Origin of the sequence: Thalassospira sp. MCCC 1A03138, from assembly GCF_002115785.1 — a bacterium.
Taxonomy (GTDB): Bacteria; Pseudomonadota; Alphaproteobacteria; order Rhodospirillales; family Thalassospiraceae; genus Thalassospira.
Genome location: NZ_JFJY01000002.1, coordinates 57,147 through 114,817, shown reverse-complemented (window position 1 = coordinate 114,817; position 57,671 = coordinate 57,147). Strand labels below are relative to the sequence as shown.

Genomic DNA, 57,671 nt, shown 5'->3' with positions numbered 1-57,671 from the left:
GTCGGCGCAACCGCCCATGCCGCCCGTGCACTGGGACTGTCCGATACCGGTCAGGTCAGGGCGGGCATGCGGGCTGATCTCGCGATCTGGAATGTGTCGCACCCGGCAGAGCTTTCATACCGCATCGGGTTCAACCCGCTGTTCGAACGTATTTTTGGTGGAGTTCCGGTCGCGCGCTAGGCGCGTCGAAACCCTGCCCACGCGCCCCGAAACCTGTATTCGACAAGGATGCAAAATGACCGTCACCCTGATCCCCGCGTCTGTGAAACTGGCCGATCTTGAACATATCTGGCGCAGTCAGGCCGCCGTAAAGCTGGACCCTTCGGCCAAGGCCGGGGTCGAGGCCGCCCATGCGATGGTCCGTGCCGCCGCCGAAGGCAGTGATGCGGTTTACGGGGTCAATACCGGTTTTGGCAAACTGGCATCGGTCAAGATTGCGGCCAAGGATACCGAAACCCTGCAACGCAACCTGATCCTCAGCCATTGCTGCGGTGTCGGGGATGCGCTTGATATTCCGACGACGCGTCTGATGATGGCGTTGAAATTGCTGTCGCTCGGCCGGGGTGCATCGGGTGTGCGCTGGGACATTATCGACCTGATCGAGGGGATGCTGGAATATGGCGTAACCCCGGTTGTCCCGTCGCAGGGCTCGGTCGGGGCGTCGGGTGATCTGGCACCACTTGCCCACATGACGGCCGTCATGATCGGGGCTGGCGAAGCGGTCTATCGCGGTGAAACCATGGCTGGTGCGGATGCCCTGAAAAAGGCAGGTCTGACGCCGGTGGTCCTTGGCCCGAAAGAGGGTCTTGCCCTGATTAACGGCACACAGTTTTCAACCGCATGTGCATTGGTCGGGCTGTTTTCAGCCTGGCGCAACGCCGCAAGTTCGATTGTGACCGCCTCGCTTTCGACCGATGCGATCATGGGATCGACCGCCCCGCTGGTGGATGAAATCCATACGCTGCGCGGTCATCCGGGGCAGATCAATGTCGCGCGGTCGATGCGTGCATTGATGGACGGATCGGAAATCCGCGAAAGCCATCGCGAAGGCGATACCCGCGTTCAGGACCCGTATTGCATCCGCTGCCAGCCGCAGGTGACCGGGGCGGCCATGGATTTGCTGCGCTTTGCCGGGCAGACGCTGGAGATCGAGGCCAATGCGGTCACCGATAATCCGCTGGTCCTGAAAGAAGATGGCCGGATTGTTTCGGGCGGGAATTTCCATGCCGAACCGGTGGCCTTTGCCGCCGATCAGATCGCCCTTGCCGTTGCCGAAATCGGGGCGATTGCCCAGCGCCGCGTGGCATTGATGGTTGATCCGACACTTTCCCATGACCTGCCGCCGTTCCTGACCCCCGATCCGGGTTTGAATTCCGGCCTGATGATTGCCGAGGTCACGACGGCGGCGCTTATGAGCGAGAACAAGCATCTTGCCAATCCGTGTTCGACCGACAGCACGCCCACCAGTGCTAATCAGGAAGACCATGTATCGATGGCCGCCCACGGCGCACGCCGGCTGGCGCGGATGAATGCCAACCTTTCCTACATTCTGGGGGTCGAGCTGATCTGTGCGGCACAGGGCGTTGAATTCCGCCATCCGCTTAAAACCAGTGCCGGTTTGCAGGATGTCCTGGCGATGGTCCGCAAAGACATTCCAAGTGTCGAGCAGGATCGATACATGGCACCTGATCTGGCGAAGGCGGCGGAGCTGGTCATCAACGGCAGCCTTGTTTCGGCGGCGAAACTTTCGGGTTTTGTGGTGGGGGGCAACGCATGACCAAGAGCAATCCGGTTGAAGTCAGGCACGGCGATGGTCCCATCGTTCTGGGATTGCCCCATACGGGGACCTATGTTCCAGACGACATTGCCGCAAAACTGAATGATCGCGGGCGCGAACTTGCCGACACGGATTGGCATATCCACACGCTTTATGACGGGCTTCTCGATAATGTCACGATGGTTCGGGCAACGTTCCATCGTTACGTGATCGATGCCAATCGCGACCCGGCAGGGATAAGTTTATATCCCGGTCAGAACACCACGACCTTGGTGCCGTTGACCGATTTTGATGGTGAAAACATCTGGGATCAGGCACCTGACGAGGATGATATCGCATTTCGGGCACATCTTTTTCACAGCGCCTATCATCAGGTATTGGCAGGCGAGCTTGACCGGGTGCGTGAAAAGCACGGGGTTGCGATCCTCTATGATTGCCATTCGATCCGCTCACACATCCCGTTCCTGTTTGACGGGAAGCTTCCCGATTTCAATATCGGCACCAATCTGGGCACGACCTGCGATCCGCTGATCGAGGTGGCAACGCGTGATATCTGTGCTGCGGCACAGGATTACACCAGCATCCTAAATGGCCGTTTCAAAGGCGGCTGGACCACGCGCCATTACGGTCGCCCCGATATCAATCAGCACGCTATCCAGATGGAACTGGCGCAATCAACCTATCTTCAGGCCGAGGCCGCACCCTGGGCCTATGACGAAAGCCGTGCCGCAAAACTGCGCACGCATCTGACTTCCATTCTTGAAAAATTGGCCGAACTGGCCCCGACGTTAAGAGGCAAATCATGAGCAACAATCCGCGGCATAACCAGCGCGACGTCTATCCGGCAACCGGCACGGAAATCACCGCGAAAAGCTGGCTGACAGAAGCACCGATGCGCATGTTGATGAATAACCTGCATCCGGACGTTGCCGAAAATCCGCATGAACTGGTGGTTTACGGCGGTATTGGCCGGGCGGCACGTACCTGGAAGGATTTTGATCAGATCGTTGCCAGCCTGAAGGAACTGGAAGATGACCAGACTCTTTTGGTGCAGTCGGGCAAGCCGGTGGGCGTGTTCCGCACCCACAAGGATGCACCGCGTGTTTTGATTGCGAACTCCAACCTTGTGCCGCATTGGGCCAACTGGGATCATTTCAACGAACTCGATAAAAAAGGTCTGGCGATGTATGGCCAGATGACGGCGGGGTCGTGGATTTATATCGGATCACAGGGCATCGTTCAGGGCACCTATGAAACCTTTGTCGAGGCCGGGCGTCAGCATTATGGCGGCAGCCTGAAGGGCAAATGGATCCTGACGGGTGGTCTTGGCGGTATGGGCGGCGCACAGCCATTGGCCGCCGTTATGGCCGGTGCATGCTGTCTGGCTGTGGAATGCGATGAAACGCGGGCCGATTTCCGCCTTCGGACCCGTTATGTCGATGAAAAAACCCATTCGCTGGACGAAGCACTGGCGATGATTGATCGCTGGACCAAGGCGGGCGAGGCGAAATCGGTTGCCCTGATCGGCAATGCCGCCGATGTGTTCCCGGAACTGGTCAAACGCGGCGTTCGCCCCGATATCGTGACTGATCAGACATCGGCCCACGACCCGGTGCATGGTTACCTGCCGCAGGGCTGGTCTGTCGCGGAATGGCGCGAAAAGCAGGAATCTGATCCGAAAGCGGTGGCAAAGGCCGCGCGTGCATCCATGCGCGTTCAGGTCGAGGCGATGGTTGCCTTCCATGATGCAGGTATCCCGACCGTCGATTATGGCAACAACATCCGTCAGATGGCCCTCGAAGAAGGGTTGGAAAATGCCTTTGCGTTCCCGGGCTTTGTCCCGGCCTATATCCGGCCGCTGTTCTGCAAGGGGATCGGACCGTTCCGCTGGGCGGCGTTGTCGGGTGATCCCGAGGATATTTACAAGACCGATCAGAAGGTCAAGGAACTGATCCCGGATGACAAACACCTGCATAACTGGCTGGATATGGCGCGTGAACGCATTTCGTTCCAAGGCTTGCCCGCGCGTATTTGCTGGGTCGGTCTGGGGCAGCGTCACCGTCTCGGGCTTGCCTTTAATGAGATGGTCAAAAATGGCGAACTGAAAGCTCCGGTGGTGATTGGTCGTGACCATCTCGACAGTGGTTCGGTTGCAAGCCCGAACCGCGAAACCGAGGCCATGAAAGATGGTTCGGATGCGGTCAGTGACTGGCCGTTGCTTAATGCGCTGCTGAATACGGCATCGGGCGCCACATGGGTCTCGCTGCATCATGGTGGCGGTGTCGGAATGGGCTTTTCGCAGCATTCCGGCATGGTGATTTGTTGTGACGGCACGGAAGATGCCGCACGCAGGGTCGAACGCGTCCTGTGGAATGATCCGGCAACCGGTGTGATGCGTCATGCCGATGCGGGATATGAAATCGCACTGGATTGCGCACGAGAACACGGGCTTAATCTTCCCGGGATTCTCGGCAAGTAATCTGACAAAAGAAGGGCCGGGGGCAAATGCCCCCGACCAATCAGGGTTCTTCATCAAGGAGGCTATATAAAATGAAAAGACGTGAATTTCTGACCGCCGGTGTTGCGGGTGCCGGGGCTGCTGCCGTTGCGGCGACCTTTGCCACCCCCGCCATTGCACAGGACAAGCGACAGTGGAACATGGTGACCGCATGGCCCAAAAACCTGCCTGGACCAGGCGTTGCCGCACAGAAACTGGCTGATCGCATCACGACCCTTTCGGGTGGCCGGATTGAGGTCAAGTTGCATGCCGCCGGTGAACTGGTGCCGGGCAACGGCGTGTTTGACGCGGTTGCCGAAGGGACCGCGGACATTTATCACGCGGTTCCGGCTTATTGGGGATCGAAATCCAAGGGCATTCTTCTGTTTGGTTCGCAGCCGTTCGGCCTGCGCGCGGATGAGCAGGTTGGCTGGTTGACCCATGGTGGCGGTCAGGAACTTTATGACGAGATTTATGGTCAGTTTGGCCTGAAACCGTTCTTGTGCGGGAACTCCGGCCCGCAGTGGGCTGGCTGGTTCCGTAATGAAATCAAATCGGCCGAAGACCTTAAGGGGCTTAAATTCCGCACCACCGGCCTTGCCTCGGAAATGTGTGCCAAGCTTGGCATGGCGGTTCAGGCCATGGGCGGGCGTGATATGTTCCAGGCATTGCAGTCCGGTGCGCTTGATGCGGGCGAGTTCATCGGTCCGTGGTCCGACAGTGCGCTTGGCTTCTATCAGGTTGCCAAGAATTACTATTGGCCCGGCGTGGGCGAGCCGTCCTCGGCCGAGGAATGCGCAGTGAATGCCAAGGCATATGCCGACCTTCCCGACGACCTTAAGGCCGTGGTCAAATTTGCATGTGACAGCCTTTATAACGAGGTCTGGACCGAGTACGAGACCAAACATGCGATGGCCCTGAAACAGCTTGTTGCCGAGCAGGAAGTGCATGTGCGCATGTTGCCCGATGATGTGATCGAAGCAATGGGCAAGGCCGCAGCCGAAGTGATTGGTGAGCTTCGCGAAAGCGATGATGCGCTGACGCGCAAAACGACTGAGAGCTTTGTTGCCTATCGTGATCTTATTGGCGGCTACATGACCTATGCCGATAATGGTCAGATGAATGCGCGCGCCAAGGTCCTTGGCTTCTGATAGAACTGAAGACCGGCGCGGGTTTTGCTCGTGCCGGTTTTGTCGTTTCGCGGGGGATTTCATGCAACGCCTTGCTGATGCGCTGGATCAGGTGAACCAGTGGACCGGGATGACCGTGCGGTGGTTCGCACTTCTGATGGTTCTTTTGCAGTTTGCCGTGGTTTTGCTGCGCTATGTTTTCGGGTTCAGTTCGATCGCGTTGAATGAAAGCGTGCTTTACCTGCATTCCGGGCTTTTTATGCTGGGCGCGGGTTATACGCTTCTGGTTGATCGGCATGTACGGGTCGATATTTTCTATGCCGCGGCACACGAAACGACCAAGGCCAGGATTGATGCCTTTGGCTATGTCGTGCTTGCGATCCCGTCGATGGCGACGTTGCTGTACTGGTCATGGCCATCCGTGGTTAATTCCGTTTCGATGCTGGAAGGCGCGATTTCGGTGGGGGGGATTCCGGCCGTCTGGTTGCTTAAATCCCTGATTCCGGCCTTTTGTGTTCTTTTGATTATTCAGTCGGTTGCCTGTCTTCTGCGGCAAATTATCATTCTGCGGGGGCGTGCCGCCTGATGGAATATCTTGATTTATTGATGTTTGCGGCCCTGATGGGCTGCATTTTGCTTGGTTTCCCGGTGTCGTTTTCCATCGCTGGTGTGGCGGTGATTTTTGCCTTTATCGGCTGGGCGACGGACGCGATGAATATTGCGTTGATGGGTGCCCTTGGCCAGCGGGTGTTTGGCGTTCTGACCAATGATGTGCTGATTGCCATTCCGTTATTCGTTCTGATGGGCGTGGTGCTGGAAAGATCGCGCATTGCCGAAGACTTGCTTCATACCATGGGCCGGGTGTTTGGCCAGTTGCGCGGTGGTCTTGGTATTTCGGTCGTGCTGGTGGGGGCGTTGCTGGCGGCATCGACGGGGATTGTCGGCGCGACGGTGATTGCCATGGGCATGATTGCGCTGCCGACCATGTTGCGCACTGGCTATAACCCGAAAATGGCATCGGGGCTTGTATGCACGGCAGGGACATTGGGGCAGATTATTCCGCCGTCTACGCTTTTGATCATTCTGTCTGATGTGATGTCATCGGCTTATCAGCAGGCACAGTACGAACAGGGCAAGTTCACCATCGAAACCATTTCGGTCGGGCAGATTTTTGCAGGGGCCCTCATCCCCGGTCTGACGCTGGTGGTGATTTATATTGCCTATATCCTGTTGCGTGGTTTTTTCCGGCCAAATGATATGCCGCCGGTCAAAAGTGACGATGGCCGCCCGGATATGGGCGAGGTGATACGTGCGATCCTGCCGCCGGTGATGCTGATCATTGCGGTTTTGGGCGCGATCCTTGGTGGTGTCGCCACCCCGACAGAGGCCGCATCGGTCGGCGCGATTGGCGCGATCCTGATGGCCGGTGTGCGGCAGGGAGCAAACCGGAAGCTGGTTCTGGCGGGAACTGCGGCCCTTCTGATCCTTGCTGTTATGGTCGGGATTGCCCCGGTCCGGTTTCAGCGAAATGATCTGACCGGGTTTGATTATGTTCTGGGCGCGGGATATGTCGTTCTGGCGATTGCCGGCATTGCCGCGATTGCCGCATGTCTGAAACAGGCATGGAAGGCGGACGTTCTGAAATCCGCACTGACATCGACGATGACCGTAACGGCGATGATCTTTGCCACCATCCTGACCGCCAGCATGTTTTCGCTGGTATTTATCGGGTTGGGCGGCGAAGACCATGTGGCGGAAATCCTTGAATCCATGCCAGGTGGCCCGATGGGGGCGCTGTTCTTCTGCATGGCGGTGATTTTCGTTCTGGGCTTCTTCCTTGATTTCGTGGAAATCACAGTGATCCTGCTGCCGCTGATTGCACCCGGACTGATCATGATGGGTCATGATCCGGTGTGGCTGGCGATCCTGATTGCGATCAATCTGCAGACGTCGTTCCTGACCCCGCCATTCGGGTTCTCGCTGTTTTATCTGCGCAGTGCCGCGCCTCCGGAAATCACCACCGGACAGATTTATGCCGGAGTGGTGCCGTTCATAGCACTTCAGGTGTTTGGCATTTTCGTAATCTGGTTGTGGCCGTCTTTGGCGCAATGGTTGCCAAGCGTGGTTTTCTGAGCATCTACTCAAAAGCGCCTCGTGATCTTGTCCGGGGCGTTTTTGTTAGCTAAAGCGGTAGGGCCCAGTCCTGCCGGACGGTGCGGACCACCAGTTTGGAGGTATAGGTCTGGATCGGGATATCGGCATAGGTTTCAAGGAAGTGATAGATGTAGTCGGTATATTCCGTCGCATCGCGGAATTTGGCGATCATCACAAAATCAAAATCACCGGCGATCAGATAGCAATGCTGGATTTCAGGCCGGTTTTTGAGGATCTGCTGCATGCGTTGATCGATATCGGCGCTATCTTTTTCCAGCTTTATCAGAAACATGGCAGTGACCTGAAAGCCGAGTTTCTTTTCATCAAGGATCGCGCAGCGCGCGCGAATGACCCCGTCGCTTTCCAGTTTCTTGATCCGTCGATAGCAGCTTGTCGGGGATAGCCCGACGCTGTCGCTAAGCGATTCCAGACTTTGCGTACAGTCTTTCTGGAGCTTCGCCAAAATCTTCAGATCAATCGCATCTGCCATAAATCCTGCAATAGCCCCCTGAAATTGCAAAAACCCCATCACTATTCGCCCAACTTTGCAAAATTTCTCCGTACGGAAGGGCTAAACTTAACACTACCTAAAGTGGAGAAAACTTCAATAAAACTCATGGGGTTATTCGGGGAAGGCGATGATTGTAGCGAAACCGACATGGAATTCTGACGTTAAAAACCTGTTTATCGCGCCATATTGGATTGCGCCTAATGAGCGAGATGCCGTGGCGCGGTGCTGGATCGGGTGCATGCGCGGTTATTTCATCGATCTGGATCAGGCGGATTCAGTCAAGGAATGGTCGGTGACGATTTATAATCATCTGGCATCGCGCAGCATGCCATTGACCACCGATCAGACTCAATTCTGGCCGATTGATGCGCTGGAAACCTTCCGGCTTTGGGTTAATCAGGGGTGGCGGGTTGATCAAACTTCCCCGTTCGATCCAGCCGACCGCATACCGCCGCCGGATTTGCCGCAAAAGGTCAAGCGTATCCGGGCCGATATCCGGTCGTTAAGTCAGGACGAGCTTGGTGCCTATCGTGCCAAGCTTGACGATATCATGCAGATTGGCAATCCGGACCGCGGCGCACCGTGGCAGATATTTGCCTATATCCACACCAATTGGTGCCTGCATTATCAGGAAGCTTTTGCGCTTTGGCATCGGGCGTATCTTCTGTATCTGGAAGAACTGATCGATTGTGCGATCCCCTATTGGGACTGGATGGCACAAGATGCCAGTGTCGATGGCAGCTCCGAAGCGGGGTTGCCCCAAGCGTTTCTGGACGAAACATATATCCATCCCGGCACCGGCAAGAAGCGCCCCAACCCGTTACGTTATGCAGCGGCCAAGGACGGCAATTCCAAACTGTGTGCGATCGGCAAGATGAGCGGACCGGACTGCAAATACGTCCAGCGCAATCCGTTATTTTACACATCCGGTGATACCGACAGGGTGGAACGCACCAAGTTTTATGCGATGGCGCGGATTTTCCAGCAGCAGGTCGTTGATGCGCTGGAATTCGAAACTTTCAGCACGCCGCAGGGAGTTCCCGGTTACCCGTGGGCCAATATCCCGGCGTTTCACCCGCCGCAGCCCGATAATCTGTATCCGTATCGCGATGTCAATTTTGACGGTCTTTATGAACAGCCTCACGACAATTATCACGGCTGGCTGGGGCCGGATATGGGCGACAATGCCTATACCGCGTTTGATCCGCTGTTCCTGTCCTATCACGCCAATATCGACCGGATGCTTGAAGTCTGGATCCGCAATCATTCCGGCGCGCAATTCACCACCCAGACACCGCTTCAACCGTTTTTGGGCGCAGGTGCGACGGATGTAAGTTATTCCAGCGCAGACCATTGGCGCTATACTTCAATCGGTGAAATGGCGCAGGATAGTCGCCGTATCGGATATGACTATGGCGAACCTGTTGCCAAGCAGTTCACAGGTGATGCGGCGCGCAAGAAATCCCCGACGGCAGTAAAGGCGAAGCCACCTAAACCGGGAAAGGTGGCAAAAGAGGCCGGTGTTTCCGCCGATCCGTTTGTCGCAACACGGGCCGAAGCCAAGATCATGGACGATGGTCCATGGGTGGTCTTTGACGATGTTCATTGTACCCATGACAGCTATCTGATCGATGTTTTCATCAATCAGGCCGACGCGACCCCGAACGACGCGACAAGCTGCAACATGCATTATGTCGGCCGGTTCAGCCGGATCGGCATGGGGCTTGTCGATGATAAAGGACGTTGTGTGACACAGGGTGTGTCACGTGTTCTGAATGCCGGGCCGACCATCTATTCGCTTGATCTTCGCCCCGAAGACAAACTGCAAATTTCCCTTGTTGTGACCCACCTCGATACCGGCCGTGTTGTGACGGCTGACGAGTACAAAGCGCTACCCGGCTTTATTCCCCAGCTGGTTTGGGGGGATCCGCGCCAACCGATTATTGGACAGATGGCACCGCGCGGCTGCTGTTCGCTTCATTGATCATAACCGTGACCCAGGAGACCGAAAATGAGCACACCCTTTGCCAGATTTACGTCGCCCGCCCATCAGGCGCCCAAGGATTACAAAAAGCTTGGTATGGAAAACGAACTGCCGGCTTTTGAAACCGACTGGAACAATAATGTCGCCGGCTGGACCGAGATGGCGATCATTGGTGATCCGTGGTCGAACCTGAATGATGCGCCACGGGCGGATTACTATAACCCGCTGACCGAGGGATTTGGTGAAGCCGGTGACGCAGTCATCAGTTGGACCCCATTCCCCAACCGCTTGATCGCCTTTCTGACCCCACCCGAGGCATCCAACAATCCCCAACTGCATCGGCCATTGACCATGGACGAGGTCATGAGCCTCGCCGATAGCGGTGAGATCTCCGTCGATGGCACGCTTTACAAGCTCTATGATCCGAGCGGCTCGGCTCCGATCCTGAAAATCCCGGCAAAACGGTGTCCGGAAATCGACTGGACCGGGGAATATGTTGATTTCTCGCCATCTGGCCCACGTGGTTGGTTGGATGAATATTGCGAATGGTCGATTACCTATGATGCGTCGGGCAGCAAGATGCAAAGCGTCATGTTTACCTGCGAAAACCCGGCTTATTACCTGACGATGTGGCGAATCAATCCCGAGGCGGTTCTCGGCCTTTATCAGATGTATGTTGATCCGGCTGTCAAGCTTGAAGACCTTTATTTGCGTTACACGGTTGATCAGCCGACCGGTAAAAAGGGTGATCCGGTCATGGATCCGACCACCGGACGCCCGGCCTATGACGTGACCAACAAATGGAACCGCGGCACGGTGCGGGTTCCCGGCCAGTCGGGCGGGGCGCTGCATCTGACGTCAGGCCCCAATACGCTGAGTGCTGAAATTTACCTTGCCGCGGCGGCAACCATTCAGCGTCCGGATTTAAGCAGCCGCGATCCGCAAAGCCTGATTTGTTGTGCGCAATACGGTCAGAACTATCGCAATTCCGATCCGCATATCGGTTTTATCGCCAACCGGGCGGCGGCACGTTACCGTATTTCGCTGACCGATCCAGTCGGGCTTTATATCCAGCAGCCCCAGAACCTTTCAAACTGGAAGGGCCCGAATGGCGAGGATGTAAGCCAGTACTGGAAAATTACCCGTGGCACGGCGGGAACCGGTCCGAACAATTCGGACCAGATACTGCATGCGGTGTTTGATATTCCGCCAAGTGCCGGTTTCACGATCAATGACTGCACGATCGATGGTCAGAAGATTGCCCATATTGGCGATATCGCCAACCAGATGAAAATTGCCCTTTCGGCAACGCAGATGACCCCGAGCCAACCGTTGCAACCACCTATGAAATGCGTTTCAAGCCGCAGCAGCGGCAGCATGCAACCCTGGCCGGTTCAGTTCGTGCCGATTGATCTGTTTTATGGGGAATCTCCGACCGATCTTCCGGCATTGATGGTGCCGGGGACGGTGAACAGCTTTGTTCTGATCGTGCAGGGAGCGGATAAAAACACCACGATCGGCAACGCGCGGATTGAGTTTTCCAACCCCGGGATCAAGGCCAAAGTGACCAAGTTCCTGCCAGATGCATCGGCGATTCCGGGCCAGACCGACGGTGGCGGTACGCAGGGCTTCATTATGGATGTTGCCGTATCGTCATCGGCAAAGCCGGGATCCGTCAGCCTCCGGGTTCTGAACCCGAATGAACCGGCCAATCCATCGGATGCCGATCATCCGTGGGAAAGTGGTTTGGCGGTTATTCCAAGTCATTAACAGGGGCGGGGGACGCATCCGGGGTGGGGGCAAGGTTTTGACTGATCTGCCCCGGATGCTGTTTGCGACAGAGGGAGCCGTTATGATCAACCGATTACATTTGGGGGCAGGCTGTGTGCTTGCGGGTTTTTGTATCCTGGCGATTGCAGGACTTCTTTGGGTGATTGATGTTCCGGCTGGCAGGGCGGATGAAATCAATATCAGCCGGGTGACGGAAATAGCCCAATCGGCACAGCAATGCCCGGATCAACTGGTTTTCGATCCGACAAGCGGGTCGTTCATGACCAGTGACAATCTTTTCCTGCCAACCCAGCAGGGTAATAATTGTTATGCTTGGCAGATGTTCATCGCGATGAACTGGCCGGTCAGCAGTTCATGGCCGGGAACACCATCGACCGCAGGTGAGCCAGATCAAAGCGTTTCGGTGGCAAATTGGGGGGTACCGGAAAATCCGACCTCACCCTTAACCAGCGTACCGGTCTGGGGCAGTTTCAAGGATGCGCAGGCGATCTTCCTGCCTGATGCGGCCAAGCCGACCGATTGGGGCGTGCCGCAAGCCGTGCCGTCGGGATGTAAAAGTGACCAGATGTTGCTGGGCTATCCGGCTGGTTCAGCAAAGATTTTAACAACGCTTTCAAAAAATGCGGTCAATACCGCCCATCGGTTCCATCTTTCAAGTGGTACGCGTGATACCCAGTCCGACGAGATCATGGAAGCCACCGGCGGATGGCTGACAGATCAGAACGGCAATCTGGTGTTTTTCGAACGCAAGGTCGGCAAGGCCGAGTTCGATTACATCATGAACAATACGCTTTATGACGCTGCCGATCAGATGCGGGTCGCAACCAATGCTGATGGTAGACATCCGGCGGGATTGTCCCTGCCAAGTGGCAAGTTCCTGCGTGTTCCACCGACGGAACCGCAAGGTCAGGATGCGCTTGGAGCGTTCGAGATCAAGGCAGCGTGGCGGGTCCTGACAGGGCAAAGCGACATTTATGACCGGTATCTGACATCGGTTGCATGGCTGAAACGTCCTGATACCGGTGAATGCAGCCAAGAAGTTGTCGGTTTGGTCGGGCTTCATATCATTCACAAGACCGATACATTCCCCGATCTGATCTGGGCAACCTTCGAGCAGGTCGACAATGTGCCCGACGGGCAGGCAATTTTACCGCCTCGCGGATATTCCTTTAACAACCCGAATTGTACCGGACCGGATTGCAAACCCAATCAGCCGCGCATTGACTGTAACGATCAGAACCAGTGCAAGGACCTTTATCCCCGCGATCAGCCCGTACAGGTTACGCGCGAACAGGCCCTAACCAGCGAAATGGATACGCTAAATGCCGGTGTTGCCCAAAAGATCGCATCGCAAACCGGTGGGAAATCGGTGTTTCAGTATTACAAGCTGGTCAATGTGTTGTGGGATGGCAGCCCAAGTCCCCCAGTCATGGAGCCCGGTGCGAATGCATCGATACCGCTGCGCTATGGCACCTTTGAGTCCGAGGGTAATCTGAAAGTCGCCAATACAACCATGGAAACCTACATCCAGGATCAGTCCTGCGATTTTTGTCATGCCAATGCGACGATTGCTGGCAGCGATACGCTGGCATCGGATTTCTCATTCATTTTCCGCGATGCCGGATCTGCGAAAAACCCGTCACTGGTGGATGAGGTAAAACAATTCATGGAGCAGGCACAATGATCGGACCTCTTGTCTTCAGGAAACCGGCGATAATGATCGCGGTTGCCGTTACCATTACCATGTTTTCTGGTTTGGTGGAGATGGCGAAGGCCCATCCGCCGATGGGTGAAATGACCCATACCAGTAATGGGGCCGAAGCCGATGCACCGGGCAATCACGGCATGTTTATGGTTGGATCGGAAACGCTGTTTTTGTTGCATATGCCGATGTTCACTCAGGAAAAGCATATGTATCAGATGGTCCTGCGTGCGCATCTGGCCGATGATGCGATGGCGCTATATCGTAAATTACGCGCCGCCAATCCCGACAAGCCCTATAACCTGATCAATGTTGATGATGACAAATTCACCTTGCCCGATATCAAATCGGGCAAGGTGACAAGCTTTACCGCGACAATCTATGACGGTTATTCCAATGCAGGCGGCGGGACACCTGGGCCGGTATTACTGGATAATGTTCCGGTCGAAATTGATGACGTAGTGATTTTTCGGCATTTCAATTTCGGGATCGATCAACCGGTCGAGCTCGTCTATTACCTGTTTGGCTATGGGGATGAGGCTCATCTGACGCATTATATCGCCCGGGATCCTGATTTTCAGAATATTCTGACATTGCCGTCGCCGCCCAATGAGTTTTCGCAAACCCAGATCGAAGCGGGGCTTGAGCTTGATTTTCCCGGGATACCAACCCAACCATTGGGGTGCAGTTCACCGCTGCAAGCCAAGGTTTATGACACCCTGTTTCAGGGGAGAGAAGATGCACCGGTACGCCTTGATCTGAGTCAGGGCGTGCATGATATCTGGTATTCGACCGGCAATCTTCTGAATGCCAAGGATCCGTGCCCGGAATAAGGTGTCGGAATAAGGGGCCGGAATAGGGTGATCGCATTGCTGATACGCAACCGGACGGATGGTTCCCATCCGTCCGGTTGCAGTTGCGGGCAAGGCTGCCTTTCATGCGGCTTGTCAAGCAGCGCGCCTGTGTTTGCCTTCGCTAACTTCCTCGACGATCTTGGAAACAAAGGCATCAAGATCGTTGGGATTGCGCGACGTGATGATGGCCTGATCGCAGACCACCGGTTCGTCGCGCCAGACTGCACCGGCATTTAGCAAGTCGGTTTTGATCGAACTGTATGAGGTTGCTGCACGCCCGCGCAGGGCACCGGCTTCGACCAGAAGCCATGGGCCGTGGCAAATCGCCGCAACCGGCTTGCCTGACGCGACAAATTCGCTGACCAGACTGACGGATGCCTCGTCATTACGTAGAAGATCGGGGTTGATCTGACCGCCGGGGATAACCAGCGCGTCATAATCGTCGATATCGACATTTTTGACTTCGATATCGACCTCAACGGTGTCGCCCCAGTCCTTTTTATCCCAGCTTTTGATCGGGGATGATTTGGGCGATGCGATTTTGACATCGGCCCCATGGGTCGAGAGCTTATCGAGCGGAACGCGCAGTTCCGACCGTTCATAGCCGTCGGTAGCGAGAATAAGAATCTTTGCGGTATCAATCGCAGGCATAACGTCTCTCCTTTCATTGATGTCGAGCGTTACACCTCACCAACGGCTGTGATTTCAAAACGTTCCAAAATTTCTTGTGGCAATTTTATGCCCATCTGCATGCTGCGCGCTAACGCTGGGCTTTGTTGACATCACGGGGGCGCAAACTAGTTTTCAGGTAGGTTCGATTTCCGATGCGAAGGATAGAGGCAGGATATGGCACGCATTTTCATTATCGGCGTCACGGGTGGTATCGGGCATCGTCTGGCACCGCTTTTACTGGCAAATGGGCATCAGGTTACGGGCCTGCATCGCAAACCCGAACAGGCCGACAACCTCAGGAATGCGGGGATTACGCCAGTTCTCGGTGATTTGATGGAACTGACGGCAGAAACGCTCGCTCCTTTGATCCGGGGCCACGACATTGTTGTTTTTTCATCCGGGGCGGCAGGAAGCGGCCTTGACCGGACCACGCGGATTGACGGCGACGGACCGGGGCATGTGGTGGCCGCGATGAAGCAGGAAGGCATTTCGCGGCTTTATCTTGTTTCTGCCTTCCCCGAAGCCGGGCGCGGCAAAGCCCCCAACCCGCGGTTTGAACATTACATGACCGAGAAAAAGCGCGCCGATGCGGATGTTGCGGCATCCGATGCTGATTGGGTGATCCTCCGGCCGGGAACATTGTTGCATGAAGATCAGGACGGGCGCGTGAACGCCGGATTTGCGATTCCTTACGGCACGGTCAAGCGTGGCAATGTTGCGCAGTTTCTGGCCAAATTGATTGAAACCCCGGAAATCCGGCGGGAGATTATCGAACTGACCGATGGTGGAACGGAGATTTCCGATGCGGTAAATCGGATCGTCCGGAAATAGGTTGACTTCGTCTTTATGCTTCCGGGTTTTCGGTTGTTCTGCTGTGGCAGCTTCGGCTAGGGTCGGCAAGCCGTCAATTTCAAACACCGGAATATCATGCAGATCGACCTTGCCAGCTTTGTCCCACAGTCTGATCGTGACCTGGAAAATCACCTACGTATCAGTGACTTTATCGCAGGTGAACCCAAGGCATTTGAAAATGATCCGGTAACGTCACATGTCACGGGATCGGCCTTTGTCGTGAATGAAAAGCGCAGTCATGTGGTGCTGACCCATCACCGGAAGCTTAAACGATGGCTTCAGCTTGGCGGGCATTGTGACGGAGTGCGTGATGTGTTGTTTGTTGCCCAGCGCGAGGCTTATGAGGAAAGCGGGCTTTCGTGGATACGGCCCCTGTCATCTGCGATTTTTGATATCGACATTCACGAAATTCCAGAAAATGCCAAGGGACCAGCGCATCTGCATTATGACATGCGGTTCCTGTTTGAAGCCGATATGCGCGATCCTCTGAAGATCACCGATGAATCCGATGATCTGGCATGGGTGGCGCTTGACCGGCTGGAGGATTACACCGACGAGCATTCGGTTCTGGTGATGCGTGACAAGCTTCGGGGTTTTGCCCAAGGTTAACGGAGCGGACAATTACAGCCGCGACATTGCCGGATCATCCTTGTTGGTGCGCGCATCATTGCGGTCAAGCTGATAGCTTTCATGAACCTTTGCCATGCCGGCAATGCGGCCTTCGGCCACTTGGGCGTGCAGCATGTCGATATCGCGACGGCGAAATTCATCAGCAATCTGATCAATGACATCATGTTCGGTTTCAAGCATTGAAAGCCCGTGCCGTGCCATGGAAACACCCGTATCAAAGGTTTCACGATAAAGCTGTTCGACGCCAAGCCCGATTTCCATCAGATCAAGTGCATGGTTACGATCATAAACGCGCACCAGCAATCTCGGTTTGGGAAACAGTTCGCTGATATATTTGGCGGCCTGTGTGGTCGCGTCACGATCATTTATACACAGACAGATCAGATCGGCATTCGCCGCCCCGGCGGTGGCAAGAACATCACTTCTCCGGACATCACCGAAATAGACCTTGTTGCCATAGAGGCTGGCCATCTGAATGCGTTTCGGGTCGTTGTCGATTGCGGTGGCATTGATGCCGCGGGCTGCCATGACACGTGAAATGATCTGTCCGAAACGGCCAAAGCCGACAATGATCACTGATTGCAGTTCAGCTGTTTCAACGCCGTCGACATCGGGCTGATCATCCTTGCGAAGCTTGGCCGACAGTTTTTCGGCAATCGCACCGACAAGCGGGGTGGCAGCCATCGAAAGGGTGACGATGGCGGTCAGAAGGTTGGCGCGTGTGGAGCTGATGACCGCAAGCGATGTCGCCAGACTAAACAGGACAAAGGCAAATTCGCCGCCCTGAGGGATGGCGACCGCAGTCCGCCACGCGGTTGCGTGACATTTGCCAAATATCCGGGCCAGTCCATAAACGACGATCCCCTTGATTGCCATCAGACCAGCAACCGATGCCAGGACGATCCCGATATTATTCGCGACAAGCGGCCAGTTGACCGACATGCCGACCGCGATGAAAAACAGACCGAGCAGAATGCCGCGAAACGGTTCGATATCGGTTTCAAGTTGGTGGCGATATTCGGAATCCGCCAACATGACCCCGACCAGAAATGCGCCAAGTGCCATAGAAAGCCCCACGGCCTGCATCAGAAGAGCGGCGCCAATCACGAGCAGCAGTGCCGCGGATGTGAAGATTTCCTGCGCGCGGGTCAGGGCGATGATGCGGAAAAACGGATTAAGCAGATATTTCCCAGCCCCGATGACCAACGCAATTGCACCGATGGTTTTGGCTATATAAATCCAGTCGGTACCGGCTGCGTCGCCATCACTTATCGGGCTGAGCCACGCGACAAGCGCGATTAGCGGTACGATAGCAAGATCCTGAAACAGCAGGATTGAAAAGGCTGTGTTGCCATGGTCGCTGTTAAGCGTGCCCTTTTCTTCAAGGATTTGAAGGGCAAACGCGGTTGAGGACAAGGACAGGGCAAGGGCGGCAATCATCGCCTGCTGCCATGGCCAGTCAAATGCAATCAGGGCGGTGTAAAGAAGGGCGGCAGTGATGGCCACCTGCGCCATCCCCAGCCCGAAAATCTCGCTTTTCATTGCCCACAGGCGTTGGGGGCGCAATTCAAGACCGATAATAAACAGCAGAAGAACAACGCCAAATTCGGCGAAATGCAAAACTTCTTCCGGTTCCGCAATCAGGGCAAGGCCAAACGGCCCGATCAGTGCCCCCGCGCACAGATAACCCAGCACGGAACCCAGACGCAGCTTTTTGAAGATCGGTACTGCAACCACGGCCGCACCGAGGAAAAGAACCGCCGTATGCAGAAAGCCGCCTTCAATTGTCGCCATGTTTTGCCACGTCCCTATGATGATTTAGGTATCTGATTTGTGCCTTGCTGTGCAGTTTAGCGGGCAATAAGAAACAGGACACACAAAAGTTGTGTGCGCATTTTCGTATTTCACATCGAAGAAGGGGAGTTTTTTGCAGCTTTTGGTATCGCTGCGGCCCGCAGGCTGCAAAGTGGCAGAGAGGAGGGGATTCGAACCCCTGAGGGGCTTACACCCCAACACGCTTTCCAGGCGTGCGCCTTAAACCACTCGGCCACCTCTCCACATGCGATCTTCTATATATCGCGAAAGCGGGCGGACATTAGCCGACCCGATCCCGGTTGACAAGGCAAAATCCCTTACTTTTTGATGTTTGTTCTGGTCACTATCCAAACAGCGAACAAATGCCATTTTTACAATCACTTGACGGATAAAGTTGTAGCAATTTGTCCAATATTTACTTCTTGTTGATTAATCGCCTCTAAGGTTTCAGGCTATGGTTCCAGATGTACCGGGACGATAGGGTGATTCGCAGAAACCTTTATGCTGACGGGGCAAAGCCGTCGGCATGTCTGTGATGATAACGAAAAGTTCAGACCGGGAATTCGGAGACGGCTATGTGGCTTTTCAGAGCGTTGGGATGGATATTGCTGTTTTCCAGTCTTGCTGTACTGGTCGGTGATGGCATTACCTCGCTTCAGATGGGAACGTTCCGCTTTGTCGCGGCGGGGGAGCTCTGGTATCGGTTGGATGCCGGAAGCCTGAACCTGTTGCAGTCCGTGATTCAGCGCTATATCTCGGCCTGGATTTGGGACAATGCGTTTGTACCCGTGCTATTGGCCCCGGCGTTTGTCATATTGCTGGTGCCCGGAATACTTCTTTTGCTGGTGATGCGAAAACGCAGGCGTCAAAAGTTTTTCTAAGCCGTTCCTGCCGGTCTTCCACCGTTTTCAATACCGTCTCTGTCTTTCGCTTGTCTGATCGCTGCGTGCGCGGCACACTGTGCGTGATCGGGCAGGATCACAAGATGGAAAACAGCGATGAAAGCATGGATATGCGAGGCTTTCGGCGAAGCGCCGATGCTGATCGACTGCGAAGAACCGATCGCACAAGCCCATCAAATCATCATCGATATTGCCGCCTGTGGCGTTAATTTTGGCGATGCCCTGATTCTTGAGGGAAAATATCAGAAACGCCCGACTGGTCCTTTTGCGCCGGGGTTTGAAATTGCCGGGACCGTTTCTGCAATTGGGACGGACGTTCAGGGTTTTAACATTGGTGATCGGGTCATGGCCCTGCCTGACTGGGGTGGATATGCTGGTCGGATTTCAGTTGATGCCAGACTTGTGACGGGGCTACCCGACAATGTTGAATTCAATGTGGCGGCTGCATTCCATATTGCATATGGCACGTCATGGTTTGGTTTGAAGTATCGCGCCAATTTGCTGCCGGGTGAAGTGGTTCTGGTTCATGGGGCTGCCGGGGGTGTTGGCCTGACGGCGGTGGAATGCGCCAAACTTCTGGGCGCGACCGTGATCGCAACCGCGGGTGGGGCTGATAAATGTGCCATCGCCAGAGCGCATGGTGCGGATCATGTAATTGACTACAAATCCGAAAGTATACGGGCTCGGGTACAGGAAATCTGTGCCCGCATCGGGCGCATAGGTGTCGACTTGGTTTATGATCCGGTCGGGGGCGATGTGTTTGATCAGAGCCTGCGCTGTGTTGCGCCGGGCGCGCGCATCCTTCTGATCGGATTTGCTAGCGGATCGGTGCCGCAAATTCCGGCCAATATCCTTCTGGTCAAGAATGTTGCTGCACTGGGCTTTTATTTCGGGGCTTATCTTGAACAGAACCCCGATATCGCAAAGGCTGGCATGGCCGAGCTTTTGGAGCTGCTGTCGTCTGGGGAAATATCGCCGTTTGTGTCTGCGACATATCCGCTGATAAACGCGATGGAGGCACTTGCGGCGATCCGTAGCCGGACGGCAACAGGGAAGCTTGTGATCCGGTGTCGGGAATGAGTTCGTCACCAAGGTGATTATTCTATTAATCAAATCCTTGAAATTTTATAGGATGTTGCCGTCTCTGATAGCATTGCTGCTTGCAGGCTTGTTTTCGGGCTTGCCGCAGCACCTGTTGATCCATTGGAATTTATAGATGTCCGAAATCCGGAAAAAGCCAGACGCGCCGCAACCGTCCGACAAAACACGGGCGCAATATGAAACTTTTCCCTATCCGGCGCGTGACCCGAAAGATGAGGACAAGCGTCTTGTCGTAGGGTCCCCCGGGAATTGGGACGAAGTGGTTCATTTCGTGTTTGGCGGCCGCGATCCATCGGCTGATGGCAAAAAGATAAAAGTTCTTGTTGCCGGGGGCGGCACCGGGGATGCGTTGGTGATGCTCGCGCAGCAGGCGCGTGATCGCAAGGCCAAGGTCGAGATTGTTTATATCGATCTTTCGGAAAGCTCGCGCAAGATCGCTGAGGCCCGGATCAAGCGCCGTAATCTTGAAAAGAGTGTCAAATTCGTTACCGGGTCGTTCGTTGATCTGGCCGGGCAATATGGGCCGTTTGATTATATTGATTGCTGTGGGGTGCTTCATCATCTGCCTGATCCGGACGCTGGTTTAAAGGCGTTGGCAGATGCGCTTAAACCCAGAGGCGGTATGGGTTTGATGGTGTACGGCGAACTTGGTCGGATCGGCGTCTACCATATGCAAGAAATGATGGAACGCCTCTCGGCCGAGGCCGGTGGGCGGAAACGGCTTAACCTTGGCAAGGCATTGTTCGATTCACTGCCGGCTACAAACTGGCTGAAGCGTAACCCGTTTGTGAATGATCATCTTCAGGGCGGTGAGCCCGGGTTTTACGATCTGCTTTTGCATCAGCAGGATCGGGCCTATCGCGTGGACGAGGTTTTTGATTTTGTCGAGAAGGCCGGTTTGCGGCTTCAGCAATTCATTGAACCGATGCGCTATGATCCGACGACCTATTGTTCGCGCCACGACGTTCTGGACAAAGCCGTGCATGTGCCGTTTCGCAAGCGCGCGGCATTGGCTGAATTGATGGCGGGCAATATTACCAAGCATCTGTTTTATGTTGTCAAATCGGATAACAAGATCAAGCCACCGGTCCCGGATCGTCATGCCGTGCCGTTTTTTGTGCGTGTTGACGGGGCTGCTTTGGCCCGCTCTGTCGCGAAGACCGGCCATATCAAGATTAATTTTACCGGATTGTCGGTAACGCGCAGTCTTCCGCCAGCAAGCCCGGGGATTCTGTCACGCATCGATGGCAAACGCACGGTTGGCCAGATTTACGAGCTGTTTGACCCAAGCCCAGATAAATATGAATTCGATGCCCAGTTCGCAGTGATGTATTCGGTGCTGAACGCCGCGAACCTGATGTATCTGCATCCGTCAAAATAATCCGTCTTGCAGATCCGATCAGGCAAAAGAAATGCCGACCATCGGGGGATGGCCGGCAATCAGGGATACAAAACCGTCAATAGCGGGTGCGGGTCTCGGTTTTGCGTGTCGGGAGGCTGAAGACGCTTGTCAGGGCTTCAATAACCTGCAGAGGGAAAGAAAGTGGCCCCTGCAAGCGGAAAAGTCGGGGAGACATAATAAATACTCTCGGTTTGGCGCCTTTAAGCGAAATGCTCAGGCTTTCCAGAACGGCTTGGCTGCTTCGATACGGGCTTCATATACGTCCCAGCCAATGTCGCGCAGCAGATGGCTGTCCATCGTCGCAAGCTTCTGGCGGAGAACATAACGTTTTGCCCACTGACGCGGCAGTTCCATAACATTTGCGGTGTTTTGGTGACGGCGGGTGGTGACAAAAGCACTGGCATCTTTGGTGATCGCGACCATGATCTTATTCCTTCAATCTATCGGCCAGCTCTCAGTTTGTATGCGGCCTGAATGTGTTTCGTTTTGCTAAACCCAGAGTTACGCCTAAAAACACTTGCTCTCAAACCATCTTTTGTCATCATTGGATGAGTTTTAATCATGCAAGATGATCGTCATGAAACGCCGCCCATTGCCGTTAAACGCGCTTCGTGCCTTTGAAGTGGCCGGTCGACTTGAAAGTTTCACCAAAGCTTCACATGAGCTTAATGTTACACAAGGGGCGGTCAGTCGACAGGTCCAGCACCTGGAGGATGTGCTGGGGCGGCAATTGTTCGAACGTCATCACCGCCGATTGAAACTGACCCGGCCGGGTCGGAACTTGCTGGCGTCCCTGACGGCGGCATTCGATTCGATCGAACTGGCGGTTTCGCGTATCGAAAACCGACCTGATGATACGCAGCTTAAGGTCTTGTCGCCCTTGACATTTGCCATGCGCTGGATCGTGCCGCGTCTTGGCCGGTTTCAGATGGAACATCCTGACCTGCAGGTACAGCTTGGCACCTATAGTGACGATGCCGCCCCGGTTGATTTCAATGAAACCGATATTGCCATCCGCTTTGCTGATACGCCGGGCGACCAGCTGGTGCATGAATTTCTGACCGGCGAACGGCTTTTGCCGGTATGTCATCCCAATCTGGCAAAGCAGCTGAAAACACCGGAAGACTTTGGCAATGTGACTCTGCTGCATTGTTCGGCACAGCGTGAGGATTGGCGCATCTGGTTAAAGGGAACCGGGATTGAGGGCGTCGACCCGGACCGGGGACCTGTTTTTGCGACCCTTGATATGGCAATGGAGGCCGCGGCCAGCGGATTTGGTGCAGTAATTTCCGATCCGGCGATGATCGGGGAATATGTTGTGACCAATAGACTTATGGTGCCGTTCGATTTGCCGGTTGATAGTCCCTATGCCTATTCGCTCTGCTATCCCGAAGGAAGGTTGGAGCGGCGGAAAGTGAAGGCATTTCGCGATTGGTTGATGAGCGAAATCAAGATCGAGACAGGCAGGCGCAAGCTTGCGCAAAAAGAATCAGGAACGGAATGACAGTTTCAAGATGATGCCTTGAAATTGAACCATTTTATTCCTCATTATGAATATGTCGTTTGGACCAAATGGATTTGCGGACGTAACGTCGGTGTAACCGGTCCCGTTTTCTTGTCGGGAATTGTCCGGAACCTCCCGATCATTGCGTCCGTAATGATGTCAGATGGTTCAATGATGCGTATTGGCCCTGCCGGGGTTCGGGCTTCGAGCCGGGCACATTTCAGGAATAAATATGACGCGGCAAGAAGGCGAGACGTGCATCGCACGGAAAAACGGGAGCCGGGGAACGTTCTCCCGTTATGTCGGGGGTATGCTTCTGGCGGTTGTGGTCGGGTTACCAATCGCAATGGCCGGTCCGGCAGCGGCACAGACAGGCGACAAGCCCGACATTACACCGGCCCCGACAGTTCCGGTGGCCGAGGAACAGCTCAGTCCGCTAACCACTGCGTCACATGGCATATCGCTTTATGGTGATCTGAAATACGGCCCTGATTTTCGGCATTTCGATTACGTCAATCCGGATGCGCCCAAGGGCGGGACGCTGGTGCAAAGTTCCATCGTCTCGTTTGATACATTAAATCCCTTCACGCTGAAGGGGACGGCAGCAAGCGGCCTTGGGCTTATGTATGACAGTCTGATGGTGTCGAGTGCGGATGAGCCTTCGTCACTTTATGGTCTGATTGCGCGCAGCGTTGAATATCCGGTTGATCGATCCTTTGTGATTTTCCATCTTGATCCTCGGGCACGCTTTCAGGATGGCACTGATATCACCGCCGAAGATGTGGTGTTTTCATTCAATATCCTGATTGAAAAAGGCAGCCCGGTTTACCGGCAGTACTACTCGCAGGTCGATAAAGTCGAAGCGCTTGACGATCTGACGGTGCGTTTTGATTTCAAACCGGGCAATAATCGCGAATTGCCGATGATTGTTGCCGAACTTTCCATCATGCCAAAGCATTACTGGGAAGGGCGGGATTTTTCCAAGACGACCTTTGATCCTCCTGTCGGCAGTGGGGCCTATAAAATCAAGTCTTTCGAGGCCGGTCGCCAGATCACCTATGAACGGGTCAAGGATTACTGGGCGGCGGATTTGCCGGTCAATCGCGGCAGCAATAATTACGATACGCTGCGGTTTGATACCTATCTTGATCCCGATGTATCACGTCAGGCGTTCTTTGCCGGTGAATACATGATCAGAAGCGAACATTCATCGCGCGAATGGAGCACGGCATACAACACCCCGGCAATCCAGAACGGCCAGATCAGGAAGGAATTCCTGCCTGACAATCTGCCAAACGGTATGCAGGCCTATGTGTTTAACACACGCAAGCCCCTGTTTTCTGACATCCGTGTTCGGGAGGCGCTGCAATATGCGTTTGATTTCGAGTGGCTGAACCGGGCGATGTTCTATGGTGCGTATAAGCGCAATGTCAGCTATTTCGCCAATTCGGAACTTGCTGCAACCGGCGTGCCGGAAGGCGAGGAGCTTGATATTCTGAAAGGATTCAGAAGCCAGCTGCCGCCCGAACTGTTCACCCAGCCGCCGCAATTGCCCAACTTTGATGCACCCAATGGTCGACGCGAAGCATTGCGTCATTCGATGAAGCTTTTGCAGGAGGCGGGTTGGGAATTGCGCGACATGCAACTGGTCAACAGCAAGACCGGCGAGCCGTTCCGGTTCGAGCTGATTATCCGCCAGCCGGGGATTGAGAAAATCGCGTTGGTTCTTAAAGCCCGCCTGCGTCAGCTTGGCGTGACCATGGATATTCGCATGATTGATACCGGGCAGTGGGTCAATCGTATTCAGGCCTATGATTTTGATATGACGACTTTCTGGTGGACGCAAAGTCTTTCACCGGGGAACGAGCAGCGATTTTTCTGGTCATCGCAGGCAGCAGATCAGCCGGGCAGCCGGAATTTTGCAGGTATCAAAAATCCGGTTATTGATGAACTGATCGATCTGGTTATCGAAGCAGACAGCCGCGAAAGCCTTGTGCAGCGCGTACGCGCGCTTGATCGCGTGTTGCAGTGGGGATTTTACGTGATCCCGCAATATTATCTTGGCGGGGATCGGATGGCCTATTGGGATGTGTTCGGGCGACCTGACGAGGTGCCGCTTAAGGGAACATCGGTCATGACATGGTGGATTGATCCCGAAAAGTCGCGGCAGCTTAAGAAGGGGGGGTACTAGGCCATGCTGAATTACATCCTGCGTCGTCTTTTGCTGATCCCGGTGACGCTGTTCGGGATTATGGTTCTGAACTTTGCAATCGTGCAATTCGCGCCGGGTGGCCCGGTAGAACAGATGATTGCCCAGTTACAGGGCACGGATGTTGCCGCAACCGCGCGCATCAGCAATCAGGGGGCTGATAGTGGCGGCGGCGGTGGTGCCAGCGGGGGAAACAATTTTTCCTCGACCTCGAACTACCGTGGGGCTCAGGGACTTGACCCCGAGATCATCACCCAGCTTGAAAAGCAGTTCGGGTTCGATAAACCGGCTTATGAACGTTTCTGGATGATGATGAAAAATTATCTGACGTTCGATTTCGGCCAAAGCTATTTTCAGGATCGCGATGTGGTCGATATCGTGATCGACAAGATGCCGGTCTCGATATCGCTTGGCCTTTGGTCGACATTGATCATCTATATCATTTCCGTGCCGCTTGGCGTTGCCAAGGCCGTGCGGGACGGATCGAATTTTGATGTCTGGTCATCGGCGGCGATTATTATCGGTTATGCCATTCCGGGCTTTCTTTTTGCCGTGATGCTGATCGTGGTGTTTGCCGGTGGAACCTATTTCGATCTGTTCCCGTTAAGGGGGCTGACATCATCGAATTTTGATGAATTGTCGCTTTTGGGCAAGGTTGCGGATTATTTCTGGCATCTGGCATTGCCGATTACGGCATTGACCATTGGCGGATTCACCACGCTTACGATGCTGACCAAGAACTCGTTTCTGGATGAAATCAACAAACAATATGTGGTGACCGCGCGGGCCAAGGGATTGACGGAAAAACGGGTTCTGTACGGACATGTCTTCCGCAATGCGATGTTGCTGGTGATTGCCGGTTTTCCCAGTGCATTGATCGGGCTGCTATTTACCGGCTCGGTCCTGATCGAAGTGATTTTCTCACTCGACGGACTTGGGTTGCTGGGTTTTGAAGCCGTGATGAAGCGTGATTATCCGGTAATGTTTGCGACACTTTATCTGTTTACGTTGTTTGGTCTTGTTCTGAACCTGATCAGTGACCTCAGCTATCACCTGATTGATCCGCGGATCGACTTTGAAGCGCGGGAGAATTGATCATGCAAAACATCATTCTTTCGCCGTTGAACAAACGCCGGATCGCAAATTTCCGTTCCAACAAGCGTGGATACTGGTCGCTTGTTATTTTCACGATCCTGTTCGTCATCTGTCTGGTCGCTGAGCTGGTGGCCAATGACAAGCCGATCTTCGTCAAATATGACGATAACTGGTATGTCCCTATCCTGTCAGACCACCCTGAAACCGTTTATGGCGGCGATTTTGACGTCGAGACGGATTTCTATGATCCCTATATCCTTGGCAAGATCGAGGAACACGGTTTTGCCATCTGGCCGCCGATACCGTTTTCTTACAATACCATCGATTTTGAAATGCGCGAGGCACAGCCAGCCCCGCCATCGTTCAGGCATTGGTTTGGAACAGATGATCTTGGGCGCGATGTTCTGGCGCGCCTGATTTACGGGTTCCGGATTTCGATCCTGTTTGGCCTTGCCTTAACGGCGATAAGTTCGGTAATCGGGATCGCGGCCGGTGCGGTACAGGGTTATTTCGGTGGCTGGATTGACCTTGGTTTCCAGCGTGTGATCGAAATCTGGTCCGGATTGCCGCAGTTGTTCATCCTGATCATTCTGGCCAGCCTGTTTGCGCCCGGTTTCTGGACGCTTTTGTTCATTCTTGTGCTGTTTAGCTGGATGAGTTTGACCGGGCTTGTGCGTGCAGAATTCCTGCGGGCGCGCAATTTCGAATATGTTCGGGCCGCGCGCGCATTGGGCATGACCGATTATCGTATCATGTATCGCCATGTTTTGCCGAACGCGATGGTGGCAACGATTACGTTCCTGCCGTTTGTGTTGAACGGTTCGATCGTGGCCCTTACATCGCTTGATTTTCTGGGGTTGGGCATGCCGCCCGGATCGCCGTCGCTTGGCGAGTTGCTTGCACAGGGTAAAAACAACCTTCAGGCACCGTGGCTTGGCATGACGGCGTTCTTTGCAATCGCGATTATGCTGAGTTTGCTGATCTTTATCGGCGAGGCGGTGCGCGATGCCTTTGATCCACGAAAAACCTTCTAGGGGAACGGTTATGACGACCAATCAATCGACACAGCCGCTTCTGGAAGTAAGGCATCTTTCGGCAAGTTTTGCCGGTGTTCCTGCGGTCAAAGGCGTTTCGTTCACCATGAAGCGTGGTGAGACCATGGCGCTTGTGGGGGAAAGCGGATCGGGTAAATCGGTGACCGCACTTTCCATCCTGCAATTGCTGCCCTATCCGCGGGCCAGCCACCCGGGTGGTTCTATCCTGTTTGACGGGCAGGAAATGGTCGGAACGGATGCGAAAATTCTGCGACAAATTCGCGGCAACCGGATTGCAATGATTTTCCAGGAACCGATGACATCGTTAAACCCGCTGCACAATATCGAAAAGCAGATCGGCGAGGTGTTGCTGCTTCATAAGGGATTGCGCGGTGCCAAAGCACGGGCGCGTATTCTTGAGCTGCTTGATCTGGTGGGTATTCCCGATCCGGCCTCGCGGCTTAAAGCATTGCCGCATGAATTATCGGGTGGACAGCGCCAGCGCGTGATGATTGCCATGGCATTGGCAAATGAACCGGAATTGCTGATTGCCGACGAGCCGACCACGGCCCTTGATGTAACCATTCAGGCGCAGATACTTGAATTATTGAAGGATTTGCAGGCCAAGCTAGGCATGGGTTTGTTGCTGATTACCCATGATCTTCAGATCGTGCAGAAGATGGCCGATAATGTCTGCGTCATGAAGGATGGCGAGGTGGTTGAGCGCGGCACAGGCCAGGGGCTTTTTGACAACCCGCAGCATCCTTATACCCAAAAGCTTCTGGCGGCAGTGCCAAGTGGTAATGCCCCGCCATTGCCCGAAAATGCAAAGGAACTGATCCGAACCAATGAGATTCTGGTGCGGTTCCCGATTGGCAAGAAGGGTATTTTGGGGCGTCCGGAATATTACCTTGATGCTGTAGACCATATATCGCTTACCCTGAGGCAGGGCGAGACGCTGGGTATTGTCGGAGAAAGCGGATCGGGCAAAACGACTCTGGCGATGGCGATCTTGCGGCTTTTGTCGTCCACTGGTGATATCTGGTTTGACGGTAAAGATGTGCGGCAGTTTTCCGGGGCGGATTTGCGGGCCCTGCGCCGCGACATGCAGGTGGTGTTTCAGGACCCGTTCGGATCCCTGAGCCCGAGGATGTCAATCAGCCAGATCGTGGGCGAAGGGCTTGAAATCCATCATCCGGAAATGTCGCGGCAGGAGCGTACCGAACGCATTGCCGAAGCCCTGCGCGAAGTTGATTTGCCGGTAAATGCGATGGACCGGTATCCACATGAATTTTCCGGCGGACAGCGCCAGCGTATTTCGATTGCGCGTGCACTTGTTTTAAAGCCGCGTTTCATGGTGCTTGATGAACCGACCTCGGCACTTGATATGTCTGTACAGGCGCAGATTGTTGATCTTTTGCGCGATCTTCAGGCGCGCCACAAGATGGCCTATCTGTTTATCAGCCATGACCTTCGGGTTGTGCGTGCGCTTTCGCATCGGGTGATGGTGATGCAGGGCGGGCGGCTTGTCGAAAGCGGAAATGCCGACGAAGTCTTTGAAAATCCGAAAGAATCCTATACAAAGGCTTTGTTGGCAGCAGCGCTTGATTTGCGTGCTGCGGGGCTGGAGCTTGTGCAGAGCTGACCCCAAATCGGAACTTGACGGGACAATTGGCGTTCGTTGGGTATTGCGTAAAATTAATAACGGGCTGAAAGCAAACTGTTCATGACCGAACCGGCAAGAAAACCGAAAGCGTTCAGGAACTACCTTTTCAAATCGCTTTTGGCGATGGTGATCGGGATTGTGATGTTTGGCCCGGATGCACAGGCATCGGGCGGTGGGCAAGAGGGGGCAAAGCCGTCTGAAAGTGCCGAGCCAAAAGAACCGCAAATTCCAGAAACGGTGATCGAACCGGATTCAATTGCGCTTACCGTTGTTTTGCCCAAGACCGGCGCGATCCGGCAAATGGTGTTCTATGTCTGGCTTGAAGCATCAAGTGTTGCTGATCGTGCGGTCATCGAGCAGGCAGAGCCAAAATTATTGAATGCGTTCCTGCGAGATCTGCAACGCATCATGTATCGCGATACCCAGAACCGATACGAGAAACTTGAAGCAGGCAAACGTGGTTTTGTCTATGACGGGCCGGAGCTGATTGCACCGCCACCGCCCAAAACGCCAGAAGAACTCGAAGCAGAAAAAGAAGCCTCAGAAGCGGCGAAAGAAAAGGGCGAGGAAATCAAATCCGAGCCACCGTTCTCTCCGTTCCGTCCAACAACCAATAGGTATTTTGCAGCACTTCAAAACCGGCTTCTGGCAACCGCACGCGGCATCGTGCCGCCAGAATCAATTCGTTCGGTTCAGGTGCGCAAATTTTATGATAACTGGCCCGGCGACAAGAAGCCTGGCCGTTAAGGTTATTTTGCCCGCCTAAAGGCATCCCCGCCGATACCGTATCGGCAATTCAAAAAATTTTCTTCTCCTTACCTGAATGATTTTTGTTCGGTGTGATCCATTGCCGGGTTACCTGTTTTCAGGATGCCTGATCGGCAGATGCCAGCAGTGTACAGAGTGCACTTGTATGGTGACATGGGCGTGATATTCCGTCTTGATTGAGTAATCCGGGGGATGAAATGTCGATTGAAACATGGCTCAGCTTTTGCGCACTTGTATCGCTTATAGTGGCAACACCCGGGCCCAGTGTCCTGATCGGCATGTCGCATTCGTTACGTTATGGACCGCGCCCGACCATGATTACCGCCCTTGGTGATGTGACCGCAAACATGATCCAGATGGTGATTGCCGCGGTTGGCTTGGGGGCTTTGCTGGCGACATCGGTGACGGCGTTTGGCGTTGTCAAATGGTGCGGCGTCGCGTTCCTGATTGTCATCGGTCTGACGGCAATCCTGCGAAAATCCAAGGCATCAAAAAATTATAATGATACCGAAACAAAAATCAGAACAGGGTTTGAGCCGGTACGAAAACGCCGGTTATTTAGTGAAGGTTTTCTGGTTGCAGCGGGGAATCCGAAAGCGATCGCGTTTTTTGGTGCATTGTTCCCGCAGTTCATCGATCCTTCGGTGGACCTTTGGCCGCAATTGGTGATCCTTGGGATCACGTTTGTGATTTTTGATTACACATTCGTAATGATGTATGCGCTTGGCGCCGCAAGACTGATGCCATGGTTATTGAAACGTGGTGGAAAAAACACGATTGGCCGGATCAGTGGCGGTGTTTTGATTGTTGCCGCCCTGCTTTTGTCCCTGATTGACATGCCTGAAAGCGTGGCGCGGACCCGCTAAGCCGAAAGTTGGACGGGGTATTGTTTCTTGGCGTCAAAGCTGCGTGTTTTGGGTTCGTGACCCAGGTGATTATCAGTAAGTTTCTGATATTAAACACTTAAAATATATTCTGTTTGATGAAATACAGAAGATTCGAACAAACCAACTGGTCTGTTTGATGTCTATTCTTACGTATGAGAAGGGAGGGTGTTAGATTTAGGGCAGATTTTCTGTCCCATTTCCCGAACTTTGGTATTCAAACCAGTTATTGGCGATTGAATATCAATTCAATTTCGCCTGACCTACTGTCACGAAACCGGAACGCCATCGGATCAAGAAATCGATCTATTCGGTTTTCTTCCCCGCGGACACGATAATATCGCCAAATTCGCGCAGGAAGACAGAGCCCTTCACAGTACGCTGAATCAGAACGGAGCGACGATCATCTTCGTCGACCTTGCGTTTGACCATGCCAAGTGAACTGAGGCGGTCAAGCGCACGTGTAATCGCCGGTTTGGAGATATTCAGGGCGTCGGAAAGGCCCCGAACGGTATGCGGGGCCGGGGTCAGATAAACAGTCAGCATCAGGGCCATCTGGCGAGCCGATAGGTCGGGAGAGTCCCGACGCACGCTTTCAACAATCGCGATACGCCATAGGTCAAGCGCCTGAGACGGTTTGATCTCGATCGACATGCCTGTGCCCAACAATTAATTTGTTACGAATACGTAACCTGTCTACCTGACCCCTGCGCGGATGTCAAAGGTCTAATTGGGAAAATCGAAATGTTTACTTTTCGTAACGATCCGCAATAAGCTTGAAAGCGGCCCGAATTCCTTGGGCTTCGCCGCCTTCGGGACGTCCGGGACGTGCCGAAGGATTCCACGCCATCAGGTCGATATGGGCCCAGGCTTTTGCACCTTCTGCGAAGCGATCAAGGAACAGAGCCGCAATGATCGCACCGCCATAGGGCGAACCGGAAATGTTGTTCATGTCGGCTGCCTTGCTATCGAGCATCGGACTATAATCATCCCACAGCGGCAAGCGCCACATCGGATCATTCAGCGCCAGACCATTTTCCAGAAGGCCATTGGCAAGGTCGTCATTGTTGGAAAACAGTGCCGGCAGGCCAAGTCCCAGTGCAACACGTGCAGCCCCGGTCAGAGTTGCGAAATCAAGCAGGATTTCGGGATCCTCGGCCGCGGCTTCGGTCAGGGCATCGGAAAGAACCAGGCGACCCTCGGCATCGGTATTGCCAACTTCGACGGTGATGCCCTTCCTGGTCTGAAGGATGTCGCTTGGCCGGTATGCCTTGCCCGAAACCATGTTTTCAACAGCCGGGATCAGAACACGCAGGCGCACCGGAAGACCCGATGCCATGATCATACGGGCCAGACCAAGAACCTGTGCCGATCCCCCCATATCCTTTTTCATCAGAAGCATGTTGGTTGACGGTTTGAGGTCATAGCCGCCGGTGTCAAAGCAGACACCCTTGCCAACCAGTGTGACCTTGGGCGCGTTTTCATTACCCCAATGAAGATCAATCAGGCGGGGGGCACGATCGCTGCCTTTGCCAACCGTGTAGATCGCCGGGAAATTGCGTTTGTTCAGGTCTTCGCCAATGATGCTCGTCACCTTTGCGCCAAACTCCTCGCCAAGGCGACGTGCGGCGGCCTCGAGTTCTTCCGGCCCCATATCATTGGCCGGAATGTTGATCAGGTCGCGTGCAAGTCCGATACCACGCGCGATATTTTCAGCACGTTTGGTCGCATCGTTTGACGGAATGGCAAATAGCGCACGTTTCGCGGTGCTGGCTTCTGATTTGCGGTAGCGATCAAAACGATACCCGCCAAGGTAAAGACCAAGAACGGCCTTTTCGCATATGACTTCATTTTTTGTAACATCATCTGTCAGGATATATTCACCCGCGGGCAGTGCAGTCGGAAGTCCCGCAAAATCCCATTGGGTTTTGGCATCGTCGACATAGCTGATCACGATGGTCTGATAGGTACCCGCGTCACCGGCAAGGGCAAGATGGGTGCCGCGTTTGCCGTCATAGCCGGACGAGGCAATCCATGCCTGATGAGCATCGGACTGTTTGCCGAGCCATTTTTTGAAATCGGATTCTTGAACTGCCGTGATGCAGACCGGGTTGGAGGGCTTTTCAGACGAGATAATGTGATCGAACAATTTGATACTTCCCTTGTGGTGACGTGTTGGCAAGAGTGGTGGGGCTGCTATCGCGAGATATGAATTCGATCTTACGGATGCCACCGTCAATCGGCAATCTCCCAAAAGAAAACCCCGCATCTGGAAATGTAATTCAGGATGTGCAGGGTGACAGCGACATTGATTGCCAGACCTTGAAGGATCATTTGCCGGATCGCCAAATTCGAACATGGCCCGGCGACTGAACGGCCTTGAACCGGGTTTTGAATAACCCGATAGTGTTGGCCGTCTGCTTTTGGTTTGAATGAAGGATACCTTCCCATGGAAACGCGCCCCATTCTGTATATCGGTAATAAAAACTATTCTTCGTGGTCGCTTCGCGCGTGGCTGGGCCTGCGTGTGGCGGGGATCGATTTCGAGGAAAAGCTGATCCCGCTTTATACCGAAGAATGGCATGCCAAAGCCGAAGTCTTTTCGCCGAGCAAAAAGGTCCCCGCACTTTTTGATGGCCGGAAAACCATCTGGGAAGCGTTGAGTATTCTGGAATATTTTGCCGACAGTCGACCTGATGCGATGTTGTGGCCGCTTGATCTTGATGTGAGGGCGATTGCGCGGTCTGTATCGCTTGAAATGCATGGTGGGTTTGGTGCGATCCGTAGCAACATGCCGATGAACTTACGCAAAACATTGCCCGGGCGTGGCCGAAGCGAGATCGTCGAAAAAGAAATCGCGCGCATCTGCGAGATTTTCAAAACATGCCGCACGCAGTTTGGTCAGGGGGGAGACTTCCTTTTTGGGCATTTTTCGATTGCAGACGCGATGTTTACGCCGGTGGTGACCCGGTTCAAAACTTATGACGTGTCGCTTGATCCCATCGGTAATGCCTATATGGAAGCCATTCTTGGATTGCCTGAAATGGTGGAATGGTATCGCGACGCCATGGCCGAGGAATGGGTTGTTGCCGGTGGCGAACTTCCCGACGCATAGTTCGATACCCCAAAACAGGAGCATGCAATGGCCGGATTAACCGGCAAGCTTCCCGAAATCGATCCGCCGGGTGGTGACCCCGCACTTGACGATCTTTTGGTCAATGCCCGGGCCTGTCGGATATGCGAAAGTGCATTGCCCCTGGGCCCCAGACCTGTCGTGCGGATGGCGGCGGGTGCCAAAATCCTTGTGATCGGGCAGGCACCGGGGACGAAGGTGCATGAAACCGGGCTGCCGTGGAATGATGCATCGGGGGACCGGTTGCGCGATTGGCTGCAAATGCCGGTTGAGGATTTCTATGATCCGGGCAAGCTTGCCATCATGCCGATGGGATTTTGTTATCCCGGCCGGTTTGAACGTGGTGGCGATTTGCCACCGCGCCCCGAATGTGCACCGACATGGCATGATGCATTGCTAAAACATTTGCCCGATGTGGGATTAACACTTCTGATCGGGCAGTATGCGCAGGAACGTTATCTTGGCCCGCGCCGGGCAAAAAGCATGACCGAAACGGTACATCTATTTGCCGAGTATTTGCCAGACGGGTTACTGCCGATGCCGCATCCAAGCTGGCGCAATACCGGCTGGATCAAAAAGAACCCGTGGTTTGAAAGTGACCTTTTACCGGTGTTGCGTGAACGTGTGCATTGCCTTTTGAAATAGGGACTGCTTTGCGCCGTTCAATATTTGGCAAGTTTCCGGTGTCATGGTCAAATGGGATCAAGCAAAAAGCAGGAGGTCACAATGAGCAAACTGGACAAAACCGCCATCGAAGCTGCGCTTGTTAAACTCGATGGCTGGAAACTGGCAGAAGACGGGTTATCAATCGGCAAGGTTTACATGTTCGGTGATTTCAATTCGGCATTTGGTTTCATGACGCGCATCGCGATACAGGCCGAAAAGATGGATCACCACCCGGAATGGTTCAATGTTTATAACAAGGTGGGGGTCACGCTGACAACTCACGACGCGGGTGGCGTGACGCAAAAAGACATCGATCTGGCGACTTTTGCCGAAACGGTTATCGCCCACTAGGTGCCGTTTCGGACGGTAGGGGCTGATCCTTGATCAAAGCTGGAAAATAAACGCCCTGCCATTGCGGGACTGGCAGGGCGTTTTTCGTGGCAGCGATTCCCGTTTGGGGGGGGGCTGGCTTATTTGGGCTCCAGCCTTACCGCGCCATCGATGCGGATCGTTTCGCCATTAATCATTTCATTTTCACATATATGCAGTGCCAATCGGCCATATTCCGCCGGATCGCCAAGGCGCTTGGGGAAGGGAATGTTGGCCGCAAGTGCCTGCTGCATGTCGTCGGGCAGGGCGGTGACCATGGGCGTGCCAAACATGCCCGGAGCAATCGAAACGACACGGATGCCGTGCCGGGCAAGTTCGCGCGCTGCTGGCAAGGTCATCGCGGCAACGCCGCCCTTGGATGCCGAATAAGCGGCCTGCCCGATCTGACCTTCGTAGGCGGCGATGGATGCGGTATTGACGATAACCCCGCGTTCACCACCTTTTGTCGGTTCATTGCGGCTCATGGCGGTTGCGGCAACGCGCATCATGTTGAATGTCCCGATCAGATTAACATTGATCACGCGCGCAAATGCATCAAGATCTGCCGGGCCTTCGCGACCAACAATGCGTTCGCCTTGCAGGATGCCTGCGCAATTGACCAAAATGGATGGAATGCCTTGGGTCTTGATAACGTCGGAAATCGCGTCTTCGACGCTTTTGGCGTTTGATACATCAACCTCGTAACCGATGCCGTCAAGTTCGGCTGCTGTTGCTTTGGCGCCTGCTTCATTCAGATCAAAGGCCGCAATCTTTGCCCCGGCGCCTGCAAGCACGCGCGCGGTAGCAGCACCCAAGCCCGATGCAGCCCCGGTGACAATGGCAATGGATCCCTTGACCTGCATGACATGAAATTCCCTGTTTTGATCCCGATAAACAAATAATAGGTAATTCTATACCAAATTATTTGTTTATCGGGCAAGGGCATTTGACCGTCTGAGTTCAGGGGGAAGAGTTTGGATGTTGCGGTGTGGGTGTGGTCCCGGCTGGCCGGGTGGCTTTCGAACTGTTCAGGCAATTTTGCGTTCGCGCAAGGCAACATAGACTGCCGCTGCGATAATCAGGGCACCACCGGGAAATATCCAGATGTCGGGGACTTCGCCAAACAGGATCAGGGCCAGAATGGCGATGATCGGCAGGCGCAAATAGGAAAATCCGACAAAGAAGCTGTAATCGGCAAGTTGCAGAGCTTTGACATTGCAAACCTGCATGACGTTCATCATCGCGGCCGCCAGCACCATCAGGCCAAGCACATGCCAGCTTGGCGTTTGCCAGACAAACAGTGCCGGAATTAAGGAAACTGGCGTTGTAATCAGCATCAGGTAAAACAGAAGGGCGGTGGTGCTTTCGGTGGCAACCAGTTGCTTGGTGATGAGCCCGGCACTCGCCATGCAGATGGCTGCGGCAATTGGCAGAAGGCTTGCCGGTTGCATGGCGGCCGTTCCGGGCTGAATGATCAACCCAACACCAATAAATCCGACAAAAACAGCAAGCCAACGGTGAATGCGGATGGTTTCGCGCAGGATCAGCGCGGCCAGAATGGTGCCAAATAACGGGACGGTAAAGTTAAGTGTCGTGGCCTCGGCCAGTGGCAGATAAAGCACCGCCAAGAACCACAAACACATTTCCGATGCCGACAGAATACCGCGTAATCCAAGAAGCGGCAGGCGTTTGGTGCGTAAGGGGGCAAATCCACCGCGCATAACTACTGGTGCGATCATCAGCAGTCCGAACAGAAATCGCAGGAATACAGCCTGATAGGGGTGGAGTTCCTTGGTGGCAAAACGAATTGTCAATGTGAAGCAGGCTGCAAGAATCGCTGCCGACAGGGCGTAAAAACTGGCCTGTACCGTAGCGGGTTGTTTTTTGAACCAGTTTTTCATCTGCGCTCTGGCCCATTAACATTTTGTCTATTATCGCGTGAGAGAGGCGGGTCAAGGTCAATTGCCGCGGCTGACGGGCCGCGATTGATCCGCCTTGCTTCTTTGGCGAGTTTGGCTTCGCGCCGTGCAATGAACAGTGCGGACCCGATGATCAAACCCGCACCAGGCAACAGCCAGATTTCCGGGACCTCACCGAACATGACCAAGGCGATGGCGACAACAAAGGGCAGGCGCAGATAGTTGAAGCCGACGACGAAACTGTAATCGTATATTCGAAAAGCATTGGTGTTACAAATCTGGGTGATGTTGGCGATAAACGCACCCAGTGCCATCAACCCAAGCGCCTTCAGGCTTGGTGTCTGCCAGACGAGAAGCGCGGGGATAAATGTCAGTGGCGTGGTCAACAGCATCATGTAAAGCACGATGGTTGTACTGTTTTCAGTTCTGGACAACGACTTGATCGTCAACCCTGCGCTGGCCATGCAAAGGGCGGCGGCAATTGGCAGAAGGCTCGCCAGTTGCATGGTTTCGCTGCCGGGGCGGATAATGATGACGACACCGATAAAGCCTGCCAGAAGGGCGGCTACGCGGTATTTTCGAACCGTTTCACCCAGAAATATTGCGGCAAGGACGGTACCAAACAGCGGGACGGTGAAGTTTAGCGTCGTTGCTTCGGCCAGCGGCATATAGGCAATGGCGGAGAACCAGAAGCTCATGGCCCCCATCGACAGCAAAGCGCGCAACAGAAACAGCGGCATCCGCTGGGTTTTCAGCTGTGCAAAACCGGACCGGAGCGCGATGGGAGCGATGAAAAGAAGCCCAAATAAGTTGCGAAAGAAAACAGCCTGCAGCGGGTCGATTTCACGGGTTGCTATGCGGACAATCACCGAAAACAGGGCGGCCATAAGCGATGCAATCACGGCGAAAACAGATGCCTGAAGATAGGGGGGCAGGCTGTTGAACCACTTACGCATCAATGCGTCCTGTTTTGTTTCCTGTATTGCTTTCGGGGGTGCCTTCCGGATCTTCGGGCGGGTTGATGGTTTTCGCCTTGGTGACCGGGATCGCCTGAGAATCCGCGGCTGCCGTTGTCGGCATACGACGGCGGCGTTTTTCGTTTTTGGCCAGAACAGCTTCGCGGCGCGCGATATAAAGGGTTGAGCCAATGATCAGCGACGCCCCGGCCCAGGTCCAGAAATCGACGGTTTCACCAAACATGATGAAGGCAAGGGCCGCGACAAATGGCAGACGCAGGAAATCGAAGGCCATAACATAGGATTGGTCGGCCGTGCGATTGGCGCGCACAAAAAGCTGTTGTCCCGCAGTCGCCAGAACGGCGATTGCAAGAAGTACCCCAACCTGTTCCCATGTCGGATTTTGCCAAAAGAAAAGGGCCGGGATCAGTGACAGGGGCGTCATGATCATGCCCATCCATGTGACGATGGCGTTGGCACTTTCACTGCGCGAGAGCATCTTGACCGTTGTTACGGCAAAGGCAGTAAACAGGGTCGCCAGAAGGGCAAGTATCGCACCTGTTTCAAGCGTTTGTCCGATCGGACGCACAATGATCATTGCGCCAATAAAGCCGAGTGCAACAGCCGTCCAGCGGCGCGCCCTGACGGTTTCATGAAGGATCAGGGCCGCAAGGATGGTGGTCAGGATCGGGACCGTGAAATTGATCGCGATCACCTGTGCCGCCGGGGCAATGGCAAGTGCCGAAAACAGGCATAGCATTCCGGCCAGTCCGATGACCGCCCGGATGAAATGCAATTTCAGTTTAAGCGTACGCAGACCAACCAACCGGTCGCGCAGCATCCAGGGGATCATTGGGATCAACCCGAACAGATTACGGAAAAAGGCGGCTTCAAACGGATGAACTTCGCGCGTGATATACCGGATAAGCACCGCCATTGCCGCAAAAAGGATTGCAGCACCGGTCATTAAAAGGGCGCCGCGAAGCGCATCGTCATCCGGAGAAACACGAAAAAGATGCATGATCATCAACGAATAAGGCCGATTTTATAAAAAATCCAGTCTTGATCAGCGAAATAGTCCCACCATTTGTTGATGGCGACCCGAAAGTTTCATGCCTACACAGTTTTCGTGTAAGATCGTCTGATATTGATAAAAATTCTTCAGGGGGATGTTTTATGGACGCCATTGATCGCAAGTTGATCGACATTTTGCAGGATGACGCGTCTTTGTCTTATTCGGCGCTGGGGACGAAGGTCGGCCTTTCTGTTTCGGCGGTGAATGACCGTGTGCGCAAATTGCGCGAGCAGGGGGTTATCAAGGCTTACCGCGTCGAAGTTGACGGCAATGCGATTGGTCGCGCGCTTACCGCAATGGTCTGGTTGCGCACCGACCCGGCCAAGGGAAACAAGAAACTGGTCAAGTCGCTGATCAAGGCGGACGAGGTTCTTGAATGTCATCACATGACCGGCCGATTTGATTTTCTGTTGAAATTGCGCCTGCGCGATACTTCTCATCTTGAAAGCTTTGTGACGGACACGATCAAGGAAGTCCCCGGCGTGGTCGAGGTTATTCCGGAAATTGCCCTGTCTACAGCCAAAGAAACCGGCTTTGTTCCGGCAATGCTTGATGGCGATAAATGATTGGCTGTGCTGAATTGTAACCGATGGAGAGAATTGATTTCATTTGCCTGATATTTGACCAAATATCGGGTAATCCTGCCGCAAGAATGCCGCCTTTGGGCGCTTTAAGCACATCATTGCAAGATGTGTTGCCGTAACGCATTTCAAACTTTCCTGTCTTAGAAAACATTCGACAGGAACCTGACGGGTTTTTCGACCTGTCTCACGATAATGACAAACAGGATGGAGACGCGAATATGATCGAATCGATGAATCTGGTGATCCTGATTGCATCGGTTCTGGTCGTTGTTGCGGTCTTTACCAGTCTGATCAGTTTCCGGGTTGGTGCACCCTTGTTGCTTGTTTTCCTGTTTGTCGGCCTTGGTGCTGGCGAGGACGGGATTGGAGGCATCAATTTCGATAATGCGCCGCTGGCTTATTTTATCGGGTCCATTGCGCTTGCGATGATCCTGTTTGATAGCGGATTTGAAACCCAGCTTCGAACCCTGAAGATTGCAGCCGCACCCTCGCTCGTACTGGCGACGGTCGGGGTCATGTTGACCACGTTTGTCGTTGGCGGGGTCACTTGGCTTGTGCTTGATGTGCCATGGCTGGTGGCCTTGTTGTTCGGGGCGATTGTCAGTTCGACGGATGCGGCGGCGGTGTTTTTCCTGCTGCGTGTTGGCGGGATCAATTTGCGCGATCGTACGCGCAGCACACTTGAAGTCGAGTCCGGCTCGAACGATCCCATGGCGGTGTTTCTGACCATTTCGCTGGTCGAACTGATCATGCAGGGCGGCGGGGATAATCTGGCACTGGAACTGCTTGAACGGTTTGTCCTGCAAATCGGACTTGGGGCTGTTCTGGGTCTGCTGGGTGGCATGGCCATTGTCCAGATGATCAACCGGGTCAAGCTTGAACCCGCACTTGTTCCGATTGTCACGCTTGCCTGCGCGCTTAGCCTTTTTGGCGCAACCAGTATCGTTGGTGGCAGCGGGTTTTTGGCAGTTTATGTCGCCGGTCTTTATGCCGGCAACAGTCAGATGCGCATGAGTGTCGGGGTGCGCCGGTTCCAGCACGTAACCACCTGGCTGGCGCAGATCGTGATGTTTGTCACCATGGGGTTGCTTGCAACACCGTCACAGTTTGGTGATGTGATCATTCCCGGGGTTATTCTGGCGCTTGTACTGGTGTTTGTCGCCCGCCCGGTTGCGGTATGGCTTTGCCTGATGTTCTTCAACTTCTCACGCAATGATACCGCCTTTATTTCATGGGTTGGTTTGCGCGGGGCGGTTTCCATCCTGCTTGCCATCGTGCCGATGGTAGAAGGTGTTGAATATGGCCAGCTTCTTTTCAACACGGCCTTTATTGTTGTGATCACGTCGCTGCTGTTGCAGGGGTGGACAATCCGGCTGATGGCGCGCTGGCTGGGCATTATGATTCCGCCGCGACACGGGCCGGTCGATCGTATCGACCTTGAACTGCCGGGCAACGCCAATCAGGAGATTGTCGTTTATCGCGTTCACAGCGAAAGCGCGGTGGCAACCGGGCAACGTATTCCGCGCTGGGCACGGCCGAGTCTGATTTTGCGTGATGGCAAATCGTTACGCCCACACAGTGCCGGGCGCATCGAAGGCGGTGATCAGGTTTATATCATTACCCCACCGCGCCATGTCGAACTGCTTGATCAGTTGTTCGCCGGTCCGGCCGAGGGGGCAAATGACGTCGACCTGTTTGGTGATTTCAGTTTCCCACCCGATACCCGTATTGCTGATCTTGCCCGTTTGTATGGCTTTGTGGTTGGGGGCGCGGACGAAGAAGCGACCGTTGCCGAAATCCTTGAACGCAACCTTTCGGGCGATATCGAACCTGGGGACCGGGTTGCCTATGGCATAGTCGAACTGATTGTTCGTAGGATTGATGATACGCACGAGATTGTCGAAGTTGGCATGGCGGTCGAACAGAAACCGGTCAAGCCCAAACGCCATCTGCCGATGTTCCATTCGCGCACAGAATTGCTGGCAATCTGGAAGGAATGGCAGCGTCGGCGCCTGCGCGAAAAAATGCGCAAGAAGCGTGGTGATGATGTTCTTGATACCGATGAGGCCAAAGAACCCGGAGATGACATGTCGGTTGTCGACGATGCCGCCAATGATGGCGAAAATGGTGATATCGGGCCGGTGCGGGCAGAATCGGGAAAAAGCGATAAATCTTAGAGATGGGGCGAAAATACCATTAGCATGACTAATGAATAGATGAGTTTTGCTGGTTTGTGTGTTTGGCAAAAACTGCCCTAAATACCGACGATTGATTTCGTTGGAGTGCCGTCATGGGCCCGCTTGGATTATATAGTGTTGTCGTTCTGATCTGGGGAAGCACCTGGATCGCAATCCAGTATCAGCTTTCGGTCGGACCGGAACTGGCTGTTGCCTACCGTTTTGTTCTGGCGGCAGTAATTTTGATGGCATGGTGTGTTATCCGCCGGTTGCCTATGCGCTATTCCCTGCGTGATCATGTGTTTATGGCGGTCCTTGGCATATGCCTGTTCTCGCTGAATTACGTACTGATTTACATCGCAAGTGCGCATTTGACGTCGGGTCTTCTGGCGGTGGTGTTTTCGACCATCGTAATCATGAATATGATTAATGGTGCACTCTTTTTCAGGCGACGCCCGGAAACCCGGACGTTGATCGGTGCGGCAATCGGGCTTGCCGGAATTTCGCTGGTGTTCGCGCGAGATCTGGCAACGTTTGATCTGGCAGCAGGTGGTAGCGTCGGTTTTCTGGTATCGCTTGCGGGTAGTTACATTGCGTCCCTTGGCAATATGACTTCGGCACGTAATCAGGCGCGCGGCATTCCGGTCCTTCAGGCGAATGCTTATGGCATGATGTATGGCTCGATCCTGTTGATCGGATACATCCTTGCTGCCGGTATTCCGTTTACCTTTGACACCAGCCCGTCTTTTATTACCGCACTGATTTACCTTTCCCTGTTTGGCTCGGTTCTGGCGTTTGGCTCCTATCTGACACTTTTGGGCAAGATCGGCCCGGATCGTGCGGCATACAGTTCCGTCATGTTTCCGGTAGTAGCGCTATTACTGTCGACCTGGTTTGAAGGGTTTGTCTGGGACAGCAATATCGTTCTAGGCGTTGGCCTGACTTTGCTGGGTAATATCGTGATCCTGACCAAACGGATGCCCAAACCGCCCGTCCTTGCCATGAACATAACAGCAGATGCGACAGGTGGTGCTAACCAGACGACAAGCCCCTGCAACGCAAAGGCCAGATAAAGTTTTTGAAGTGACGGGGGGAGGCGGAATCAAGATGGATGAAATATTATGAACGGAGTTGCCTACTTTCAACGCATGGCCAATTATAACGCGTGGGCGAACCGGCATATTCTGGACGCATGTTCGGGTCTTGAAGCGGGCGAACTTATCGCCCCGAGGGATGCTTTTTTCCCGTCGATCATCAAGACACTGAACCATCTTTTGGTAGCGGATCGTCTGTGGTTGGGGCGTCTGGTCGGGGTGCCTGAGCGTCTGGCGCTCGATACCGTGCTGCACGCCGGATTTTCAGAATTCCGAACCGCGCGTGAGGCACAGGATTCCAAAATCATCGCCTTTACCGAACAACTTGACGCGGACACATTGGCAAGTGATCTGTCCTATCAATCGATGCTGGCCGGGGCATATACACTGCCGCGCGAGATTGTCTTGGCGCATATGTTCAACCATCAAACACATCATCGTGGTCAGCTTCATTCCATGCTGATCGAGGCCGGTGCTAAATCACTTTCGATGGATCTGGTTTACTATTGCCTGGAGGTCGATGCGTGATGGCAGATCTTCTGATTCAGTACACGCCGTTTCTGGTTTCTGCCCTGTTGCTCAATATCTCGCCTGGGCCGGATCTGGCTTATATCAGTGCCCAGACCGCGATCCATGGTCGCAAGATCGGGGTATTTTCCAGTCTTGGCGTTTGTTCCGGTGCGTTTGTCCATGTGGTTGCCGCAGCCCTTGGGCTTTCGGCCATTCTGGCGACATCGGCACTGGCATTCTCGGTGGTGAAATGGGTTGGTGTGGCGTATCTGGTGTGGCTGGGGATCGGCGCCTTGCGCAGCAGTTTTGCCAAGCGTGGGCCGGATGATGCGTCATCTGAAATATCTGCGGTAAAGCGGCCTCCGATACCCACCATGACAGCGTTTCACGCATGGCGTCAGGGCGCGATGATCGATGTCCTTAATCCTAAGGTCGCGATTTTCTTTATGGCGTTTCTGCCCCAGTTTGTTAACCCCGCGGCGGGGGATGGTGCGATCCAGTTTCTGGTGCTTGGCACATTGGTCAATGTGATCGGCTTTTGTGTCGAGACGGTCGTGGTGTTTGCCATCGGATTTGCCGCGATCCGCCTTCGGGGTAACAGGTCGCTCGGTATCTGGCTGCAACGTTCTCTTGGCGGGATGTTTATCGCGTTGGGTGTCCGGCTGGCGCTGACCGAGCGGTGATTTATCGAATTCGTCACCCTTCGTTTCCAACCGGTTGGGAAGGATGACGATGCCGGGCCTTCGCATTCAGGCGCAAAGGTCCTTGGTCCGGATTGGTAGCCGGGCCCTCTGGATTTTGCACTCCATCCAGAGCTCTCTTAATGCAAACCAAGACTTGCGCCCGGCTGGGGATATCCTCAGGACCGGGCGTTTTTTTTAAGGTTGATGGTGTAGGCGTGGAGTACCGGTTTTAAACCATGCCTTTGCGATTTTGCCATTTTCGATCAAATACATGCAGATCACGTCGAGTTCGCCGGGGCCTTGATCAAAGGTACGCCGGACTGTTTCATAATCCACTACCATATTACCAACTGTGACACGTGAAAGCAGTTTTCCGAATAGATCGGGTTCTAGAAAACGTGTGATATGACGCGCACGTATTTCCTCCGCGCCATTGGCCAAGAGCGTGTCGGGGAAGGCGTAATATTGGCAATCATCGGCCCACCAGCGCATGAAGGCTTCGATGTCTCGTGCATTGTAGGCATCAAGTTGTCGTGCAACTGGGTGAGTGATTTCGGGGGCGGTATCATCGGACATGTCAGTTGCTCGCTATATGATGGCTTTGTATTGGACAATCAGTGGCGTCGGTGTTGCTTCTCTTGCAGATATCCGACCAGCAAGTTCGATAATGGTGCTGCCGACAGGCCATGAGCGATGACGCTGATTGTAACAATCATCACGGCAGCTGCGATCAAAGGATCATACCCCTTGGGGGCAATCATTGTGCTCATGATCAGCAGGTAAATAATCGATGCGATACCACGCGGACCAAACCAGCCGATATAGAGTTTTTCAGCTAGACTGTAGGGGCTGCCGATCATGCAAATCCACACGCAAAGCGGGCGCAGGATCGCGAGGCTGACAATCGAGAAGATCAGCATCTCCCATGTCCAAAGCTGATACACAGCCGGGATAACCACCAGACCGAAAATGAAGAAGGTCAGCATGGTAAGTAGTTCTGATTCTGCTTCGCCAAAGCTTTCGATGGTTTCGCGGACCTGTTCTGACGAGATGTTAAGAGCAAGGCCACCTGCGAAGGCCGCAACGAAGCCATTTCCGCCAAGTTTTTCGCTGAGGAAAAAGATGAACAGCGCAGCGAGCACGCCGAGCAACCTTTCGAAGCGGTTGATAATGGTGTTGGTTGTGACCGCGTGATTGACGATCTGGCCGATGACATATCCGGCCAGAAGCCCGACCCCGGCGCCGACGGAAATTTCAATCGCCGCCTCTGTCAGCCAATTGTTGCTGCTTTCGCCAACAAGGTCGGCCTCGAGCAATACGACCGCAGTGAATACCGGCAAAACCAGCCCGTCATTCAGGCCACTTTCGATATTGATGCCCTGCCTGACTGGATCGGGAACCGACTTGTTTTCCAATACGGGGCGGCCAAGAGCGGCATCCGTTGGGCTGACAATCAGAGCAAGGATCAGTGCCGGAAGAACTCCGATCGATGGATGAAGACCAATGATAAAGGCCCATGTTACGCCGATGGTCAGAGGCAACCCGATCAGAAGCAAACGGTTGGCAAGCCGTATCGCAGGTTTTTCCTTGCGATAGTCTAGGACCGCGGCGTCAAGGAACAGAATGATCGCCAACGTCATTTCGGAAAACCCGGTGGCGAAATGGATGCGATCAGCAAATGGGGCCAGTGGTGGCTCATGCCATATGCCTAATGGCAACGCGATCAACGCACCCGTTAGAACCATCATCATCGGCGAGGATATGTTACGCCGCTGCAATCTACGTGATTGTAAACCGTAAAGCAGTCCCGTTCCGAGAAACAGGATGATGACCCATTCGAACATGATGCAGCCTAACTGATTGGTTCATGGGATATATTGCCGCAATTCAAGGCAAATACCAAACATCAAAGGCGGAAAGCGAAGGTTGGGCGGCGAGATCAGGCTGTTGCTGTCCGGATGGTGGAAAGAACACCCTGATGGCAGCGTGCGTCGCCGCTGGCGATGACGGCACCGTCACTGAAAATCGTGAGCGGTTTGCCCTGCCAATCGGTCATGACGCCACCAGCACCTTCGACGACCGGGACAAGGGCGCAGAAATCATATGCCTGTAAACCGCACTCAACCACCGTATCGGCAAAACCGAGAGCAACAAGGCCATAGGCATAGGCATCAACGCCGTACATCGGCTGACGGCATTTGTCCGACACTGCCTTGTAAGCGCGCGCCGAGGCATCGGTGCGGAACAGTTCCGGTGCGGTGGTAAAGAAGGTTGCCGTATCAAGCGTTTCGCACTCGCGAGCGCTGATTTCGTTACCATTCATCGTGCTGGCGCGACCCATAACACCAACCCAGCGTTCATTGGTGATGGCCTGATCAATAATGCCAAGAACGGGAACACCTTTGTGGCACAGGGCAATAAGTGTTGCGAAACTTGGCTTGCCAGCGATGAATGACTTGGTGCCGTCAATCGGATCAAGGACCCAGACAAAATCGGCATCAATATTGTGGCGGCCATGTTCTTCGCCAAGAATTCCGTGATCGGGAAGTTCCGCAATCAGGATTGCCCGCATCGCGGTTTCAACTTCGCGGTCGGCAATGGTCACCGGGCTTGCATCGGCCTTTACGTCGACAGCAACAGGGGTGCGGTAATACTGATGCACGACCGGACGGGCGGTATCGGCCAGTTTGTGGGCGATCTCCAGAAAGTGGTCGAGGTTTTCCATGAAAACGCATCCCTGCTTGAAATGGTTGGCCGCAAACGAAAACAGGGGACAGTTACCTGTCCCCTGCAAAAAATCAATCGATTATCCGGTGAATTTTCCAGCCTTTTATTGGGCGGGGGGCGCGCCTTCTGCTGCGGGCTCTGCCGGCGCGTCAGCGGTAGGTGCTTCTTCAGCCGGGGCGTCCGCGGATTCTGCTGCCTCGGCTGGTGCATCTGCTGCAGCGTCGGTGCTTTCACCTGAGGCGGCTTCTGCCGGATCAGGATAAGGCAGCGGATTGTCCGACTTGCTGTTCAGCCATGCGATGACAGCAGCGCGGTCTTCGGCCTTTTTCAGGCCCCCGAAGCTCATTTTCGTCCCATCTACATAATCACGCGGCTTGTAGAGGAAGTGGTTCAGCTCTTCCCATCCCCAGGTTCCACCGTGGTTTGCCATGGCGTCGGAATAAGCGAAGTCGTCCTTGTGGGCGAACTTGTTACCGACGATACCATAAAGGTTCGGACCGGTTTTGTTCGGGCCGCCATTTTCGGCGTCGTGGCAGGAAGCACATTTTTTGAAGACTTTCTCGCCTTCGGCAAGGTCAGCAGATGCCAGCATTGCAAAAATCGGTTCTGGCCCAGCCGGTTCCGCCGGTGCGGCCGCCGGTGCGTTGGCACCAGCCATCAGATCCTCGGAGAACGGGTAAACGGGCGATTCCAGTTCTTCGGGGTGGACAAGAGCACTTCCGATCTTGCCAACAACTATAACCAAAAGCACAGCACAGATAACACCGGCGACGATCTTGTTGATTTCCATCGTTTTCATGACGGGATCCCTACAGCCTAATCACTCTCAGGTTTCTTTTTAACAGCTGACCCATGCGCCCCCAAAACGCTCTTAAAGATTACAAGAGCGCGCATGCGACAGCAGGTCAGACCGGTCGGAGGGAAACTATACGTTTCAGAGATTTGCATCAACCTTTCTTAAACATAAAGGCGAAAACAGACGAGATATAGCTTCGTCATATTCAATTCCGTCTTTCGCAGAATCCCCAAAACCGGCTATTGTCCCGCCGATTCACGACATTGCTTCTTGCACAGGTGATCAGACGCGCGCTTTGCGCGAGATCAAAGCAGGATCAAGCCAGACCGGAGGCCTACATGACTACGCCGCGCAACCCCGTTGTCGTTATTCCTGCTCGTATGGCATCGACACGCCTGCCCAACAAGCCGTTGGCTGATATTCACGGCGAACCGATGATTGTTCATGTTTGGCGCCGGGCAACCGAGGCCGGAATCGGTCCGGTTATCGTCGCGTGCGCCGAACAGGAAATTGCCGACGCGGTAACGGCGGCTGGTGGTCTTGCCGTTTTGACCGATCCGGATTTGCCAAGCGGATCGGATCGGGTGCATCAGGCGCTGCAAAGCTTTGACCCGGATGGAAAATACGACGCCGTGGTCAATGTTCAGGGTGATCTTCCGACGATTGATGCAGCAGATATTCGTGCGGTTTTTGATCCACTTGTCGATCCGAATGTCGACATCGCGACTCTGGCGGCTGAAATCACGCGGCAAGAAGAACGTACAAATCCCAATGTGGTGAAGGCGGTAGCGGCCTTTGGTATTGGTCGTGTGGCGCGTGCGCTTTACTTCACGCGGGCAACGGCCCCGCATGGCGATGGGCCGCTTTACCATCATATCGGTCTTTATACCTATCGCCGGGCAGCACTTGACCGGTTTGTAAGTCTTCCACCGGCCGAACTTGAAATGCGTGAAAAGCTTGAACAGTTGCGTGCACTTGAAAACGGCATGATGATCGCAGTTGCCCTTGTGAACGGTGTCCCGCTTGGCGTTGATACTCCCGAAGACCTTGAACGCGCACGACTTGTGCTGGGCGCGTAATTAGGCTTTTCTATGTTTTGTCTGGCGGTAAAGCCGCGAGGCATGACATGGAAATCATATTAGATATCAGGAAGCAACCAGATGACTGCCCAACAACGTATCGCTTTTCAGGGAATGCACGGTGCCTACTCCGATCAGGCAGCGCGGCGCGCCTTTCCGGGGGCGACGACCGTACCTTGCCGGACGTTTGAGGGCGCATTTGGTGCATTGCGCGATGGCGATGTTGATTTGGCGGTGATTCCGATTGATAACACCCTGGCCGGTCGCGTAGCGGATGTTCATCACATTTTGCCCGATTCCGGGGTGCATATCATTGGCGAGACGTTCCTGCGCATCAACCACGCGCTTGTCGCAGTTCCCGGTGCCAGGATTTCGGATATCAAGGAAATCCGAAGCCACGTTCACGCGCTGGGCCAGTGCCGTAAAATCCGTCAGGAACTTGGCGTGAATACCGTTGTCGGGCCAGATACGGCAGGCTGCGCAAAGGAAGTGGCCGATCTGGGCGATAAAAGCATTGCTGCGATTGCCCCTGTTCTGGCAGCAGAGATCTATGGCCTTGATGTGCTGCGCACCGAGGTCGAAGATGCGGCACATAATACGACTCGTTTCATCATTCTGGCGCGCGAGCCGCTTGATATCGCCAATGACGGCACGCCGGTAGTGACAAGCTTTGTCTTCCGCGTCCGTAACGTAGCGGCGGCCCTTTACAAGGCGCTTGGCGGTTTTGCGACCAATGGGATCAACATGACCAAGCTTGAAAGCTATATGGTCGAGGGGCATTTCACCGCAACCCAGTTCTTTGCCGAGGTCGAAGCCCATCCAGAACAGCTTGGTCTGCGCCATGCGCTTGAAGAACTTCAGTTCTTCTCGCACGAGGTCCGGATTTTGGGTGTTTATCCGTCTCATTCCTTCCGTCGGGAAAATGATCTTCCCGCCGAATAGATCGGCTTAGATCCTTTTCGATAAAGAAAACGGGCCATTTCGCAGGAAATGGCCCATTTTTCTTAAGCCTCATTCGTTTTGTTTGAGGCTATTTTCTTCGCAGGAATCAATTCTCAGCCTGCTTGATCAGATCGTTCGAGAAGCGGTGAATGATCTGTGTCAGTTCCGAAGACCGCGACGAAAGTTCTTCGGACGCGTTGCGCAGATCGCCCGCATGGGTGGTTGTGCTTTGCGCGTTCTTCATGGTTTGATCGACACTATACGAAATCTGTTTGACGCCATCCGCACTGCGATTGGCATTGCCCGCTATTTCCTGTGTGGCTGCACCCTGTTCTTCAATTGCCGCCGCAATGGCGGTTGACGCAGACCGGACCTGATCAATGGTTTCCGACACGCGCGAAATACCCGTAACCGCACGCTCGGTACCTTCGACGATGCCGTTGATTTGGGCTGCGATTTCCTCGGTCGCGCGCCCGGTCTGGGTCGCAAGGTTTTTGACTTCGCTTGCGACCACCGCAAAGCCCTTGCCCGCATCACCTGCACGCGCGGCTTCGATGGTTGCGTTCAGGGCCAAGAGGTTGGTCTGGCCCGCGATGTCGTTAATCAGGCTGACGATTTCCTTAATTTTATCAACGGCTTCGGACAGGCCGCCAACATCGTCAGAGGCGCTCTGGCTTTCATGCGTTGCGCGTTCGACAGTGTTTGACATCTGGGAAATCTGAACGTTGATTTCCGTGATCGAGGAAGAAAGTTCCTCGGTCGCGGCGGCAACCGCGTCAACATTCTGCGAGACGGATCCGGCAGCAGATGCAACCTGCTGACTCTGATCAAGAATGCCTTCGGCGTTGTGTGACATATTGACTGCAAGTTCACCGCTGCGTTTAACCGATTGGTCAACGGCACCGGCAATACCACCAACTTCGCTCTCGAGTTTTTTGGCGATGTTGCGGATATTGGTGCGTCGTTCTTCTTCGGCTCTCTGTTTCTGGATTGCGGCGTCTTTTTCAAGCTGCTGGGCCTGCGCAGATTTGTCACGCAGGGCAAGAACGCCAGATGCCATGTCGCCGATTTCGGTAAAGTTGGAATCCGTATCCACCGGCGCCTGATAATTGCCTTCGGCGATTGTGGCGATGGATCGGTTCAGACCGACAATGCTTTTGGTTATGCGGGTTCCTACGAACCAGGACAAAACGCCAGCAATGACAATAGCGATCACCGAGATAATCGCGATGCGCTGCATCACAGACTGAAATTCTGCCGCGACGTCATCCATATAGACGCCCGCACCCAATGCCCAGTTCCAGCCCGGAATCGGACGAACATATGCGGCCTTTTCGACCAAAGTATCGCCCATGCCGGGTTTTTTGGTTTCATAGGTTATCACGCCACCACCGGCCTTGGCGGTTTTGACGATCATCTGGCGCACTTTGCTGTCGGGGTTGCATTTGCCGACATCTTCGGGGCTGAGCGGATCAAGAACCATGCAATGGTTATAATCGGTGGCGTATATGTAGTTCTCCCCATCAAAGCGATACGCATTGAGCAATGAAAGCACTTCTGCCTTGGCGGCGTTTTCATCCATATCGCCCGCTTTGACCTTGGCAATATATGAATCAACGATCGTTACCGCGCCCTCGGTCAGATGTTCGATCTGTTCGAACTTACCGTTACGCAGGCTGTTTTGATAATTCAAAGCGACTGTCGCGATAATCGCGAGAAGTGTCAGCAGGCAGATGGCCGGGATCGAAAAAATCCCCGTAACAACCCGAAAACGCATATTTCTTCCCCTTACGCGTTATTTAAGCGACCGATAATGCACGCAAATTAGACATGCATAGATTAATTCCGCGTTACATATTGGAATGGTGAATGCGTTTTTGCATGGCTGCCCGGCGCAGGGATTGATTGACTTTGTTCCGGTGTACCTGTATCACCCGCTTCATTCCTTCGCTTGTAGGGCAGATTGAGCTGTCAGGAACTGTGTGAAAAGGCGAGGGCGGCGATGACGTGATGACGTCATGGCCTCATCATATGCCTCTCATGCAGGGTCCGAAGCAGCGGCTTGATCGCCGTGCACCGGTCGCTATTGCTGTCGAGCAGGCACATCATGGCGCGAACATGGCGCCGACCGGATTTTGAAGGACTTTCCTTTATGACTAATTTTGAAGGGCTCAACCTTATCGAGCCCCTGCTGCGCAACGTTGAAGCTTCTGGTTTCACCGCACCGACCGAGATTCAGGCAAAAACCATTCCGGCTTTGCTTGAGGGTCGTGACCTGATGGGGATTTCCCAGACGGGCGGTGGTAAAACCGCTGCATTCTGCCTGCCGCTGTTGCAGCGCCTTGCCGAAAACCCGAAGCGCCCGGCACCGGGCCAGCCGCGCGCGCTTATTCTTGCGCCGACGCGTGAACTGGTAAACCAGATCGGTCAGTGCCTGCGTGATTTCAAAAAAGGCATTCGCCTGTTCTCTTCTGTTGTTTACGGTGGCTCGCCGATGGGCCCGCAGATTCAGGAACTGCGCCGTGGCGTTGACATTCTGGTTGCGACCCCGGGTCGTCTGCTTGACCACATGTCACGCAATACCATTCGTTTTGATGACATCGAGGTCTTCATTCTCGATGAAGCCGACCGTATGCTCGATATGGGCTTCTCGGAAGACGTTCTGACCGTTGCCGAAGTGCTGCCGCGTGATCACCAGACGGTGATGTTCTCGGCAACCATGCCGCCGGCTGTCAAACATCTGACCGACCGTTTGCTGAGCAATCCGGTTAAGGTTGAAACCGCGCCGCAGTCCAGCGTAACCGAGCGTGTGACCCAGCGCGGCATGTTCGTGAAACGTCACGACAAGACCTCGCTTCTGGTTCAGTTGCTGAAACGTCAGGAAAGCGAACGCGTTCTGGTTTTCACCAAAACCAAAGCCGATGCGGACGAACTTTCGTTCCAGCTGCGCGATGAAGGTGTCGATACTGATGCCATTCATGGTGACAAGCAGCAGCGTATTCGCCAGAAAATCCTGCGTAACTTCCGTAATGGCCAGTTCCCGGTCCTGATTGCAACTGACGTTGCGGCACGTGGGATTGACGTTCCGGGCATCACGCATGTCATCAACTATGACCTGCCGACCGATCCGGAAAACTATGTGCACCGTATCGGCCGTACCGGCCGCGGCAGTGCCGAAGGTATCGCGATTTCGTTCTGCGAGCCGCGTGACGTTCGTCATCTGCGCAATATCGAACGCGTGATTGGCCAGCAGGTCGAGATCGACGAAGATCATGAATTCCATTCTTCTCCTCCGGCCCGTTCGTCGGGCGGCGGCAGTCGCGATGGTGGTCGTGGTGGCCGCGCCGGATTTGGCGGCGGCCGTGATGGCGGTCGTGGCCGTGGCGGTTTCGGCGGCGGTCGTGACGGTGGTCGCGATGCTGGCCGTGGTGGTCGCGGTGGATTTGGTGGTGGCCGTGATGGCGCCCGCGACGGTGCCCGTTCATTCGGCGGCCCGCGTCGTGCGGAAGGTGACCGTGATGGTGCGCGCCGTTTCGAAGGGGATCGCGAAGGTGGTCGTGCTTTTGGTGGCGATCGTGATGGCGGTCGTCGTTTTGGTCAGTCAGATCAGCCGCGTGGTGATCGCGGTGGTGATCGTCCGGCCCGTTCGGATCGTAATGACCGTAGCGGTGACCGTTTTGATCGCAAACCGCGTTTTGACCGTGCTGCTGCCGACCAGCGCCCGGATCGTGCCGAGCGTTCTGATCGTACCGAGCGTTCTGATCGTACCGAGCGTACGGATCGTGGTACCAACTTCCGCCCGCGTGGTGAAGGTGCACCGGCACGTGATGGCGAGCGTCGTTTTGCTGACAAGCCGCGTGGTGAACGCGGTTTCAAAAATCGTGATCGCGATACCCGCGGTCGTGATTTCAGCGATCGTCCGCGCCGTGCCGAAGGTGGCCGTGGTGAAGCCCGTGGTGGCAACCAGGGCATGAAACGCCGTTCCGCCTAAGGTATTTTCCGTTTCCGGCTCTGGTTGGAATATCCGGGAAATCTGAAGATTTTAAAAGAAGCCTCCGCTTTGCGGGGGCTTTTTTGATTTCAGTATCATCCAGCGGTTGGTGCGTGATTGTGTTAATGTGCGAAAAAACACATTCCAGATGATGAATATGATCGTGTGCCTTCCTACATAACGCATAAAATAATCGACGCTGCGCGATTAGCGATGCAGTTGGAGAGTGGTGGATATGGATTTGATGACCCGGACAGGGCATTTGGCGTCCATTTGCGTTGCTGGTTTAATCGCAGCAAACATTGCCCATGCCAAGGACGCCTCACAAAATTTTGCGGTCGATAATGGTGGCGTGCGGGATTGCAATCATTTGATTGCATCGGGAAACCCGGATTACCCACCCTATCTTTGGCCAGCCGACGATGGTTCTGGGCATCTGATTGGTGCGGCTGCTGAGTTCCTGCAGCGGGTTGGTGATGCCGCAGGTATTAACATTGAAGTCGTCAATACCGGTAGTTGGGGGCGTGTGCAGCAGCACATGCGTGAGGGGGGCATTGATATGATCGCAGGTGCCTTCTTTACGGTGCCGCGACTTGAATACATGGATTATTTTTATCCGGCATTCCAGGGGACGCGCACGGTCATCTGGACCAAAGCCAACATTGATATCAATTATCGCCAATGGTCGGATCTGCGCGGGCTTGAGGGGCTTACAGTCATCAACAACAGTTTCGGGCAGGAATTCGACAGCTATGCGGCCCAAAACCTGACCATTCGGGAAGTTCCAAGCCTTGAACAAGGTTTGAAGATGCTGGATCGTAATCGCGGAGAGTATCTGATTTACGAAGAGTTCCCGGGCAAAGCTTTTGCTGCGCGGGAAAAGATTGACGATATTCGCAGCTATGACATCGCTGTAAGCGAAGAAAGCCTGTATCTGACCATGTCGCATAAGTCGCCCTGCAATACCGGCGCGATGCGTGGCCGTATCGCTCAGGCACTTTTCAAGCTTGTGGGCGACGGTGTGATGGATGAAATGCTCGAAGCCAGCGTCGCCCGCTGGAGCACCGGCACAAACTGATCCCCGATGAGCCTTCCATAAAGATGAAAACCGGCCTTTTGCCTGTTGTTATCATAAATAGGTATAGTGATGCGGCTTTTGATTTGACGTTTACGTTAACGTAAACTACAACGGATTTGCTTCATAACCCGTGATGACCGGTGCTCGATATATTGAACCGGCATGACTGCAGGCAGGACAGGACTGCAAGATGGCACAGTTTGAGCCGCAAAATCCGAACTATGATGCTGAAGTCCGGCATCGGTTTTCTCAGCAGCCCTACAATCTTTCGATCGGGGCCGAGGTCGTTGATGTGAAGCCGGGGCGGGTCGAGATTGTCGTGCCCTCGCGCGCGGATCTGATCCAGCATAACGGCTATTTTCATGGCGGCCTGATCGCCGGGCTTGCCGACATCGCGGGCGGCTTTGCTGGATGGAGCCTCGTTGCCGAAGATCAGGGCATGCTGACCATCGAATACAAGCTTAACATCGTCGCGCCGGGGATGGGCGATCAGTTGCGCGCGGTTGGCGAGGTGGTTTCACGTGGTCGGTCGATCATTGTCACCCGCATCGATGTGTTTGGTATGAGGAATAGTGAGTCGGTTCTGTGCGCGACGTCGCTTCAGACGCTCAAGGTCATGAAGCTGCCGCCGGAATTATTAAGTAACGCTGCATAATCGGTTTGATTATTCACTTTTATCAAAAAATCAAAACACCCAGGGCAGGAACAGTAACATGGCATTTTTCGAATTTCCCGGACTGAAATTTGATCTCGGAGAGACCGCAGAAGCGATCCGCGAAACCGTTTCATCCTTCGCCGAGGCAGAAATCGCGCCGCGCGCGGCCGAGATTGATGAAAAAAATGAATTCCCCAATGATCTGTGGCGCAAATTTGGCGATCTTGGTCTGCTGGGAATGACGGTCCCCGAGGAAGATGGCGGTACCGGTCTTGGCTATCTTGAACATGTGATTGCCATGGAAGAAATCAGCCGTGCATCGGCATCGGTTGCACTTTCCTACGGGGCCCATTCCAACCTGTGTGTCAATCAGATCAAACGCAATGCCAATGCCGAGCAAAAGGCAAAGTACCTGCCGAAGCTGATGAGTGGTGAGCATGTCGGTGCGCTTGCCATGAGCGAACCGGGATCCGGTTCCGATGTGGTGTCGATGAAATTGCGGGCGGAAAAAAAAGGTGACCGTTTCATCCTGAATGGCAACAAGATGTGGATCACCAATGGTCCGGATGCCGATACGCTGGTGGTTTATGCCAAAACGGATATGGATGCGGGGCCCAAGGGTATTACGGCATTTATTATCGAAAAGGGTTTCAAGGGTTTCTCGACGGCGCAGAAGCTCGATAAACTGGGGATGCGGGGGTCAAACACCTGCGAACTGGTTTTCCAGGATTGCGAAGTACCCGAGGAAAATATCCTTGGGAATTTGAATGGCGGCGTTCGTGTTTTGATGAGCGGCCTTGATTATGAGCGTGTCGTTCTGGCCGCCGGACCGACCGGCATCATGCGGGCATGCATGGACGTGGTCGTGCCCTATATTCATGAACGCAAACAATTCGGCAGGGCGATCGGTGAATTCCAGCTGATGCAGGGCAAGATGGCCGACATGTACACCACAATGAATGCCTGCCGGGCCTATGTTTACGAGGTCGCCAAGGCATGTGATCGTGGTGAAACATCACGCAAGGACGCGGCGGGAGTGATTCTTTATGCTGCCGAAAAAGCGACCTGGATGGCGCTTGAAGCCATTCAGGCGCTGGGTGGTAATGGTTATATCAATGAATACCCGACGGGACGTTTGCTGCGCGATGCCAAGCTTTACGAGATTGGCGCAGGCACTAGCGAAATTCGCCGCATGTTGATTGGCCGTGAACTTTTCGGCGAAACCGCCTAATCCCCATATTTGGAATACAGGATCAGATCCATGAGCAATTCAGACCCCATCGTTATCGTTTCCTGTGCCAGAACCCCGATGGGCGGCCTGCAGGGGGACTTCGCAACCGTTACCGCATCCGAACTGGGCGGCGTTGCCATCAAGGCCGCGCTTGAACGTGGTTGTGTTGCAGTCGACGATGTTGACGAAGTCATTATGGGTAACGTTCTGCCCGCTGGTCAGGGACAGGCCCCGGCGCGTCAGGCTGCATGGAAGGCGCGTATCCCGCGTTCTGCCGGAGCAACCACGATCAACAAGATGTGCGGATCGGGCATGAAGGCCGTGATGTTTGCCCACGATATTCTGTGCGCAGGCAGTGCCGATGTCATGGTTGTTGGCGGCATGGAAAGCATGACGAATGCACCATTCCTGTTACCCAACATGCGCAGCGGACAGCGTTACGGGCATACCCAGGTCTATGACCATATGGCGTTGGACGGGCTTGAGGACGCCTATGAAAAAGGTCGTTCAATGGGCACCTTTGCCGAGGCGACGGTTGATAAATATGGCTTTACCCGTGAACAGCAGGATGATTACGCGATCACGTCACTGACACGTGCGCAAAATGCGGCGAGTGCCGGGCATTTCGACGCGGAAATTGCCCCTGTGTCATTTACCACCCGCAAGGGTGATGTAACGATTGCCACCGATGAACAGCCGCCCAAAGCAAAACCGGAAAAAATCCCGACCTTGCGTCCGGCCTTCCGTAAGGATGGCACCGTTACAGCAGCCCATTCGGCATCCATTTCGGACGGGGCAGCGGCACTGGTGATAATGCGCCAGTCCGAGGCAGAAAAACGTGGTCTTAAGCCCATGGCAAAAATCATGGGTCATGCGACCCATGCGCAGGAGCCGTGCTGGTTCACGACCGCCCCGATTGACGCGATCAAAAAGGTTTTGGCGAAAACCGGTTGGTCCAAGGATGACGTTGACCTTTGGGAAATCAACGAAGCCTTCGCCGTGGTGGCAATGGCAGCAATGCGCGATCTCGACCTTGAACATGAGAAAGTCAACGTTCACGGTGGTGCTTGTG

The 57,671-nt window shown here is 54.2% G+C and carries 53 protein-coding genes and 1 tRNA gene (2 of these 54 cut by a window edge); 38 read left to right on the top strand and 16 right to left on the bottom strand.

Features of this window, described 5'->3' with window-relative positions:
• The 7 genes from hutI to TH468_RS05320 all read left to right on the top strand — a co-directional run.
• A protein-coding gene (hutI, locus tag TH468_RS05350) for an imidazolonepropionase (RefSeq protein ID WP_085642562.1) crosses the window boundary here: on the top strand, positions 1-180 show its end. The gene continues 1,047 nt to the left of window position 1, outside the view; 180 of the gene's 1,227 nt are visible here — the last part of the coding sequence; its start codon lies beyond the left edge, outside the window; its stop codon occupies positions 178-180.
• Between the two features lie 55 nt (positions 181-235).
• Complete coding sequence (gene hutH, locus TH468_RS05345; protein WP_085642561.1) at positions 236-1,777, top strand: histidine ammonia-lyase; 1,542 nt, start codon at positions 236-238, stop codon at positions 1,775-1,777.
• Positions 1,774-2,583, top strand: a complete 810-nt coding sequence (hutG, locus tag TH468_RS05340; protein WP_085642560.1) for an N-formylglutamate deformylase — start codon at positions 1,774-1,776, stop codon at positions 2,581-2,583. Before hutH ends, hutG begins: the two co-directional genes overlap by 4 nt.
• The gene (gene hutU / locus TH468_RS05335; RefSeq protein WP_007088761.1) at positions 2,580-4,256 is read left to right on the top strand and encodes a urocanate hydratase; all 1,677 of its coding nucleotides are present in this window, start codon (positions 2,580-2,582) and stop codon (positions 4,254-4,256) included. The genes hutG and hutU overlap by 4 nt, the downstream gene beginning before the upstream one ends.
• 71 nt (positions 4,257-4,327) lie before the next feature.
• Positions 4,328-5,425: a TRAP transporter substrate-binding protein gene (locus TH468_RS05330; protein WP_085642559.1), complete on the top strand. Its 1,098-nt coding sequence runs from the start codon at positions 4,328-4,330 to the stop codon at positions 5,423-5,425.
• A gap of 61 nt (positions 5,426-5,486) precedes the next feature.
• Complete coding sequence (locus TH468_RS05325) at positions 5,487-5,990, top strand: TRAP transporter small permease subunit (protein WP_085642558.1); 504 nt, start codon at positions 5,487-5,489, stop codon at positions 5,988-5,990.
• Entirely contained in the window at positions 5,990-7,537 is a 1,548-nt protein-coding gene (locus TH468_RS05320; protein ID WP_085642557.1) for a TRAP transporter large permease subunit, read from the top strand. The genes TH468_RS05325 and TH468_RS05320 overlap by 1 nt, the downstream gene beginning before the upstream one ends.
• Before the next feature lie 49 nt (positions 7,538-7,586).
• Here the strand turns inward: TH468_RS05320 and TH468_RS05315 are convergent, their stop codons facing one another.
• Complete coding sequence (locus TH468_RS05315) at positions 7,587-8,087, bottom strand: Lrp/AsnC family transcriptional regulator (protein WP_196871093.1); 501 nt, start codon at positions 8,085-8,087, stop codon at positions 7,587-7,589.
• A 109-nt stretch (positions 8,088-8,196) separates the two neighbouring features.
• Here TH468_RS05315 and TH468_RS05310 point away from each other — a divergent pair, with 109 nt between their 5' ends.
• From TH468_RS05310 to TH468_RS05295, 4 genes are all read left to right on the top strand, one after another.
• The gene (locus tag TH468_RS05310; RefSeq protein ID WP_246832220.1) at positions 8,197-10,053 is read left to right on the top strand and encodes a tyrosinase family protein; all 1,857 of its coding nucleotides are present in this window, start codon (positions 8,197-8,199) and stop codon (positions 10,051-10,053) included.
• A 27-nt stretch (positions 10,054-10,080) separates the two neighbouring features.
• Positions 10,081-11,823 (top strand): hypothetical protein, encoded by a 1,743-nt coding sequence (locus TH468_RS05305; protein ID WP_085642555.1) that lies wholly within the window; start codon positions 10,081-10,083, stop codon positions 11,821-11,823.
• Between the two features lie 82 nt (positions 11,824-11,905).
• Complete coding sequence (locus TH468_RS05300; protein WP_246832219.1) at positions 11,906-13,528, top strand: hypothetical protein; 1,623 nt, start codon at positions 11,906-11,908, stop codon at positions 13,526-13,528.
• Between the two features lie 32 nt (positions 13,529-13,560).
• Entirely contained in the window at positions 13,561-14,379 is an 819-nt protein-coding gene (locus TH468_RS05295) for a hypothetical protein (protein ID WP_210402219.1), read from the top strand.
• Positions 14,380-14,493: 114 nt separating this feature from the next.
• Here TH468_RS05295 and TH468_RS05290 read toward each other — a convergent pair whose 3' ends face one another.
• Positions 14,494-15,051: a DJ-1/PfpI/YhbO family deglycase/protease gene (locus tag TH468_RS05290; RefSeq protein ID WP_085642554.1), complete on the bottom strand. Its 558-nt coding sequence runs from the start codon at positions 15,049-15,051 to the stop codon at positions 14,494-14,496.
• 195 nt (positions 15,052-15,246) lie between these two features.
• Here TH468_RS05290 and TH468_RS05285 point away from each other — a divergent pair, with 195 nt between their 5' ends.
• Together TH468_RS05285 and TH468_RS05280 are read left to right on the top strand one after the other, a co-directional pair.
• Positions 15,247-15,903 carry an NAD(P)-dependent oxidoreductase gene (locus tag TH468_RS05285; RefSeq protein WP_085642553.1) on the top strand — a complete coding sequence of 219 codons (657 nt, stop codon included), beginning with the start codon at positions 15,247-15,249 and terminating at the stop codon, positions 15,901-15,903.
• Between the two features lie 96 nt (positions 15,904-15,999).
• Positions 16,000-16,533, top strand: coding sequence for an NUDIX hydrolase (locus tag TH468_RS05280; RefSeq protein WP_085642552.1), 534 nt, complete (start codon positions 16,000-16,002; stop codon positions 16,531-16,533).
• A gap of 12 nt (positions 16,534-16,545) precedes the next feature.
• Here the strand turns inward: TH468_RS05280 and TH468_RS05275 are convergent, their stop codons facing one another.
• On the bottom strand, positions 16,546-18,348 hold the full coding sequence (locus TH468_RS05275; protein WP_085642551.1) for a monovalent cation:proton antiporter-2 (CPA2) family protein: 1,803 nt from the start codon (positions 18,346-18,348) through the stop codon (positions 16,546-16,548).
• A gap of 173 nt (positions 18,349-18,521) precedes the next feature.
• Positions 18,522-18,611 (bottom strand) — tRNA-Ser (locus TH468_RS05270).
• 333 nt (positions 18,612-18,944) lie between these two features.
• Here TH468_RS05270 and TH468_RS05265 point away from each other — a divergent pair.
• The 3 genes from TH468_RS05265 (at position 18,945) to TH468_RS05255 (ending at position 21,753) form a co-directional block, all read left to right on the top strand.
• Entirely contained in the window at positions 18,945-19,250 is a 306-nt protein-coding gene (locus TH468_RS05265; RefSeq protein ID WP_085642550.1) for a hypothetical protein, read from the top strand.
• 117 nt (positions 19,251-19,367) lie between these two features.
• The gene (locus TH468_RS05260) at positions 19,368-20,351 is read left to right on the top strand and encodes an NADPH:quinone oxidoreductase family protein (RefSeq protein WP_085642549.1); all 984 of its coding nucleotides are present in this window, start codon (positions 19,368-19,370) and stop codon (positions 20,349-20,351) included.
• Between the two features lie 136 nt (positions 20,352-20,487).
• Positions 20,488-21,753 carry a bifunctional 2-polyprenyl-6-hydroxyphenol methylase/3-demethylubiquinol 3-O-methyltransferase UbiG gene (locus tag TH468_RS05255; RefSeq protein WP_085642548.1) on the top strand — a complete coding sequence of 422 codons (1,266 nt, stop codon included), beginning with the start codon at positions 20,488-20,490 and terminating at the stop codon, positions 21,751-21,753.
• Positions 21,754-21,987: 234 nt separating this feature from the next.
• Here the strand turns inward: TH468_RS05255 and TH468_RS05250 are convergent, their stop codons facing one another.
• Complete coding sequence (locus TH468_RS05250) at positions 21,988-22,197, bottom strand: DUF1127 domain-containing protein (RefSeq protein ID WP_085642547.1); 210 nt, start codon at positions 22,195-22,197, stop codon at positions 21,988-21,990.
• A gap of 154 nt (positions 22,198-22,351) precedes the next feature.
• Between TH468_RS05250 and TH468_RS05245 the strand changes: the two genes are divergently transcribed.
• From TH468_RS05245 to TH468_RS05215, 7 genes are all read left to right on the top strand, one after another.
• On the top strand, positions 22,352-23,278 hold the full coding sequence (locus tag TH468_RS05245; RefSeq protein WP_085642973.1) for a LysR substrate-binding domain-containing protein: 927 nt from the start codon (positions 22,352-22,354) through the stop codon (positions 23,276-23,278).
• Positions 23,279-23,510: 232 nt separating this feature from the next.
• The gene (locus TH468_RS05240; RefSeq protein ID WP_085642546.1) at positions 23,511-25,469 is read left to right on the top strand and encodes an extracellular solute-binding protein; all 1,959 of its coding nucleotides are present in this window, start codon (positions 23,511-23,513) and stop codon (positions 25,467-25,469) included.
• A gap of 3 nt (positions 25,470-25,472) precedes the next feature.
• Complete coding sequence (locus TH468_RS05235) at positions 25,473-26,582, top strand: microcin C ABC transporter permease YejB (protein ID WP_085642545.1); 1,110 nt, start codon at positions 25,473-25,475, stop codon at positions 26,580-26,582.
• Between the two features lie 2 nt (positions 26,583-26,584).
• A complete protein-coding gene (locus TH468_RS05230; protein ID WP_085642544.1) occupies positions 26,585-27,616 on the top strand; it encodes an ABC transporter permease in 1,032 nt (343 codons plus the stop codon).
• A gap of 10 nt (positions 27,617-27,626) precedes the next feature.
• Positions 27,627-29,261 carry an ABC transporter ATP-binding protein gene (locus TH468_RS05225; protein ID WP_085642543.1) on the top strand — a complete coding sequence of 545 codons (1,635 nt, stop codon included), beginning with the start codon at positions 27,627-27,629 and terminating at the stop codon, positions 29,259-29,261.
• Between the two features lie 81 nt (positions 29,262-29,342).
• Positions 29,343-30,029 carry a hypothetical protein gene (locus TH468_RS05220; RefSeq protein WP_085642542.1) on the top strand — a complete coding sequence of 229 codons (687 nt, stop codon included), beginning with the start codon at positions 29,343-29,345 and terminating at the stop codon, positions 30,027-30,029.
• A gap of 218 nt (positions 30,030-30,247) precedes the next feature.
• A complete protein-coding gene (locus TH468_RS05215) occupies positions 30,248-30,916 on the top strand; it encodes a LysE family translocator (RefSeq protein ID WP_085642541.1) in 669 nt (222 codons plus the stop codon).
• 324 nt (positions 30,917-31,240) lie between these two features.
• Here TH468_RS05215 and TH468_RS05210 read toward each other — a convergent pair whose 3' ends face one another.
• Complete coding sequence (locus TH468_RS05210) at positions 31,241-31,588, bottom strand: MarR family winged helix-turn-helix transcriptional regulator (RefSeq protein WP_007088785.1); 348 nt, start codon at positions 31,586-31,588, stop codon at positions 31,241-31,243.
• Positions 31,589-31,682: 94 nt separating this feature from the next.
• On the bottom strand, positions 31,683-33,083 hold the full coding sequence (locus TH468_RS05205; RefSeq protein ID WP_085642540.1) for a M17 family metallopeptidase: 1,401 nt from the start codon (positions 33,081-33,083) through the stop codon (positions 31,683-31,685).
• Positions 33,084-33,383: 300 nt separating this feature from the next.
• On the opposite strand from TH468_RS05205, the gene TH468_RS05200 reads away from it, so the two are divergent.
• The 3 genes from TH468_RS05200 (at position 33,384) to TH468_RS05190 (ending at position 35,084) form a co-directional block, all read left to right on the top strand.
• Positions 33,384-34,049 carry a glutathione S-transferase family protein gene (locus tag TH468_RS05200; protein ID WP_085642539.1) on the top strand — a complete coding sequence of 222 codons (666 nt, stop codon included), beginning with the start codon at positions 33,384-33,386 and terminating at the stop codon, positions 34,047-34,049.
• A 27-nt stretch (positions 34,050-34,076) separates the two neighbouring features.
• Positions 34,077-34,712, top strand: coding sequence for a uracil-DNA glycosylase family protein (locus TH468_RS05195; protein WP_085642538.1), 636 nt, complete (start codon positions 34,077-34,079; stop codon positions 34,710-34,712).
• 81 nt (positions 34,713-34,793) lie between these two features.
• Positions 34,794-35,084: a 4a-hydroxytetrahydrobiopterin dehydratase gene (locus TH468_RS05190; RefSeq protein ID WP_007088789.1), complete on the top strand. Its 291-nt coding sequence runs from the start codon at positions 34,794-34,796 to the stop codon at positions 35,082-35,084.
• Positions 35,085-35,203: 119 nt separating this feature from the next.
• On the opposite strand, the gene TH468_RS05185 is transcribed toward TH468_RS05190, so the two are convergent.
• The 4 genes from TH468_RS05185 to TH468_RS05170 form a co-directional block, all read right to left on the bottom strand.
• Positions 35,204-35,965: an SDR family NAD(P)-dependent oxidoreductase gene (locus tag TH468_RS05185; RefSeq protein ID WP_085642537.1), complete on the bottom strand. Its 762-nt coding sequence runs from the start codon at positions 35,963-35,965 to the stop codon at positions 35,204-35,206.
• 165 nt (positions 35,966-36,130) lie between these two features.
• On the bottom strand, positions 36,131-37,003 hold the full coding sequence (locus tag TH468_RS05180; protein ID WP_085642536.1) for a DMT family transporter: 873 nt from the start codon (positions 37,001-37,003) through the stop codon (positions 36,131-36,133).
• Entirely contained in the window at positions 37,000-37,977 is a 978-nt protein-coding gene (locus TH468_RS05175) for a DMT family transporter (RefSeq protein WP_085642535.1), read from the bottom strand. The genes TH468_RS05180 and TH468_RS05175 overlap by 4 nt, the downstream gene beginning before the upstream one ends.
• A complete protein-coding gene (locus TH468_RS05170) occupies positions 37,970-38,998 on the bottom strand; it encodes a DMT family transporter (protein ID WP_246832218.1) in 1,029 nt (342 codons plus the stop codon). Before TH468_RS05170 ends, TH468_RS05175 begins: the two co-directional genes overlap by 8 nt.
• 155 nt (positions 38,999-39,153) lie before the next feature.
• On the opposite strand from TH468_RS05170, the gene TH468_RS05165 reads away from it, so the two are divergent.
• The 5 genes from TH468_RS05165 (at position 39,154) to TH468_RS05145 (ending at position 44,100) form a co-directional block, all read left to right on the top strand.
• On the top strand, positions 39,154-39,618 hold the full coding sequence (locus TH468_RS05165) for an Lrp/AsnC family transcriptional regulator (RefSeq protein ID WP_007088794.1): 465 nt from the start codon (positions 39,154-39,156) through the stop codon (positions 39,616-39,618).
• 236 nt (positions 39,619-39,854) lie between these two features.
• On the top strand, positions 39,855-41,813 hold the full coding sequence (locus TH468_RS05160) for a potassium/proton antiporter (RefSeq protein ID WP_085642533.1): 1,959 nt from the start codon (positions 39,855-39,857) through the stop codon (positions 41,811-41,813).
• Between the two features lie 113 nt (positions 41,814-41,926).
• A complete protein-coding gene (locus TH468_RS05155) occupies positions 41,927-42,886 on the top strand; it encodes a DMT family transporter (protein ID WP_085642532.1) in 960 nt (319 codons plus the stop codon).
• Positions 42,887-42,934: 48 nt separating this feature from the next.
• Positions 42,935-43,435 carry a DinB family protein gene (locus TH468_RS05150; protein WP_085642531.1) on the top strand — a complete coding sequence of 167 codons (501 nt, stop codon included), beginning with the start codon at positions 42,935-42,937 and terminating at the stop codon, positions 43,433-43,435.
• A complete protein-coding gene (locus TH468_RS05145; RefSeq protein ID WP_085642530.1) occupies positions 43,435-44,100 on the top strand; it encodes a LysE family translocator in 666 nt (221 codons plus the stop codon). Before TH468_RS05150 ends, TH468_RS05145 begins: the two co-directional genes overlap by 1 nt.
• A 195-nt stretch (positions 44,101-44,295) precedes the next feature.
• Here the strand turns inward: TH468_RS05145 and TH468_RS05140 are convergent, their stop codons facing one another.
• The 4 genes from TH468_RS05140 to TH468_RS05125 all read right to left on the bottom strand — a co-directional run bounded on the left by TH468_RS05140 (position 44,296) and on the right by TH468_RS05125 (position 47,626).
• The gene (locus tag TH468_RS05140) at positions 44,296-44,676 is read right to left on the bottom strand and encodes a nuclear transport factor 2 family protein (protein ID WP_085642529.1); all 381 of its coding nucleotides are present in this window, start codon (positions 44,674-44,676) and stop codon (positions 44,296-44,298) included.
• 38 nt (positions 44,677-44,714) lie between these two features.
• Positions 44,715-45,944: a sodium:proton antiporter gene (locus TH468_RS05135; protein WP_085642528.1), complete on the bottom strand. Its 1,230-nt coding sequence runs from the start codon at positions 45,942-45,944 to the stop codon at positions 44,715-44,717.
• Positions 45,945-46,039: 95 nt separating this feature from the next.
• Positions 46,040-46,825, bottom strand: a complete 786-nt coding sequence (gene hisN, locus TH468_RS05130) for a histidinol-phosphatase (protein ID WP_085642527.1) — start codon at positions 46,823-46,825, stop codon at positions 46,040-46,042.
• Between the two features lie 105 nt (positions 46,826-46,930).
• Complete coding sequence (locus tag TH468_RS05125; RefSeq protein WP_085642526.1) at positions 46,931-47,626, bottom strand: cytochrome c family protein; 696 nt, start codon at positions 47,624-47,626, stop codon at positions 46,931-46,933.
• Between the two features lie 335 nt (positions 47,627-47,961).
• Here TH468_RS05125 and TH468_RS05120 point away from each other — a divergent pair, with 335 nt between their 5' ends.
• The gene (locus TH468_RS05120) at positions 47,962-48,702 is read left to right on the top strand and encodes a 3-deoxy-manno-octulosonate cytidylyltransferase (protein WP_085642971.1); all 741 of its coding nucleotides are present in this window, start codon (positions 47,962-47,964) and stop codon (positions 48,700-48,702) included.
• Positions 48,703-48,783: 81 nt separating this feature from the next.
• Positions 48,784-49,644 carry a prephenate dehydratase gene (locus tag TH468_RS05115; RefSeq protein WP_037987622.1) on the top strand — a complete coding sequence of 287 codons (861 nt, stop codon included), beginning with the start codon at positions 48,784-48,786 and terminating at the stop codon, positions 49,642-49,644.
• 106 nt (positions 49,645-49,750) lie between these two features.
• Here TH468_RS05115 and TH468_RS05110 read toward each other — a convergent pair whose 3' ends face one another.
• Positions 49,751-51,421 (bottom strand): methyl-accepting chemotaxis protein, encoded by a 1,671-nt coding sequence (locus tag TH468_RS05110; RefSeq protein ID WP_007088804.1) that lies wholly within the window; start codon positions 51,419-51,421, stop codon positions 49,751-49,753.
• Between the two features lie 375 nt (positions 51,422-51,796).
• Between TH468_RS05110 and TH468_RS05105 the strand changes: the two genes are divergently transcribed.
• The 5 genes from TH468_RS05105 to TH468_RS05085 all read left to right on the top strand — a co-directional run.
• Positions 51,797-53,635 carry a DEAD/DEAH box helicase gene (locus TH468_RS05105; protein WP_085642525.1) on the top strand — a complete coding sequence of 613 codons (1,839 nt, stop codon included), beginning with the start codon at positions 51,797-51,799 and terminating at the stop codon, positions 53,633-53,635.
• Between the two features lie 235 nt (positions 53,636-53,870).
• Positions 53,871-54,713, top strand: coding sequence for an ABC transporter substrate-binding protein (locus TH468_RS05100; protein WP_246832217.1), 843 nt, complete (start codon positions 53,871-53,873; stop codon positions 54,711-54,713).
• A 190-nt stretch (positions 54,714-54,903) separates the two neighbouring features.
• Positions 54,904-55,368: a PaaI family thioesterase gene (locus tag TH468_RS05095; RefSeq protein WP_085642523.1), complete on the top strand. Its 465-nt coding sequence runs from the start codon at positions 54,904-54,906 to the stop codon at positions 55,366-55,368.
• A gap of 58 nt (positions 55,369-55,426) precedes the next feature.
• Entirely contained in the window at positions 55,427-56,599 is a 1,173-nt protein-coding gene (locus TH468_RS05090) for an isovaleryl-CoA dehydrogenase (protein WP_085642522.1), read from the top strand.
• A gap of 30 nt (positions 56,600-56,629) precedes the next feature.
• Positions 56,630-57,671 carry the 5' portion of an acetyl-CoA C-acyltransferase gene (locus tag TH468_RS05085; RefSeq protein WP_085642521.1) on the top strand. It continues 146 nt past the right edge of the window, so the window shows 1,042 of its 1,188 coding nt (coding positions 1-1,042); it begins with the start codon at positions 56,630-56,632; its stop codon lies off the right edge, out of view.

Excerpts from the sequence above, each read along its gene's own strand:
- TH468_RS05155 (WP_085642532.1), top strand. The coding sequence starts at position 41,927 with ATGGGCCCGCTTGGATTATATAGTGTTGTCGTTCTGATCTGGGGAAGC.
- TH468_RS05330 (WP_085642559.1), top strand. The coding sequence starts at position 4,328 with ATGAAAAGACGTGAATTTCTGACCGCCGGTGTTGCGGGTGCCGGGGCT.
- TH468_RS05210 (WP_007088785.1), bottom strand. The coding sequence starts at position 31,588 with ATGTCGATCGAGATCAAACCGTCTCAGGCGCTTGACCTATGGCGTATC.
- TH468_RS05315 (WP_196871093.1), bottom strand. The coding sequence starts at position 8,087 with ATGGGGTTTTTGCAATTTCAGGGGGCTATTGCAGGATTTATGGCAGAT.
- TH468_RS05160 (WP_085642533.1), top strand. The coding sequence starts at position 39,855 with ATGATCGAATCGATGAATCTGGTGATCCTGATTGCATCGGTTCTGGTC.
- TH468_RS05310 (WP_246832220.1), top strand. The coding sequence starts at position 8,197 with ATGATTGTAGCGAAACCGACATGGAATTCTGACGTTAAAAACCTGTTT.
- TH468_RS05230 (WP_085642544.1), top strand. The coding sequence starts at position 26,585 with ATGCAAAACATCATTCTTTCGCCGTTGAACAAACGCCGGATCGCAAAT.
- TH468_RS05240 (WP_085642546.1), top strand. The coding sequence starts at position 23,511 with ATGACGCGGCAAGAAGGCGAGACGTGCATCGCACGGAAAAACGGGAGC.
- TH468_RS05170 (WP_246832218.1), bottom strand. The coding sequence starts at position 38,998 with ATGCATCTTTTTCGTGTTTCTCCGGATGACGATGCGCTTCGCGGCGCC.
- TH468_RS05265 (WP_085642550.1), top strand. The coding sequence starts at position 18,945 with ATGTGGCTTTTCAGAGCGTTGGGATGGATATTGCTGTTTTCCAGTCTT.
- TH468_RS05110 (WP_007088804.1), bottom strand. The coding sequence starts at position 51,421 with ATGCGTTTTCGGGTTGTTACGGGGATTTTTTCGATCCCGGCCATCTGC.
- TH468_RS05220 (WP_085642542.1), top strand. The coding sequence starts at position 29,343 with ATGACCGAACCGGCAAGAAAACCGAAAGCGTTCAGGAACTACCTTTTC.
- TH468_RS05150 (WP_085642531.1), top strand. The coding sequence starts at position 42,935 with ATGAACGGAGTTGCCTACTTTCAACGCATGGCCAATTATAACGCGTGG.
- TH468_RS05195 (WP_085642538.1), top strand. The coding sequence starts at position 34,077 with ATGGCCGGATTAACCGGCAAGCTTCCCGAAATCGATCCGCCGGGTGGT.
- TH468_RS05175 (WP_085642535.1), bottom strand. The coding sequence starts at position 37,977 with ATGCGTAAGTGGTTCAACAGCCTGCCCCCCTATCTTCAGGCATCTGTT.
- TH468_RS05255 (WP_085642548.1), top strand. The coding sequence starts at position 20,488 with ATGTCCGAAATCCGGAAAAAGCCAGACGCGCCGCAACCGTCCGACAAA.
- TH468_RS05235 (WP_085642545.1), top strand. The coding sequence starts at position 25,473 with ATGCTGAATTACATCCTGCGTCGTCTTTTGCTGATCCCGGTGACGCTG.
- TH468_RS05290 (WP_085642554.1), bottom strand. The coding sequence starts at position 15,051 with ATGCCTGCGATTGATACCGCAAAGATTCTTATTCTCGCTACCGACGGC.
- TH468_RS05140 (WP_085642529.1), bottom strand. The coding sequence starts at position 44,676 with ATGTCCGATGATACCGCCCCCGAAATCACTCACCCAGTTGCACGACAA.
- TH468_RS05120 (WP_085642971.1), top strand. The coding sequence starts at position 47,962 with ATGACTACGCCGCGCAACCCCGTTGTCGTTATTCCTGCTCGTATGGCA.
- TH468_RS05180 (WP_085642536.1), bottom strand. The coding sequence starts at position 37,003 with ATGAAAAACTGGTTCAAAAAACAACCCGCTACGGTACAGGCCAGTTTT.
- TH468_RS05115 (WP_037987622.1), top strand. The coding sequence starts at position 48,784 with ATGACTGCCCAACAACGTATCGCTTTTCAGGGAATGCACGGTGCCTAC.
- TH468_RS05105 (WP_085642525.1), top strand. The coding sequence starts at position 51,797 with ATGACTAATTTTGAAGGGCTCAACCTTATCGAGCCCCTGCTGCGCAAC.
- TH468_RS05145 (WP_085642530.1), top strand. The coding sequence starts at position 43,435 with ATGGCAGATCTTCTGATTCAGTACACGCCGTTTCTGGTTTCTGCCCTG.
- TH468_RS05245 (WP_085642973.1), top strand. The coding sequence starts at position 22,352 with ATGAAACGCCGCCCATTGCCGTTAAACGCGCTTCGTGCCTTTGAAGTG.
- TH468_RS05100 (WP_246832217.1), top strand. The coding sequence starts at position 53,871 with ATGGATTTGATGACCCGGACAGGGCATTTGGCGTCCATTTGCGTTGCT.
- TH468_RS05090 (WP_085642522.1), top strand. The coding sequence starts at position 55,427 with ATGGCATTTTTCGAATTTCCCGGACTGAAATTTGATCTCGGAGAGACC.
- TH468_RS05215 (WP_085642541.1), top strand. The coding sequence starts at position 30,248 with ATGTCGATTGAAACATGGCTCAGCTTTTGCGCACTTGTATCGCTTATA.
- TH468_RS05190 (WP_007088789.1), top strand. The coding sequence starts at position 34,794 with ATGAGCAAACTGGACAAAACCGCCATCGAAGCTGCGCTTGTTAAACTC.
- TH468_RS05200 (WP_085642539.1), top strand. The coding sequence starts at position 33,384 with ATGGAAACGCGCCCCATTCTGTATATCGGTAATAAAAACTATTCTTCG.
- hutG (WP_085642560.1), top strand. The coding sequence starts at position 1,774 with ATGACCAAGAGCAATCCGGTTGAAGTCAGGCACGGCGATGGTCCCATC.
- hisN (WP_085642527.1), bottom strand. The coding sequence starts at position 46,825 with ATGGAAAACCTCGACCACTTTCTGGAGATCGCCCACAAACTGGCCGAT.
- hutU (WP_007088761.1), top strand. The coding sequence starts at position 2,580 with ATGAGCAACAATCCGCGGCATAACCAGCGCGACGTCTATCCGGCAACC.
- TH468_RS05285 (WP_085642553.1), top strand. The coding sequence starts at position 15,247 with ATGGCACGCATTTTCATTATCGGCGTCACGGGTGGTATCGGGCATCGT.
- hutH (WP_085642561.1), top strand. The coding sequence starts at position 236 with ATGACCGTCACCCTGATCCCCGCGTCTGTGAAACTGGCCGATCTTGAA.
- TH468_RS05260 (WP_085642549.1), top strand. The coding sequence starts at position 19,368 with ATGAAAGCATGGATATGCGAGGCTTTCGGCGAAGCGCCGATGCTGATC.
- TH468_RS05325 (WP_085642558.1), top strand. The coding sequence starts at position 5,487 with ATGCAACGCCTTGCTGATGCGCTGGATCAGGTGAACCAGTGGACCGGG.
- TH468_RS05250 (WP_085642547.1), bottom strand. The coding sequence starts at position 22,197 with ATGGTCGCGATCACCAAAGATGCCAGTGCTTTTGTCACCACCCGCCGT.
- TH468_RS05300 (WP_246832219.1), top strand. The coding sequence starts at position 11,906 with ATGATCAACCGATTACATTTGGGGGCAGGCTGTGTGCTTGCGGGTTTT.
- TH468_RS05165 (WP_007088794.1), top strand. The coding sequence starts at position 39,154 with ATGGACGCCATTGATCGCAAGTTGATCGACATTTTGCAGGATGACGCG.
- TH468_RS05135 (WP_085642528.1), bottom strand. The coding sequence starts at position 45,944 with ATGTTCGAATGGGTCATCATCCTGTTTCTCGGAACGGGACTGCTTTAC.
- TH468_RS05320 (WP_085642557.1), top strand. The coding sequence starts at position 5,990 with ATGGAATATCTTGATTTATTGATGTTTGCGGCCCTGATGGGCTGCATT.
- TH468_RS05275 (WP_085642551.1), bottom strand. The coding sequence starts at position 18,348 with ATGGCGACAATTGAAGGCGGCTTTCTGCATACGGCGGTTCTTTTCCTC.
- TH468_RS05305 (WP_085642555.1), top strand. The coding sequence starts at position 10,081 with ATGAGCACACCCTTTGCCAGATTTACGTCGCCCGCCCATCAGGCGCCC.
- TH468_RS05125 (WP_085642526.1), bottom strand. The coding sequence starts at position 47,626 with ATGAAAACGATGGAAATCAACAAGATCGTCGCCGGTGTTATCTGTGCT.
- TH468_RS05095 (WP_085642523.1), top strand. The coding sequence starts at position 54,904 with ATGGCACAGTTTGAGCCGCAAAATCCGAACTATGATGCTGAAGTCCGG.
- TH468_RS05295 (WP_210402219.1), top strand. The coding sequence starts at position 13,561 with ATGATCGCGGTTGCCGTTACCATTACCATGTTTTCTGGTTTGGTGGAG.
- TH468_RS05225 (WP_085642543.1), top strand. The coding sequence starts at position 27,627 with ATGACGACCAATCAATCGACACAGCCGCTTCTGGAAGTAAGGCATCTT.
- TH468_RS05185 (WP_085642537.1), bottom strand. The coding sequence starts at position 35,965 with ATGCAGGTCAAGGGATCCATTGCCATTGTCACCGGGGCTGCATCGGGC.
- TH468_RS05280 (WP_085642552.1), top strand. The coding sequence starts at position 16,000 with ATGCAGATCGACCTTGCCAGCTTTGTCCCACAGTCTGATCGTGACCTG.